Annotated in this window: 51 protein-coding genes (1 of these 51 running past the window's edge); 9 read left to right on the top strand and 42 right to left on the bottom strand. The window is 41.9% G+C overall.

Going from position 1 to position 57,671, the window contains the following annotated elements:
• Window positions 1–956, bottom strand: partial view of a M13 family metallopeptidase gene (locus D8801_RS04920; protein ID WP_125848279.1) — the 5' portion only. The gene continues 937 nt to the left of window position 1, outside the view; 956 of the gene's 1,893 nt are visible here — the first part of the coding sequence; its start codon is at window positions 954–956; the stop codon falls past the left edge of the window.
• A 177-nt stretch (window positions 957–1,133) separates the two neighbouring features.
• Between D8801_RS04920 and D8801_RS04915 the strand changes: the two genes are divergently transcribed.
• The 6 genes from D8801_RS04915 to D8801_RS04890 all read left to right on the top strand — a co-directional run bounded on the left by D8801_RS04915 (window position 1,134) and on the right by D8801_RS04890 (window position 5,535).
• Entirely contained in the window at window positions 1,134–1,856 is a 723-nt protein-coding gene (locus D8801_RS04915; protein ID WP_060628634.1) for a metal ABC transporter ATP-binding protein, read from the top strand.
• Window positions 1,853–2,701 (top strand): metal ABC transporter permease, encoded by an 849-nt coding sequence (locus D8801_RS04910; RefSeq protein WP_125848277.1) that lies wholly within the window; start codon window positions 1,853–1,855, stop codon window positions 2,699–2,701. The genes D8801_RS04915 and D8801_RS04910 overlap by 4 nt, the downstream gene beginning before the upstream one ends.
• A gap of 31 nt (window positions 2,702–2,732) precedes the next feature.
• Window positions 2,733–3,662 carry a metal ABC transporter substrate-binding lipoprotein/adhesin PsaA gene (psaA, locus tag D8801_RS04905; protein ID WP_060628635.1) on the top strand — a complete coding sequence of 310 codons (930 nt, stop codon included), beginning with the start codon at window positions 2,733–2,735 and terminating at the stop codon, window positions 3,660–3,662.
• Window positions 3,663–3,785: 123 nt separating this feature from the next.
• Complete coding sequence (tpx, locus tag D8801_RS04900) at window positions 3,786–4,280, top strand: thiol peroxidase (RefSeq protein ID WP_125848275.1); 495 nt, start codon at window positions 3,786–3,788, stop codon at window positions 4,278–4,280.
• 83 nt (window positions 4,281–4,363) lie between these two features.
• Window positions 4,364–5,014: a metal-dependent transcriptional regulator gene (locus tag D8801_RS04895; protein WP_038804845.1), complete on the top strand. Its 651-nt coding sequence runs from the start codon at window positions 4,364–4,366 to the stop codon at window positions 5,012–5,014.
• Window positions 5,015–5,121: 107 nt separating this feature from the next.
• Window positions 5,122–5,535 (top strand): hypothetical protein, encoded by a 414-nt coding sequence (locus D8801_RS04890; protein WP_125848273.1) that lies wholly within the window; start codon window positions 5,122–5,124, stop codon window positions 5,533–5,535.
• 31 nt (window positions 5,536–5,566) lie between these two features.
• Here D8801_RS04890 and dtd read toward each other — a convergent pair whose 3' ends face one another.
• From dtd to D8801_RS04755, 26 genes are all read right to left on the bottom strand, one after another.
• Window positions 5,567–6,010 carry a D-aminoacyl-tRNA deacylase gene (dtd, locus tag D8801_RS04885; RefSeq protein ID WP_125848271.1) on the bottom strand — a complete coding sequence of 148 codons (444 nt, stop codon included), beginning with the start codon at window positions 6,008–6,010 and terminating at the stop codon, window positions 5,567–5,569.
• An 18-nt stretch (window positions 6,011–6,028) separates the two neighbouring features.
• Window positions 6,029–8,245, bottom strand: a complete 2,217-nt coding sequence (locus D8801_RS04880) for a RelA/SpoT family protein (RefSeq protein WP_125848269.1) — start codon at window positions 8,243–8,245, stop codon at window positions 6,029–6,031.
• A gap of 144 nt (window positions 8,246–8,389) precedes the next feature.
• Window positions 8,390–9,520: an ABC transporter ATP-binding protein gene (locus D8801_RS04875; RefSeq protein WP_000229941.1), complete on the bottom strand. Its 1,131-nt coding sequence runs from the start codon at window positions 9,518–9,520 to the stop codon at window positions 8,390–8,392.
• 113 nt (window positions 9,521–9,633) lie between these two features.
• Window positions 9,634–10,503 (bottom strand): helix-turn-helix domain-containing protein, encoded by an 870-nt coding sequence (locus D8801_RS04870; protein ID WP_125848267.1) that lies wholly within the window; start codon window positions 10,501–10,503, stop codon window positions 9,634–9,636.
• 3 nt (window positions 10,504–10,506) lie between these two features.
• Entirely contained in the window at window positions 10,507–10,893 is a 387-nt protein-coding gene (locus D8801_RS04865) for a Mini-ribonuclease 3 (protein WP_061454305.1), read from the bottom strand.
• Entirely contained in the window at window positions 10,886–12,229 is a 1,344-nt protein-coding gene (cysS, locus tag D8801_RS04860) for a cysteine--tRNA ligase (protein WP_125848265.1), read from the bottom strand. The genes D8801_RS04865 and cysS overlap by 8 nt, the downstream gene beginning before the upstream one ends.
• Window positions 12,222–12,767 carry a dihydrofolate reductase family protein gene (locus D8801_RS04855; protein WP_125848263.1) on the bottom strand — a complete coding sequence of 182 codons (546 nt, stop codon included), beginning with the start codon at window positions 12,765–12,767 and terminating at the stop codon, window positions 12,222–12,224. The genes cysS and D8801_RS04855 overlap by 8 nt, the downstream gene beginning before the upstream one ends.
• An 8-nt stretch (window positions 12,768–12,775) precedes the next feature.
• Entirely contained in the window at window positions 12,776–13,540 is a 765-nt protein-coding gene (locus D8801_RS04850; protein WP_125848541.1) for a nucleoside phosphorylase, read from the bottom strand.
• Window positions 13,541–13,544: 4 nt separating this feature from the next.
• Window positions 13,545–14,411 carry a GNAT family N-acetyltransferase gene (locus D8801_RS04845; protein WP_125848261.1) on the bottom strand — a complete coding sequence of 289 codons (867 nt, stop codon included), beginning with the start codon at window positions 14,409–14,411 and terminating at the stop codon, window positions 13,545–13,547.
• A gap of 11 nt (window positions 14,412–14,422) precedes the next feature.
• Window positions 14,423–15,040 carry a serine O-acetyltransferase gene (gene cysE, locus D8801_RS04840; protein ID WP_125848259.1) on the bottom strand — a complete coding sequence of 206 codons (618 nt, stop codon included), beginning with the start codon at window positions 15,038–15,040 and terminating at the stop codon, window positions 14,423–14,425.
• A 15-nt stretch (window positions 15,041–15,055) separates the two neighbouring features.
• Window positions 15,056–17,269 (bottom strand): polyribonucleotide nucleotidyltransferase, encoded by a 2,214-nt coding sequence (gene pnp, locus D8801_RS04835; protein ID WP_125848257.1) that lies wholly within the window; start codon window positions 17,267–17,269, stop codon window positions 15,056–15,058.
• Window positions 17,270–17,635: 366 nt separating this feature from the next.
• Window positions 17,636–18,502 carry a methylenetetrahydrofolate reductase [NAD(P)H] gene (gene metF, locus D8801_RS04830; protein ID WP_125848539.1) on the bottom strand — a complete coding sequence of 289 codons (867 nt, stop codon included), beginning with the start codon at window positions 18,500–18,502 and terminating at the stop codon, window positions 17,636–17,638.
• A 70-nt stretch (window positions 18,503–18,572) separates the two neighbouring features.
• Entirely contained in the window at window positions 18,573–20,822 is a 2,250-nt protein-coding gene (gene metE, locus D8801_RS04825; RefSeq protein WP_125848255.1) for a 5-methyltetrahydropteroyltriglutamate--homocysteine S-methyltransferase, read from the bottom strand.
• A gap of 352 nt (window positions 20,823–21,174) precedes the next feature.
• Window positions 21,175–21,468: a helix-turn-helix domain-containing protein gene (locus D8801_RS04820; protein ID WP_000797742.1), complete on the bottom strand. Its 294-nt coding sequence runs from the start codon at window positions 21,466–21,468 to the stop codon at window positions 21,175–21,177.
• Entirely contained in the window at window positions 21,458–21,823 is a 366-nt protein-coding gene (locus D8801_RS04815; RefSeq protein WP_125848254.1) for a type II toxin-antitoxin system RelE/ParE family toxin, read from the bottom strand. The genes D8801_RS04820 and D8801_RS04815 overlap by 11 nt, the downstream gene beginning before the upstream one ends.
• A gap of 156 nt (window positions 21,824–21,979) precedes the next feature.
• Window positions 21,980–22,345: a TIGR02328 family protein gene (locus tag D8801_RS04810; RefSeq protein WP_125848252.1), complete on the bottom strand. Its 366-nt coding sequence runs from the start codon at window positions 22,343–22,345 to the stop codon at window positions 21,980–21,982.
• On the bottom strand, window positions 22,329–22,733 hold the full coding sequence (locus tag D8801_RS04805; protein WP_125848250.1) for a YbgA family protein: 405 nt from the start codon (window positions 22,731–22,733) through the stop codon (window positions 22,329–22,331). Before D8801_RS04805 ends, D8801_RS04810 begins: the two co-directional genes overlap by 17 nt.
• A gap of 103 nt (window positions 22,734–22,836) precedes the next feature.
• Entirely contained in the window at window positions 22,837–24,438 is a 1,602-nt protein-coding gene (locus D8801_RS04800) for a type I restriction-modification system subunit M (RefSeq protein WP_125848248.1), read from the bottom strand.
• A gap of 43 nt (window positions 24,439–24,481) precedes the next feature.
• Window positions 24,482–25,237 carry a hypothetical protein gene (locus D8801_RS04795; protein ID WP_125848246.1) on the bottom strand — a complete coding sequence of 252 codons (756 nt, stop codon included), beginning with the start codon at window positions 25,235–25,237 and terminating at the stop codon, window positions 24,482–24,484.
• 18 nt (window positions 25,238–25,255) lie between these two features.
• On the bottom strand, window positions 25,256–27,055 hold the full coding sequence (locus D8801_RS04790; RefSeq protein ID WP_125848244.1) for a P-loop NTPase fold protein: 1,800 nt from the start codon (window positions 27,053–27,055) through the stop codon (window positions 25,256–25,258).
• Window positions 27,056–27,082: 27 nt separating this feature from the next.
• Window positions 27,083–28,279, bottom strand: coding sequence for an HAD family hydrolase (locus D8801_RS04785; protein WP_125848242.1), 1,197 nt, complete (start codon window positions 28,277–28,279; stop codon window positions 27,083–27,085).
• Between the two features lie 16 nt (window positions 28,280–28,295).
• Window positions 28,296–29,477: a restriction endonuclease subunit S gene (locus tag D8801_RS04780; protein WP_125848240.1), complete on the bottom strand. Its 1,182-nt coding sequence runs from the start codon at window positions 29,475–29,477 to the stop codon at window positions 28,296–28,298.
• A 1,260-nt stretch (window positions 29,478–30,737) separates the two neighbouring features.
• Window positions 30,738–31,703 carry a hypothetical protein gene (locus D8801_RS04770; protein WP_142999292.1) on the bottom strand — a complete coding sequence of 322 codons (966 nt, stop codon included), beginning with the start codon at window positions 31,701–31,703 and terminating at the stop codon, window positions 30,738–30,740.
• Between the two features lie 217 nt (window positions 31,704–31,920).
• Window positions 31,921–32,682: a DUF6261 family protein gene (locus D8801_RS09830; RefSeq protein ID WP_185758499.1), complete on the bottom strand. Its 762-nt coding sequence runs from the start codon at window positions 32,680–32,682 to the stop codon at window positions 31,921–31,923.
• A gap of 25 nt (window positions 32,683–32,707) precedes the next feature.
• The gene (locus D8801_RS04760) at window positions 32,708–32,923 is read right to left on the bottom strand and encodes a hypothetical protein (RefSeq protein WP_125848235.1); all 216 of its coding nucleotides are present in this window, start codon (window positions 32,921–32,923) and stop codon (window positions 32,708–32,710) included.
• A 406-nt stretch (window positions 32,924–33,329) separates the two neighbouring features.
• Window positions 33,330–36,323, bottom strand: a complete 2,994-nt coding sequence (locus D8801_RS04755; RefSeq protein ID WP_125848233.1) for a type I restriction endonuclease subunit R — start codon at window positions 36,321–36,323, stop codon at window positions 33,330–33,332.
• A 112-nt stretch (window positions 36,324–36,435) separates the two neighbouring features.
• On the opposite strand from D8801_RS04755, the gene D8801_RS04750 reads away from it, so the two are divergent.
• Window positions 36,436–37,053, top strand: a complete 618-nt coding sequence (locus tag D8801_RS04750) for a TVP38/TMEM64 family protein (RefSeq protein ID WP_065371614.1) — start codon at window positions 36,436–36,438, stop codon at window positions 37,051–37,053.
• Between the two features lie 41 nt (window positions 37,054–37,094).
• Here D8801_RS04750 and scrK read toward each other — a convergent pair whose 3' ends face one another.
• Both scrK and D8801_RS04740 read right to left on the bottom strand, forming a co-directional pair.
• Window positions 37,095–37,982 (bottom strand): fructokinase ScrK, encoded by an 888-nt coding sequence (gene scrK, locus D8801_RS04745; protein WP_125848231.1) that lies wholly within the window; start codon window positions 37,980–37,982, stop codon window positions 37,095–37,097.
• A 158-nt stretch (window positions 37,983–38,140) separates the two neighbouring features.
• A complete protein-coding gene (locus D8801_RS04740; protein ID WP_125848229.1) occupies window positions 38,141–40,027 on the bottom strand; it encodes a sucrose-specific PTS transporter subunit IIBC in 1,887 nt (628 codons plus the stop codon).
• A 378-nt stretch (window positions 40,028–40,405) separates the two neighbouring features.
• Here D8801_RS04740 and D8801_RS04730 point away from each other — a divergent pair, with 378 nt between their 5' ends.
• Window positions 40,406–41,860, top strand: coding sequence for a sucrose-6-phosphate hydrolase (locus tag D8801_RS04730; protein WP_125848225.1), 1,455 nt, complete (start codon window positions 40,406–40,408; stop codon window positions 41,858–41,860).
• The gene (locus D8801_RS04725) at window positions 41,841–42,806 is read left to right on the top strand and encodes a LacI family DNA-binding transcriptional regulator (RefSeq protein WP_125394755.1); all 966 of its coding nucleotides are present in this window, start codon (window positions 41,841–41,843) and stop codon (window positions 42,804–42,806) included. Before D8801_RS04730 ends, D8801_RS04725 begins: the two co-directional genes overlap by 20 nt.
• Window positions 42,807–42,840: 34 nt before the next feature.
• Here D8801_RS04725 and D8801_RS04720 read toward each other — a convergent pair whose 3' ends face one another.
• From D8801_RS04720 to D8801_RS04660, 13 genes are all read right to left on the bottom strand, one after another.
• Window positions 42,841–44,115 carry a hydroxymethylglutaryl-CoA reductase, degradative gene (locus D8801_RS04720; RefSeq protein WP_125848223.1) on the bottom strand — a complete coding sequence of 425 codons (1,275 nt, stop codon included), beginning with the start codon at window positions 44,113–44,115 and terminating at the stop codon, window positions 42,841–42,843.
• Window positions 44,115–45,287 (bottom strand): hydroxymethylglutaryl-CoA synthase, encoded by a 1,173-nt coding sequence (locus D8801_RS04715; RefSeq protein WP_125848221.1) that lies wholly within the window; start codon window positions 45,285–45,287, stop codon window positions 44,115–44,117. Before D8801_RS04715 ends, D8801_RS04720 begins: the two co-directional genes overlap by 1 nt.
• Window positions 45,288–45,405: 118 nt before the next feature.
• A complete protein-coding gene (locus D8801_RS04710; protein ID WP_084973173.1) occupies window positions 45,406–45,861 on the bottom strand; it encodes a threonine/serine exporter family protein in 456 nt (151 codons plus the stop codon).
• Window position 45,862: 1 nt separating this feature from the next.
• Window positions 45,863–46,621, bottom strand: coding sequence for a threonine/serine exporter family protein (locus tag D8801_RS04705; RefSeq protein ID WP_125848219.1), 759 nt, complete (start codon window positions 46,619–46,621; stop codon window positions 45,863–45,865).
• A gap of 87 nt (window positions 46,622–46,708) precedes the next feature.
• A complete protein-coding gene (pknB, locus tag D8801_RS04700) occupies window positions 46,709–48,592 on the bottom strand; it encodes a Stk1 family PASTA domain-containing Ser/Thr kinase (RefSeq protein WP_125848217.1) in 1,884 nt (627 codons plus the stop codon).
• Window positions 48,589–49,329 (bottom strand): Stp1/IreP family PP2C-type Ser/Thr phosphatase, encoded by a 741-nt coding sequence (locus D8801_RS04695; RefSeq protein ID WP_000401538.1) that lies wholly within the window; start codon window positions 49,327–49,329, stop codon window positions 48,589–48,591. Before D8801_RS04695 ends, pknB begins: the two co-directional genes overlap by 4 nt.
• A 15-nt stretch (window positions 49,330–49,344) precedes the next feature.
• Window positions 49,345–50,658: a 16S rRNA (cytosine(967)-C(5))-methyltransferase RsmB gene (gene rsmB / locus D8801_RS04690; RefSeq protein ID WP_185756631.1), complete on the bottom strand. Its 1,314-nt coding sequence runs from the start codon at window positions 50,656–50,658 to the stop codon at window positions 49,345–49,347.
• Complete coding sequence (gene fmt, locus D8801_RS04685; RefSeq protein WP_125848215.1) at window positions 50,651–51,586, bottom strand: methionyl-tRNA formyltransferase; 936 nt, start codon at window positions 51,584–51,586, stop codon at window positions 50,651–50,653. The genes rsmB and fmt overlap by 8 nt, the downstream gene beginning before the upstream one ends.
• 12 nt (window positions 51,587–51,598) lie before the next feature.
• On the bottom strand, window positions 51,599–53,995 hold the full coding sequence (locus tag D8801_RS04680; RefSeq protein ID WP_125848213.1) for a primosomal protein N': 2,397 nt from the start codon (window positions 53,993–53,995) through the stop codon (window positions 51,599–51,601).
• A 65-nt stretch (window positions 53,996–54,060) separates the two neighbouring features.
• On the bottom strand, window positions 54,061–54,375 hold the full coding sequence (rpoZ, locus tag D8801_RS04675; RefSeq protein ID WP_002874282.1) for a DNA-directed RNA polymerase subunit omega: 315 nt from the start codon (window positions 54,373–54,375) through the stop codon (window positions 54,061–54,063).
• Window positions 54,376–54,399: 24 nt separating this feature from the next.
• Window positions 54,400–55,026 (bottom strand): guanylate kinase, encoded by a 627-nt coding sequence (gene gmk, locus D8801_RS04670; protein ID WP_000775041.1) that lies wholly within the window; start codon window positions 55,024–55,026, stop codon window positions 54,400–54,402.
• Window positions 55,027–55,160: 134 nt separating this feature from the next.
• Window positions 55,161–56,774, bottom strand: a complete 1,614-nt coding sequence (locus D8801_RS04665) for a ribonuclease Y (protein ID WP_125848211.1) — start codon at window positions 56,772–56,774, stop codon at window positions 55,161–55,163.
• Window positions 56,775–57,484: 710 nt separating this feature from the next.
• The coding region (locus D8801_RS04660) for an LPXTG cell wall anchor domain-containing protein (protein ID WP_125844451.1) at window positions 57,485–57,671 on the bottom strand (187 nt) is incomplete at its 5' end.

Raw genomic sequence — 57,671 nt, 5'->3', positions numbered from 1 at the left:
AAAGGGCCTTGGGCCAAGTGATAAGCTGCCTTGACCTTGTCCTGAGCTTCTGGAACACCTGAAAGGGCACGTCCATAGGCGCCTGACAAGACACGAATCTCATCTGTGAGATAGCTGGTTGAAAGATTGACCACAGCTAAAATCAAGGTTGCCTTAAGCAAAGGCCAAGCTTCTTCACTATAAAATTGGTCTGCCGCTTGCCAGAAACGTTCTTCATCTACGATAACCTTATCTGGAGTTTGCCCAATCACTGCTTGGAAGAAATCATCCAAAGATAGGGCAGGTGCGAATTTCTTGAAATCTTCATAAGCGTATGGATGGTAGAGTTTGGCATATTCTGAACTTTCTTCGTTAGAAAGCACCACAGCCGCAATGCGACGGTCCAATTCCAATCGTTTCTCTAGTAAGTCTGCGATTTCCTCATCTGAAAAATCATAGGCTTTGAGAAGATTCGTAGTACTTTCCTTCCAAAGAGTCAAGAGTTCCTCACGCTGAGGATGGTCTTCAGCATAGTAAGTCGTATCTGGCAAAATCGTCCCTGGTGCACTTGCCCAGAGAACATTGGTTCTGGCATCCATAAAGTCTGGTGATACACCAAAGGGAAGGAAGTTTGGCTTGCCTGCTAGTTCAAATTCTGCTAGTTTGCTGGTGAAATCTGCAAAGCTCTCCAAGTCTAGGTATTCCTTGAGCATTGGCAAAACGGGCTTGATTCCATCTGCTTCTCTCTTGTCAAAATTACGTACCATACGATGGTACTTAACAAAGTTTGAGAGGATAGCATCCTCTGGAACAGCCTCACCTGCCAACCACTTGTCCGTAGTTGCCAGCATTAACTCTTCAATTTCCTCATCAAGGTCAATAAAGCCACCAGTTCGAGATTTGTCAGCTGGAATAACAGCTGTTTTTTCCCATTCGCCATTAATAGCATCATAAAAATCATCTTGATAACGTGTCATCTTGTTCTCGCTTTCATTTGTACTTGCTTTTAGCTTAACAAAAATTACCTGGGAATGCAATTAAAAATGAACTGATACTTTCTATTGTTTTTCAGTTATTATTTTAATTTTTTCAAAAATTAACTTGACTTAATTTTTTTTTTAATGTATATTAAGAGACAGGAGGAATACAACTGTATGATACGTATCGAAAACCTCAGTGTCTCCTACAAAGAGACGTTGGCACTTAAGGATATTTCACTAGCGCTCCATGGACCAACAATTACCGGTATCATTGGTCCAAACGGTGCTGGGAAATCAACATTATTAAAAGGTATGCTGGGAATTATCCCACATCAAGGTCAGGCATTTCTCGATGACAAGGAAGTTAAAAAATCCTTACATCGAATCGCTTATGTCGAACAAAAAATAAATATCGACTACAACTTTCCCATCAAGGTCAAGGAATGTGTCTCACTAGGACTCTTTCCCTCTATCCCTCTCTTTCGAAGTTTAAATGCTAAACATTGGAAGAAAGTGCAAGAGGCCCTTGAAATTGTCGGTCTAGCTGACTACGCTGAACGTCAAATCAGTCAACTGTCTGGAGGTCAATTCCAGCGGGTCTTGATTGCCAGATGTCTGGTGCAGGAAGCCGACTATATCCTCTTGGATGAACCCTTTGTTGGGATTGACTCCGTTAGTGAGGAAATCATCATGAATACGCTGAGAGATCTAAAAAAAGCTGGGAAGACGGTTCTCATCGTCCACCACGACCTCAGCAAGGTTCCCCACTACTTCGATCAAGTCTTGCTTGTCAATCGAGAAGTGATTGCCTTTGGTCCAACCAAAGAAACCTTTACCGAAGCCAATCTCAAAGAAGCTTACGGTAATCGACTCTTTTTCAGTGGAGGTGACCTATGATCGCAGAATTTATCGATGGATTGCAAAAATTCCATTTCTTACAAAATGCCTTGATAACAGCTATTGTCATTGGGGTCGTAGCTGGAGCTGTGGGATGTTTCATCATCCTACGCGGGATGTCACTCATGGGAGATGCCATTTCACATGCTGTCTTGCCAGGTGTAGCCCTCTCCTTTATCTTGGGCCTTGACTTCTTTATCGGAGCCATTGTCTTCGGACTACTAGCTGCTATCATCATTACCTACATCAAGGGAAACTCGATTATCAAAAGCGATACCGCCATCGGCATTACCTTTTCTTCTTTCTTAGCCCTCGGTATCATCTTGATTAGTGTCGCTAAAAGTTCAACTGACCTTTTCCATATTCTTTTTGGTAATATCCTGGCCGTCCAAGATACGGACATGTGGATTACTATGGGTGTGGGGGCAGCCATTCTCTTGTTAATCTGGATTTTCTTCAAGCAACTCTTGATAACATCCTTTGATGAACTCTTGGCTAAAGCCATGGGAATGCCTGTCAATTTCTATCACTACCTTCTCATGGTACTCCTAACTCTCGTGTCTGTGACAGCCATGCAAAGTGTCGGAACTATCCTGATTGTAGCCATGCTGATTACCCCAGCGGCAACTGCTTATCTGTATGCTAATAGCCTGAAAAGCATGATTTTCCTTTCCTCAACATTTGGAGCGACAGCTTCAGTTTTGGGGCTCTTTATCGGCTATAGCTTTAACGTTGCGGCAGGTTCTAGTATCGTGCTTACAGCCGCTAGTTTCTTTCTCATTAGCTTCTTTATCGCTCCAAAACAACGATATTTGAAACTGAAAAATAAACATTTGTTAAAATAAGGGGCAAAACCCCAATAAATTGGAGGATCTAATGAAAAAATTAGGTACATTACTCGTTCTCTTTCTTTCCGTCATTGCTCTTGTAGCATGTGCTAGTGGAAAAAAAGATGCAGCTTCTGGTCAAAAACTAAAAGTTGTTGCTACAAACTCAATCATCGCTGATATTACTAAAAATATTGCTGGTGACAAGATTGATCTTCACAGTATCGTTCCTGTTGGTCAAGACCCACACGAATACGAACCACTTCCTGAAGACGTTAAGAAAACTTCTCAAGCTGATTTGATTTTCTATAACGGGATCAACCTTGAAACAGGTGGCAATGCTTGGTTTACAAAATTGGTAGAAAATGCTAAGAAAACTGAAAACAAAGACTACTTTGCAGTCAGCGAAGGCGTTGATGTTATCTACCTTGAAGGTCAAAACGAAAAAGGCAAAGAAGACCCACACGCTTGGCTTAACCTTGAAAATGGTATGATCTTTGCTAAAAATATCGCAAAACAATTGAGCGCTAAAGACCCTAGCAACAAGGAATTCTACGAAAAAAATCTCAAAGAATATACTGATAAGCTAGACAAACTTGACAAGGAAGCTAAGGAGAAATTTAACAACATCCCTGCTGAGAAGAAATTGATCGTAACCAGCGAAGGATGCTTCAAATACTTCTCTAAAGCCTACGGTGTCCCAAGTGCCTATATCTGGGAAATCAACACTGAAGAAGAAGGAACTCCTGAACAAATCAAAACCTTGGTTGAAAAACTTCGCCAAACAAAAGTTCCTTCACTCTTTGTAGAATCAAGTGTGGATGACCGTCCAATGAAGACTGTTTCACAAGACACAAACATCCCAATCTACGCACAAATCTTTACTGACTCTATCGCAGAACAAGGTAAAGAAGGCGATAGCTACTACAACATGATGAAATACAACCTTGACAAGATTGCTGAAGGATTGGCAAAATAAGCCTCTGAAAAACGTCATTCTCTCATGAGCTGGCGTTTTTTTCTATGCCCACATTTCCGGTCAAATCATTGGAAAATTCTAACCGTTTCAGCTAAAATGGAAGAAAAAAGATTGGAGTATCTTATGGTAACTTTTCTCGGAAATCCTGTGAGCTTTACAGGTAAACAACTACAAGTCGGCGACAAGGCACTTGATTTTTCACTCACTACAACAGACCTTTCTAAAAAATCTCTGGCTGATTTTGATGGCAAGAAAAAAGTCTTGAGTGTCGTGCCTTCTATCGATACAGGTATCTGCTCAACTCAAACGCGTCGCTTTAATGAAGAACTGGCTGGACTGGACAACACGGTCGTATTGACTGTTTCTATGGACCTACCATTTGCCCAAGGACGCTGGTGTGGAGCTGAAGGCCTTGACAATGCCATCATGCTATCAGACTACTTTGACCATTCTTTCGGGCGTGATTATGCCCTCTTGATCAACGAATGGCATCTCCTTGCGCGTGCCGTCTTTGTTCTCGATGCTGACAATGTCATCCGTTATGTGGAATACGTTGACAACATCAACACGGAACCAGACTTTGAAGCTGCTATTGCTGCAGTGAAAGAACTGGACTAAAATCGAAGCCATTAGGGCTGAAGGCTAGAGAAATCTAGCTTTTTTTGATATACTAGATGGAGAGAAAAGACAAGAGGGAACGAATGACGCCAAATAAAGAAGACTACCTAAAATGTATTTATGAAATCGGTACGGAAATGCAAAAAATCACCAATAAAGAAATTGCTGCCCGTATGCAGGTCTCTCCACCTGCCGTAACAGAGATGATCAAACGCATGAAAAGTGAAAATCTCATTCTCAAGGACAAAGAGAACGGCTATCTATTGACAGATATTGGCCTCAAACTGGTCTCTGAGCTCTATCGTAAACACCGTTTGATTGAAGTCTTTCTAGTTCACCATCTCGACTATACCAGCGATCAAATCCATGAGGAAGCTGAGGTTCTAGAACACACTGTCTCTGACCTCTTTGTGGAGAGATTGGATAAACTGCTTGGCTTCCCTCAAACCTGTCCCCACGGTGGAACTATTCCTGTTAAAGGAGAACTCTTGGTTGAGATCAACAACCTACCTCTAGCAGATACCAAAGAGGCTGGAACCTATCTCCTGACTCGGGTTCATGATAGCTTTGATTTACTCAAATACTTAGAAAAGCATGAAATTCATATCGGTGACCAACTCCAAGTCAAACAGTTTGATAATTTTTCCAATACCTTTACACTGGTCAACAAGGGTGAAGACCTCCAAGTTAGCATCGATATCGCCAAACAACTCTATGTCGAAAAAATCAACTAACCCCTTATTCCTGAAAGAAATTTCTTTCAGGGATTTTTTATTATTTTAGTTGTAAGTCCCATTCTTTTGGTGTAGAATGAAGCTAGAGAAAAGAGGGGAGGCGTCTTATGAAAAAACTCTTTAGAATCCATTTTGCAGCTATTGCAGTCAGCGATTTGCTACTGTTGGTAACTTTCAGACCCCGATACGAACTTTCTTTGGAGAGAGGCCTGATTTTTTGCTTCATTTTTATCCTTGCTCAGGGACTACTGCTGTCTCGCTTGGTCAACCGACTCAGAAAACATTTCACTGAGATTTATCCTCAAATCAATAAAAAGTTTCGCTTCTACTATTTAGGGGTGCTCATCAGCGATCTTCTATTATTTGTCTTTTTAGCCATCACTGGCCCTCAACATTTCTACTCTCTTACTCCAGTCTTTACTTCCTGTCATTCTACTTTATATTATATAACGGCTAGCCACCTAAGAGAAAACTATCCAGACTTTTACGACAAACACATCACTTTATGGGAGTGTCTATAAACAAAAACCAAGCCAGCTGGGCTTGGTTTTCTTATCTATTTTTAGTATCAAGAATGATGGTGACTGGTCCATCATTGACCAGCTCCACCTGCATATCTGCTCCAAAGATGCCTGTCTGAACGTGCACTTCCTGAGCTAGCTTCTGATTGAAAGCGTTATAGAAGTTAGCTGCCATATCAGGCTTGGCTGCTCCAGTAAAAGCTGGACGATTCCCCTTCTTAGTATCTGCAAAGAGGGTAAACTGAGAAATAGAAAGAATTTCCCCTTCAATATCCTTGACAGACAGATTCATCTTGACTTCTGCATCAGAAAAAATTCGCATGTTGACGAGCTTTCGGACAGCATAGTCCAGATCTTCCTCTTGGTCCTCTGGTCCTACTCCGACCAACAATAAGAGCCCCTGATTGATTTTTCCCTGAACCTGACCTTCAATACTCACTTGAGCTTTCTTAACTCGTTGAACGACGATTTTCATAAAAATCCTTTCTAGATCTTAGCCATTGGTCCGTTTGACAGAGTAAACCTCTGGCACACTTTTAATCTTATCAACTACTGTGGTCAGTGTAGAGAGGTTGGAAATACCAAAGGAGACATGGATATTGGCAAATTTCATATCCTTGGTTGGTTGGGCGTTAACGGTTGAGATATTCTTAGTTGTGTTGGAAAGAACTTGCAGAACATCATTTAAGAGACCTGTACGGTTGAGGCCGTAGATATCGATGTGAGCAATATATTCCTTGCTTGAGTACTGGTCTTCCCATTCCACATCAAGGAGACGTTGCTCGTAGTTTTCTTGGGCACGGAGATTCATACAGTCCACGCGGTGAATAGCTACACCTCGTCCCTTGGTGATGTAGCCGACAATATCGTCTCCTGGCACGGGATTGCAACACTTGGCAATCCGCACTAAGAGACCTGAGGCACCTTCAATCACCACCCCACCCTCATGCTTGACCTTGAGGGTTTCTTTGTTTTCAACCTTAACCTCGCCACCTTTGACGAGCTCTTCTGCCTCAGCCCTAGCTTTGGCACGTTCCTCTTCACGGCGTTCTTTTTCAGTCAGACGATTAAAGACCGTAATGGCACCGATTTCTCCAAAACCAATGGCCGCAAAGAGAGATTCTTCTGTCTTGTAGCTAGTCTTTTGAAGAACTTGGTCCATGTGACGCTTGTCCATGAATTTATTGGCCACATAGCCGTTTTCTTGGAACTGAGCTATCAGCAGTTCGCGGCCCTTGTTAACGGACAATTCCTTGTCTTGGTTTTTAAAGAACTGACGAATCTTGTTGCGAGCCTTGCTAGTCTTAACCATGTTGAGCCAGTCACGACTCGGGCCAAATGAATTCGGATTGGTGACAATTTCGACCTGATCCCCTGTCTTAAGCTTGGTTGTAAGAGGTACCATGCGGCCATTGACCTTAGCACCAGTTGCTTTTTCACCGACTTTGGTATGAATTTCATAGGCAAAGTCAATGGGGCCTGAATCTTTTGGAAGGGAACGTACAGCCCCATCTGGGGTAAAGACGTAAATCTCCTCAGCCAGGTAGTTTTCCTTAACAGACTCCACAAATTCCTTGGCATCATCAGCCTGATCTTGCAACTCAATCATTTCCTTGATCCAGTTCATCCCGATAGCTGATTCTTTGCTGTTGACCTGCCCCTTGATTCCTTTTTTATAAGCCCAGTGGGCCGCAACCCCGTACTCAGCAACTTCGTGCATTTCCTTGGTCCGAATCTGGAATTCAATCGGTCCTTTGGGACCATAGACAGTCGTATGGATAGACTGGTAACCATTGGCCTTACGGTTGGCGATATAATCTTTGAAGCGGCCTGGCATCGGTTTCCACAGTTCATGCACATAACCCAGCATAGCGTAAACATCACTCTGGGTATCTAAGATACAACGAATGGCAATCAGGTCATAAATTTCCTCAAAGCGTTTCTTCTTATCCTGCATCTTGCGATAGATAGAGTAGATATGCTTGGGACGGCCATAGATTTTCCCTTTTAGATTGCGTTCGGAAGTGTACTCCTCTAACTTTGTCACGACTTCATCGACCAAAGCCTCACGCTCTCTGCGTTTTTCCTTCATCATGTGAGTGATCTTGTAAAACTCAGTTGGATTGAGATAGCGGAAGGACAAGTCTTCTAACTCCCACTTGACGCTGGAAATACCCAGACGATGAGCAAGCGGTGCATAGATTTCCATGGTTTCTCTGGAAATGCGTTCCTGCTTGTCTTTTCGTAGGTGGTTAAGCGTTCTCATATTATGCAAGCGGTCAGATAGTTTAACCAAGATAACGCGGATATCCTCAGACATGGCCATGAGCATCTTGCGGTGATTTTCCGCTAATTGCTCCTCGATTGATTTGTACTCGACCTTACCAAGCTTGGTCACTCCATCAACAATGATACGAACATCATGACCAAACTCTTGCTCTAAATCATCCAGTGTCGCATCCGTATCCTCAACTACGTCATGCAAAAAACCACAGGCAACCGTCACGGCATCTAACTTGAGTTTGGCTAAAATCCCTGCCACCTGAATGGGATGAATAATATAGGGCTCGCCAGATTTACGGTATTGACCACTATGGCATTCAACGGCGTAAACCAAGGCTTTGTGTACAAAAGCAACATCTTCCTTCGATAAATATTTTTGCGTTAAAGCGACAACCTCATCGCCCGTCAAATTCACTTCTTTCGGCATCTATTCTCTCCAATTCTTCCTACCATTTTATCACTTTTTTAAGAATATTAAAACTAGAAAAGCCTGTTTTCATGCCTAGCCTATGCATTTAAAAGAAAAAACACTGCAAGAGAGACTCTGCAGTGCTTTGTTATTTTATTTATCTTAGTAGACTGTTTTTTCAGTTTCTACGTCGAAGAAGTGTGCTTTGTTCAAGTCAAATCCGAGTTCAACTGTTGCACCTGTTTGCAAGTAGTCACGAGCATCCACTTTTGCAACAAATTCATCTTTACCAACTTGGCAGTAAAGGTGAGATTCTGAACCAAGCAATTCTGATACTGAGATAGTAGCTTTGACAACTGATTCTGGGAATGTTTCAAGGAAAGCAGGTTCTGCATTCACATCTTCTGGACGAATACCGAAGATCAATTCTTTTCCTTCGTAGCCTTTTTCACGAAGAACTTTCAAAGCTCCTTCTGGAACTTTCAATCGGAAACCGTCAGAAACAATTTCACCACCAACCAATTTCACGTTGATGAAGTTCATAGCTGGGCTTCCGATGAATCCTGCTACGAATTTGTTAACTGGATTTTTGTAAACTTCTTGAGGAGTACCAATTTGTTCTACACGTCCGATAGTACCTGTACCAGCAGGGTTTTTAGTTGCTGACATGATAACGATACGGTCTGCAAGTGTCATCGCTTCTGTTTGGTCGTGGGTTACGTAGATGGTTGTAGCACCGATACGACGGTGGATTTTCGCAATTTCAGCACGCATAGATACACGAAGTTTGGCATCCAAGTTTGACAAAGGCTCATCCATCAAGAACACTTTTGCATCACGGACAATTGCACGACCCATGGCAACACGTTGACGTTGACCACCAGAAAGGTCAGCTGGTTTACGATCCAAGAACTCTTTCAAGCCAAGGATTGCTGCTGCTTCTTGCACACGTTTGTCGATGTCTTCTTTGCTGTACTTACGCAATTTCAAACCGAAAGCCATGTTGTCATAAACAGTCATGTGTGGGTAAAGAGCGTAGTTTTGGAAAACCATGGCGATGTCACGGTCTTTTGGAGCTACGTCGTTGACAACCACGCCATCGATAGATGCAGTACCTTCTGTGATGTCTTCAAGACCAGCAATCATACGAAGAGTTGTTGATTTACCACATCCTGAAGGACCTACGAAAACGATAAATTCCTTGTCTTTGATGTCCAAGTTGAAGTCTTCAACTGAGTAGTGTTCGCTGTTTGGATATTTTTTGTAAATGTTTTTTAGATTTAATTCTACCATCGAGGTGAACTCCTTTTGTCTTTTGATAGTTTTATTATAGATGAAAACGCTTTACATTTCTATGGCAAGGTGACCAAAAAAATAAAAAAGTTCTGTGCAACTTGCACAAAACTTTAGAGAATATCTGGTAAAATCAACTGATAACACAGGGTTAGATCCGTCAACTCCTTCAACTGAAGTCCTGTTAACTCTTCCCATTTATCAATCTTATATTGGAGAGAATTGCGGTGCAGATAGAGTTGCTGGGCCGTTTTAGTTAAGACAGCACTGTTTTCCCAGAGAGAAAGAATGATCTCCTGAATCTGATCTTGGTCCAGAATCAACTGACGAAGGTAGTCTTTGATAATTCTAAGGTCAATCAACCCCTCTCCAAGACTCCACAGATAGAGCTGTGAAAAAGTATGAACACCTTGGTGACCCTGACGCCACCAAGTCTTAAACAAATCTCGCTCCGCTTTGATCAAGTCTGATAGGGCTTGAGGGCCTGTCTGAGGCCAAACCTGGCCCAACATGATCGACAGACGAAGACCAAAGTCATACTCAACCGCTTCAATCGTATCAGATAAGATTGAGCGAACAGAGGTGTACTTATCTTGTTGAAGCACAAACACATAATCCTGAGCCCCGACCTGTAGCACTGTCTGGAAGTTGGGAAAGAGAGTTTGCATCATATCTAGCCAAGAGGATAGATTTTCCTGTTGGAAGTAGGAAAGATGGCAATAAACCAGCTGAATCTTTTTGAAAGTTTGCGGTGCCTGCCCCTTCCCATCGATCAGATAGGGATACCAAGGATTGAGCGAACGAGCCTGCTCCTGCTGGGTTAAAAGGGCAATTAACTGCTTTTCACGTTCGCTGAGCCCAGCTTCCTCCAGTAAAATCCACTGCTGAGAAGCTACAGGGAGAGTGAGATAGCCCGGTTTCTCTGCTGGCTGATCTGAAATCTGAGCTTCAGGAAACCAGTCTTGTAATTCCTTTACAATCATATTCTAGCCCTCCACTTTTTGGATGCACCAAGAAATCAAGGTCTCTAGACGCTCCACATTTTCAGTCAGATGGAGATAGCCCATCACTGCTTCAAAACCTGTAGACATGCGGTAGGTCACCACATCTGCATTTTTAGCCTTTGTGTGGCTATTGGTATTGCGACCACGTTTGTAGATTTCTTCTTCTTTTTCCGTCAGGACTTGCTCCTCCAACATCAGGGAAATCAGGCGAGCCTGAGCCTTGGCTGACACATACTTTGTCGCTTCTTGGTGGAGCTTGTTGGGCTTGGTCATGCCTTTGAGAATGAGATGGCGACGGATATACATGGAATAAACCGCATCTCCTTCAAAAGCTAGCGCAATCCCGTTAATGAGATTGACATCAATCACGAGTCCACCTCACTCCATCCTTGGTGTCAAGGAGCTTAATTCCTTGATCAGCCAATTGGTCACGGATTTGGTCTGCTGTCGCAAAATCACGATTAGCACGCGCTTCTTGGCGCTTTTGGATCAAGGCTTCAATGTCTGCATCCAAAACTTCCTCAACAAAGACAATTCCAAAGACTTCTAACATATCCGCAAGAACTTCCTTAACACTTGCATCATAGTTGCCAGAGTTGATCCATTTGGCCATTTCAAAGACAACTGTGATACCATTTGCGGAGTTGAAATCCTCATCCATAGCGGCAACAAACTTATCTTTAAAAGCCTGTAACTCTTGAGCATCTACAGTCCCAGAAAATGGTTGTTCGTAAGTGTTCTTCAGATATTTGAGATTAGTCTCGGCGTCTCGCACTGCTTTTTGCGTAAAGTTGATAGGCTTACGGTAGTGTTGTGTCGCAAAGAAGAAACGCAACACTTGACCATCGAGGGTTTTGAGGGCATCATGGACGGTGATAAAGTTGCCCAAGGACTTAGACATCTTGACATTGTCAATGTTAACAAAACCATTGTGCATCCAGTAGTTAGCAAAGGTCTTACCTGTTTTGGCTTCTGACTGGGCAATTTCGTTGGTATGGTGAGGAAACTCCAAATCAGCTCCACCACCGTGGATATCAATGGTATCTCCCAAAATCTCTGTCGACATGACTGAACATTCAATATGCCAACCCGGACGACCAGGTCCCCAAGGACTGTCCCAAGAAATCTCGCCTGGTTTTGCAGCTTTCCAAAGGGCAAAGTCTACAGGATTTTCCTTGCGAGCCGTTTCTTCATCGGTACGACCTGAAGCACCCAGCTCCAAATCTTCCAAGGTTTTATTGGCCAACTTAGCATAGTTGTGAGATTTTTCCACGCGGAAGTAAACATCTCCTTGACTCTCGTAGGCAAAGCCTTTTTCAATCAAGTCAGCGACAAAACGAATGATGTCAGCCATAAACTCTACTACACGCGGATGGCGAGTCGCAGGTTTCACGCCTAAGGCTGTCACATCCTCACGAAAGGCAGCGATGTACTTGTCCGCAACCTCCAGAGGCGTGATACCTTCTTCCTTGGCACGGTTGATAATCTTATCGTCTACATCTGTAAAGTTGGAAATATAGGCAACTTCGTAGCCACGGTATTCGAAATAACGACGAATGGTATCAAAAGCCACCGTCGAACGGGCATTCCCAACGTGGATATAGTTGTATACCGTTGGCCCACAGACATACATGCGAACCTTTCCTTCTTCGATTGGGACAAATTCTCGCAAATCACGAGACATGGTGTCGTAAATTTTAATCATGCGGTACACCCCCTTCTCTATTTCTGACTTTTCGGCTGAAAACCAGCTCTGCAAATGGACCAAATTGTCTGAGGCTATCCAGTTGGTAAAAGCGCTGCCCTTCCTCTTGGGTAAAGAGGGGAACCCCCTTTCCTAGGATAAGGGGTGCTATCTGAATAATGAGGTGGTCGAAAAGATCCGCATCCAAGAGCGGTCCTACTAAGGAATTACCACCAATCACAAAGACATTTTTGCCTTTGTCAATCTGCTGAACAAAGTCCACCACATCCCCAGCTACTGGCTGGTAATTGCTGACAGGCAGGTGCCTATCATGCGTAAAGACATAGTTTTCCGTAGCTTGATAAAAACTTTCTACATCTTGCAAATCTTGGATTTCCTCAAAGGTCCGCTTGCCCATGATGGTGATATCCATTTGCCTGTAAAAGTCATCATAGCCTGTATCCTCTACAGAACCAAGCTGATGCAGCCAGTCTATCCTGTGCTGGCTGTCAGCCAAGTAGCCATCCATGGTGATACAGCCGTAAAAATATACTGCCATTCTTGTAGTTACCTTTCTAGTTCCTTTGCTATTTTCAAAGCGATAGTGAAAAAAGTCATGGCATCAGCTGTCCGCTCTTCATGGCGGGCATCCCAGATTCGGTTATGATGATCCACATAGTCAGCTGTGTAGAAGAATTGATAGACCTTGCTCTTGCGAAATTGACTCCAAGCCATGATAGCTGAAGCTTCCATATCCACCACTTGTGCACCAGCAGCCAAGCGACGCTTGACCTTATCTGGCGTTTCTCGATAAAAGGCATCGGTCGTCCAAGACTTAGTGCGGATATGCTCGATGCAAGATTTGTTCAAGGCTCCTTCCATAGTTAAGAGCAAAGTTTCATCATAAGCTATCTCATCACTTGGAGGAGCGTAATGGTAACTTGTACCTTCATCACGTAGAGCTGAACTTGGTAGGATAATCTTATCTGCCTGAATAGACTGATCTAGAACTCCGCAAGAACCCAAAACAATAAAGTTCTTAAATCCTCTTGCTTTGAGTTCTTCTAAGAGTCCAACAACCATCGGGGCTCCAATCGTAGCTATAGCAACTGCTACCTTACTCCCATCTTTTTCATAGATATACCATGGAAGTCTGCCATTTAGATTGGTTAGATAGCCACCTTCATAAACATCTTCAAACTGCTTTACTCGTTCAACGATTTCTCCATTAAAAGATAAAATAATCGTGTCACAGATTTCTCCACCACCTCGAATACTTCGATCAGTTGGTTCGATAACAGCAGGTACATTTTCGAATTCTTCTAATAGCATTTTTCTATTCTTTCTCATTCAGATAAACTACCTGAGTCTGTTTGACAAAGCCAATTTTTTCATACAAGCGCTTGGCACCTACATTACTATCTTCTACTGCAATTTGAAACTCCCTGTCATTTTGCTCAATCAGTTGGTTGACAAGAGATTTTACAAAATAGCTTCCATAGCCTTTTCCACGTTCAAGTTCCAGTATTACTAAACCATAGAGGTAATTAGTATTACTTGATAAATCAACTGTGCAAGTTCCAATGACCTGACCGTTTTTTAATAAAATGTATAGGCGACTTTCTGGATCTTTCAGAGCTTCGGCGACATATCTATCCACAACTTCTCTAGATTCATGTTCCTCTGAAAATACCTGAAATTTCAACTGACTAATTTGATTCTGAAATGAACTATCTGCTAACAAAACTTCCAGATTGGAAACATTTGCTAACGGATAAGGTCTTCTATCCTTACCTAACCAAGTTTCTGTCTCTTCATCCTCGATTAGTCCCCAGTTACTGGCAAAGTCAGGATGATTCTCTAAAAAAATACGTTCTGTCTGAAAAGTGACTGACCGAATGGGGAAAGAAGCCGTTTCTTTCTCAAAACTATTAAACAAAGCACGCGCAATTCCCTGTCGGCGATGTTCTGGATGAACCAGTATCGCTACTTCCACATCTTGGTCATCAGCATAGACAGTTAATAAACCAACAAGTTCACTTTTTTCGTAATAAAGGAAAAAGGCGGGCATGTTTGGGTCAAAATTAAGCATGTTAGAGAGATAGGGTTCACGGTAGGTACCGTCATATTTTTGGCAACAGTTAATTAGGACTTTCGCCTCAGATAACTCCTTTGGGCTTAACTTGTTTCTTGCTATAATCATATAAATATCCGTTACAATCCCGACGATCTGTGGCTGGCTTCTCTAGCATGCTCGAGTTTATTGACGTAGTACTCGCGTTTTTCTTCGACTTCGTGGATCGTTGGTTCATCCTTCTGTCCATGAACTCGGACGATCTTAGCTGGAATACCGACAACTGTCACATCACTTGGTACGTCTGCCACGACTACTGCAGCAGCACCGACCTTGGCATTTTCACCGATTTCTACCGGTCCGATGACTTGGGCATGGGCTGATATGAGAGCTCCTTTACGCACAGTCGGATGGCGTTTCCCAACATCCTTCCCTGTTCCACCAAGTGTTACTCCGTGATAGAGAAGAACGCCTTTTTCAACAATCGCTGTCTCTCCAATCACCAAGCCAGAACCATGGTCGATAAAAACACCTGAGTCAATCTGGGCACCCGGATGAATCTCAATCTGAGTCCAAAAGCGCCAAAACTGACTGTGCATCCGAGCTAGGAGTTTGAAGCCGTGCTTCCAGAGAAAATGCGAGAGACGATGGGCAGCCAAGGCCTTGACACCTGGATAAGTCAGCAAAACTTCCAAACTGTTGCGTGCCGCTGGATCATTTTCTTTTACAATATCAATGGTTTCGCGCCACCATCCCATACATTTCTCCTTTTCTTATTCTGAATCTTTTGGTGTTTCTGTAACTTCTTTCTTAGGTTTGTGGTCCTTGTGATGACGTGGACGGTGAGGTCGCTCAGACTTTTCTCCTTTTTCATCATGCTCAGGTTTTGGCGGACGAGGAAGAAGAACTTTCATAGAGGCATCGATACGGCCTTTTTCATCAATCTTGATAACCTTAACGTCGACTTCATCACCGATAGCTACCAAGTCTTCGACACGGTTGGTACGAGTCCAAGCCATTTCAGAAATGTGCACAAGTGCATCTGTCTTATCAAAGAGGTTGACAAAGGCACCAAATTTCTCGATACGAACAACCTTAGCATGGTAAACTTCATCCACTTTCGCCTCACGAACCAAGCCAGCGATGATTTCTTTGGTACGGTTAATGGCATCTTGGTCGCTAGAATAGATGGACACATTACCTTCTTCGTCGATATCAATCTTAACGCCTGTTTCAGCGATAATCTTGTCAATGGTTTCTCCACCCTTACCGATGACAATCTTGATTTTGTCCACATCAATCTTGATGGTGTCAATTTTTGGAGCAGTTGGAGCCAATTCTGGACGCACTTCTGGGATTGTTTCTTCAATCACATCAAGGATTTCAAAACGGGCTTTCTTAGCTTGAGCAAGAGCCTCAGTCAAGATTTCTGCAGTAATCCCTTGTATCTTGATATCCATTTGAAGGGCTGTAATCCCGTCACGAGTACCGGCAACCTTGAAGTCCATATCTCCAAAGTGGTCTTCCAATCCTTGGATATCTGTCAATACTGTGTAGTTGTTTCCGTCGGAGATGAGACCCATGGCAATACCAGCTACTGGCGCCTTGATTGGCACACCACCAGCCATAAGGGCAAGCGTTCCCGCACAGATAGATGCTTGAGAAGAAGAGCCATTTGATTCCAAAACTTCTGCTACCAAGCGGATTGCGTAAGGGAATTCTTCCAAACTTGGCAAGACTTGAGCAAGGGCACGCTCACCAAGAGCACCGTGACCGATTTCACGACGACCTGGTGCACCATAACGACCTGTTTCCCCTACAGAATATTGAGGGAAGTTATAGTGGTGCATAAAGCGTTTCTTGTACTCTGGATCCAAACCATCGATGATTTGTGTTTCTCCCATCGGAGCCAAGGTCAAAACTGAAAGAGCCTGAGTTTGTCCACGAGTGAAAAGACCAGAACCGTGCACACGAGGAAGGAAGTCAACAACCGCATCCAAAGGACGGATTTCATCGACCTTACGACCGTCAGGACGAACCTTGTCTTCTGTGATCAAACGGCGCACTTCAGCGTGTTCCATTTGTTCCAAAATTTCAGCCACATCACGCATGATACGGTCACATTCTTCGTGGTCTGCATATTTTTCTTCGTAAACTGCGGTTACGTGGTCTTTGACTGCTTGAGTTGCAGCTTCACGAGCCAATTTTTCTTCTACTTGAACCGCTTTTTGGAGGTCGCTGTTGTAGGCTGCGATGATTTCAGCCTGCAAGTCAGCATCCACATGAAGCAGTTCCACTTCTGCTTTTTCTTTACCGACAGCAGCAACGATTTCTTCTTGGAAGGCAATCAATTCTTTAACGGCTTCATGTCCTTTAAGAAGGGCTTCCAACATGATTTCTTCTGACAATTCTTTGGCACCAGACTCTACCATGTTGATGGCGTGCTTGGTACCAGCTACTGTCAATTCAAGAAGAGATTGCTCTGCTTGTTCTTGAGTAGGGTTGATGATGATTTGACCATCGACATAGCCCACTTGTACCCCAGCGATTGGTCCGTCAAATGGAATATCTGAAATAGACAATGCCAAGGATGAACCAAACATAGCTGCCATTGGTGCAGATGCATTTTCATCATAAGAAAGGACGGTGTTAATCACTTGCACTTCATTACGGAAACCTTCCGCAAACATAGGACGGATTGGACGGTCAATCAAACGCGCTGTCAAGGTCGCATCAGTTGAAGGACGTCCTTCACGTTTCATAAAGCCACCAGGAAACTTCCCAGCCGCATACATTTTTTCTTCGTAGTTTACTTGAAGTGGGAAGAAATCCCCAGTTGCCATCTTCTTAGACATAACGGCAGCAGTCAAGACAGTTGACTCACCGTAACGCACGACAACAGAGCCATTTGCTTGCTTAGCAACCTGGCCAGTCTCTACAACCAACTCACGACCCGCAAAAGTCGTTTGAAACACTTGTTTTGTCATTAAAATCCCCTTTGGATTGATGAAATTATACGCCTTGCCTACAAAAATCAGGATACAAAGGGCGTAAAGAATCCCGTATGAAAATAGGAGATTGACGCAGTGTGCGATGCACACTGGGAAATCTATCTTTTTCACTAGGGATTTAGCCCGTGTTCAACTATCTAGATACTTTGAAATATCTAAGAATAATATTCTCTAGCATCTGTCTATTTTTGCTAGATTTAAATTGCTAAAAATCTTTTTATACCCTCATCTTTGTATCAAGTACGTACAGAGTCTATTTTATCATATTTTTCTTAAAAAGTGCGGGCTTTTCTATTAAAAAGGAACCATCCCCCTCGCTTGAGAAGAATGGTTTGCTTTTTATTACCCTAAAGACTGATGATTAAACAAGGCATGGGTTGCTTGGTGGATGTATTTGGCTGTTTCAGCATTGTTCATGGTGTAGAGATGCACTCCAGCAACATCCTGGGTTACCAAGTCCACGATCTGATCCACTGCATAGGCAAGTCCTGCTGCTCTGAGCGACTCAGGGTCATGCTCATACTTGTCTAAAATGGCCTTGAATTTGCGTGGAAGATGGATATTCTCACAAGTCTTCAAGAGACGAAGCGCTTGGTTACGGTTAAGAATGGGCATGATCCCCGCATGAATGGGAACATCAATCCCTGCCAAGGTACACTTGTCTTGGAAATCATAGAAACGCTCATTGTCAAAGAAAAGCTGCGTTACAAGGCTTGAACAGCCTGCATCCACTTTTTTCTTGAGATTTTGAATATCCGAGATTTGGTTTGGAGAGTCAGGGTGCCCCTCTGGGTAGCAAGCACCAACAATATCAAAGTGAGGAGCTTGTTCCTTGATGAACTCGATCAAATCCGTTGCGTAGTGGAAATCCTTTTGCGGTTCCACATCAGGAATGATGTCCCCACGTAGAGCCAAGATTTTTCGCACACCAACCTTGTCCAAGTCCGCAAGTGTCTCTGCAACCTTCTCCTTGGTCAGATAGATAGCTGGCAAGTGGGCAATAGTTGGAATCGCCAAATCATTCTGGATAAAGTCAGCCAAACGAACCGTTGTTTCCTTGATATTAAATTTATTATTGCTGGCGGTCACACTGATAAAGTGCGGTGTCAACTCCCGCATATCCTGCAAGGCTGAAATAATTTTATCATTACCCACAGCTGGATTTGGAGGGAACACTTCAAATGAAAGTGACGGCGTTTGGCGTGACATAGTCATTATCCTTTTCTAGTTTTCTAGTTGATTTCTTACTGATCAACCATGTATTGAGAAATGTCTTTTCTTACAATTTCTCACGCGCAGCCTTAGCTGCTTCGACAAGGCGGATCAAGCTTTCTTTTGTTTCTGGGATACCACGTGTTTTCAAACCACAGTCAGGGTTGATCCAAACTTTCTTGCTTGGTACTTTGGCAAGAATAGCATCAATTGTGTGGTCGATTTCGCCTTCGTTTGGCACACGAGGAGAGTGGATATCGTAAACCCCAGGTCCCACTTCTGTTTGGAAGTTTTTCGCTTTGAGTTCGTCCAAGATTTCAAGGTTTGAACGACTTGCTTCAAAGGAAATAACGTCCGCATCCATATTGTCAATAGCTGGGATGATATCTGTAAATTCTGAGTAACACATGTGAGTGTGGATTTGTGTATCTGGCGCTACTGTAGAGTGTACCAAGCGGAAGGCAGGGATTGCCCAGTCAAGGTAATCTTCGTACCAGTCGCTACGACGGAGTGGCAATTTCTCACGAAGAGCAGCCTCGTCGATTTGAATGATTTTCACACCAGCAGCTTCAAGGTCAAGAACTTCATCCTTGATAGCAAGGGCGATTTGAAGAGTAGAATCCTTGATAGAGATGTCTTCACGCGGGAATGACCAGTTGAGGATGGTAACAGGTCCAGTCAACATACCTTTAACAGGTTTGTCAGTACGGCTTTGTGCGTAGCTAGACCATTTCACAGTGATTGGGTTGAGACGTGTGACGTCACCCCAGATGATTGGTGGTTTCACCCCACGCATACCGTATGATTGTACCCAACCATTCTTAGAGAAGAGGTAACCTGACAAGTTTTGACCGAAGTACTCAACCATGTCGTTACGCTCGAACTCACCATGTACAAGCACGTCAAATCCAACTTCTTCTTGCCATTTGATCCATTCGTCGATAGTTTCAGCAAGGAAGGCATCGTATTCTTCTTGTGACAATTCACCCTTACGGAAGGCCAAACGTTTGGCACGGACTTCCTTAGTTTGAGGGAATGAACCGATAGTCGTTGTTGGAAGAGCTGGAAGTTTGAAGGCTTCTTCTTGGATAGCTTCACGTTCTGCAAAGGCAGGCAAACGAGTGTAGTCAGCGTCTGTCAATCCTGCAATGCGCGCACGAAGTTCTGCATTTTCACCCACACGTTCAGTCGCAAAGAGTTCTTTGTTAGCTGCAAGAGCTTCTGCGCCTTGACCATTGCGGATAGCATCCAAGTCACGAAGTTCTTCCAATTTTTCAACCGCAAAGGCAAAGTGGTTCAAGATAGCTGGTTCAAATTCTTCGTTAGCTGTTGTAAATGGCACATGAAGAAGAGAGCATGAGCTTGTCAAGACAATGTTTTCAGCTGGGATTTGCTCAAGAACAGCCAAGCTCTTTTCGTAGTTGTTGCGCCAGATGTTTTTACCATTGACGATACCTGCATAAAGAGTCTTGTCAGCTGGGAAGCCACCTTTCACAAGTTCAAGAGTTTTCTTACCTTCAACGAAGTCCAAACCAATGGCATCTACTGGCAAGTTCACAAGGTCAGAGTAAACGTCACGAACGTCTCCGAAGTAAGTTTGAAGCAAGACTTCAAGACCTTTTTTATCAGCCAAAAGCTTGTTGTAAAGGTTCAAGAAGAGAGCTTTTTCTTCAGCTGTCAAATCTTTTACAAGAGCAGCTTCATCGAGTTGGATGCGAGTCGCACCAAGTTCAGCCAATTTAGCAAAAACTTCTTGGTAAGCAGCGACAAAGCTGTCCACAAAGTCTTCTGCTTTCACGCCTTCTTCAAAGTCTGACAATTGAAGGAAAGTGAATGGTCCTACAAGGACTGGACGAGTGTTGAGACCAAGTTCTTTTGCTTCTTGGAACTCATCAAAGATCTTGTGACCTGCAAGTTTGACTTGAGTGTCTTTTTCAAATTTAGGTACGATGTAGTGGTAGTTGGTGTTGAACCATTTCTTCATCGGAAGGGCACGAACATCCCCTTTTTCACCTTGGTAACCACGCGCCAAAGCAAAGTAGCGCTCAAGGTCAGACAAGTCCAAGTTTTGAACAGAAGCTGGCACCACGTTGAAGAGGAAAGCAGCATCTAGGAAGTTATCATAGTGAGAAAAGTCATTTGATGGGATTTCAGTGATGCCTTTTTCTTTGACAATGTTCCAGTGTTTAGCACGCAATTCTTTTGCTGCTGCCAGGAGTTCTTCTTCTGAGATTTCTTTTCTAAAGTATTTTTCAGTTGTAAATTTTAATTCGCGGAATTCACCCAAACGAGGGAAACCGATGATCGTAGTTGACATGATGTGTCCTCCAAAATTTGTTGTTGAAACTATCTTAACAGAAAAGAAACTGTCTGTATAATTGTAAATAATTAGGCTTTGATATAGTTTGAAACTATATCACTCTTTTTATCAAAAAAAAAAGACTTGAAACAAATGTCTCAAATCCTTTGTATAGCTTGTTTTATAGCTATATTTTAGTTAGAATGCTAAAATGAGCTATTGACGATTCTTATAAGTGACTATGACTTGTTATTAGAAAAGACTATAGGTTGGTTTTCTTTTGTAATTCTGATATTTCCCTGAAAAAGTGCGGACGGGAGGTAAAATTGTTCTGTGGATGATTTTAGCCAACCAAGTAATCTCATCTCTATCAACTTTTTTCCTGTTCAAGTGGGACGACTGCTAGTGTCTTTCCTAAACTGGCTAAGACTTTTAAGACCGTATCCAACTGAGGACTAGTCTTTCCTGTCTCCATCCTAGCAATCACAGGCTGGCTCACTCCACTAAGTTCTTCTAGCTTTTTCTGGCTGATTCCTTGTTCATGTCTGGCCTCAATCAACTCACTCATGATAGCCACTCGCATATCACTTTCAAGGATTTCCTCCTTGGTAAAGAGTTCTAACCGGACATCCTTCCAGTTACTTCCAATAGCACTATTCTTCATCACTTAACCCTCTTTCTTTTAAGTCCTTCAGTTCACGCTTGGCTTTTTCAATTTCTCTCCTAGGAGTTTTCTGAGTTTTTTTGACAAAATGATGTAAGAGAACAAAACTCCCATCAAGCCATGCTACAAATAAAATCCTATCCTTAAGAGGTCTTAGTTCCCAAATCTCATCTTCCAAATGTTTGATATAGGGTTCACCAGTTCTAGTCCCATGCTGACTAAGCAACTCAATATAGTCGTTTAGTTTGTTCAGTTTAATGCGACTATCCTTACTTTTACGACCGGCCAATTCTCTCATATAATCCAAGACTGGCTCATTTCCATTTTTGTCCTTATAGAAGTAAATCGTGTGCACCAAGTAGCCTCTTTCTAATTCAATTATAACTCAAAAGTTATTAAAAGTAAATTCTAATCCCCATAAAAAGAAGACCTTAGAATCATTTTAAAGGTCTCATCTTTATTATTCGAAAAAATTACGAGAAGAGTTATAGTGTGGAGCTAATCCTGACTCTTACTCCAGCTCAATGCCTTTCTCTCGGAGATTATCTAAACACTCCTCATAGTATCCTGCGTCATGCTCACTGTAGATAGGATTGCCTAGCTTCTCCTCAGGCAAGTCTTCATAAGGAGGGCAGGTTTTGCCACGGTAGTTCTTGTCCAGCCACTCTGGACTGACATTATAGCCACGGTTAGCCATCTCCTCCATAATCAAGCGATGATAGGCATAGAGACGATAGGGCGAGTGGGTAAAGACATAGTCAACCGTCGCATGCTTTCTGCCCCAGCCATTGCCACGCAGGGCGCAACACTCTCGATGTTGCCCCAAGAGTTGCGGACGGGGAAGTTGTGAAATCAAAGCCTCATGCCAAAGTCTCATGGGAGTCTCCTTTCAGTAAAGTCGAATGTTGCAAGTAGGTATTTGGATAGCGATCAAGCAAGTCTCGAGTCTTAGCAATCAAGTCTTCCTTAGAAGCCTGACCAAAGCGGTAGCGGTCCAACAAGAGCATATAGTCTCTGCGCTCGTCATCTGTCGCTTTCTTTTTGAAATAGCCCCAAATATGCTGAAAGGCATTGCAGACCTGACCCATGTGTTCTGGAATCTGGCAGGCACGGTCAATCATCTCTTGAACCTGACTTACCTCCACCTCTTCATTCTTCAAGTATTGGCGAATCTCATTGTAAATATTGCTGGAATGGGTCAAAACGAGGTATTTATTTCTAGCCCAGAGTTGCTGACACTGGGATTTTGGGTTAGTTTGTTCCATGTTTCTCCTTGCTTTTTATCAGTTTCCAGGAAATATGGAAACAAAGTTGTATCTAAAAAATGAGCGAATTATGAGCGGAATATGAGCGAATCAATTGGCTCCATCACCCTTTAAAATCCACCAAAAACTGTTGGAGTTCAGCATCGGCTTCTGGTGTGGTTCCGTGGAGTTGACCGAGCATTTCAAGTAATGAAGCTGTTTGGCTTTCGATGGCTTTATTTGTCTCGTTAATCTTGCTGACGATATCTGTCAGTGGTTCAACTTCTTCTTCCTCAAAGGTATCTACGTAGCGAGGGATATTGAGATTATAGTCATTTTCGACGATTTCTTCATAGCTCGCCAGGTGGGCAAACTTATCAATCTCCTCACGTGACTTGTAGGCTTCCAGAATCTTCTTGATATGAACATCCGTCATGATATTCTGATTTTTCCCCTTATCAAACTCCTTAGAGGCATCGATAAAGTAGACATCACGATTGGTACGGTTCTTTTTGAGAATGATGACCGTAGTCGGAATGCTGGTATTAAAGAAGATATTGGCTGGTAGACCGATAACCGTATCAATGGCTCCTTCTTCTAACAAGGACTTACGAATGGTTCCCTCCGCATTGCCACGGAATAGAACACCGTGGGGAAGGACGATAGCCATGACTCCATTATCCTGCTTGAGGTGGTAATATCCATGCAAGAGAAAGGCAAAGTCCGCCTTAGACTGAGGCGCGAGTTTCCCAAAAGGAGAGAAACGAGGATCATTCAGGAAGCCAGAGCTTGCTGACCACTTGGCTGAGTATGGAGGGTTCATGAGAACACCGTCAAAGTTGGTCGGCTCTTGAGTCGGCCAGTCTTCGTCTAGTGTATCAGCATTGTGGAGAAATTGATTCTCAACTGGAACACCGTGTAGGATCATGTTCATCCGAGCTAGGTTATAGGTAGAGGTATTGAGTTCCTGACCAAAGTAGACCACTGTCTGTGGTTTGTGAGAGTACTTCTTGGCATTGAGCAAGAGAGAGCCAGAGCCCATGGTCGCATCATAGATGGTAAAGCCTAACTGGTCCTCACGACCCAAAAAGGCAATCTGAGTCATAAGTTTGGCAACAGGCTGAGGTGTATAGAACTCACCAGCTTTCTTACCAGAGTCGGTCGCAAACTGACCGATCAGATACTCATAGGCATCCCCCAGCATATCGCCTGCATGACCAGCCACATCCAGCACAGCCAACTCCTTCATGACTGCTGCTACCGTTTGGTTTTGCTTTTGCGGAGTGGCCCCTAACTTTTTAGAGTAAAGGTCGATATCTTCAAAGAGGTTTTCATAGAGGTCATCGCTTTGCTCGATATCACGAAAACCTTGAGCTAGATCTTCCAGCTGGAAAGTCCCGTCATTGACCCTTGCTACTAGAGCGGTAAAAGTTAGGTCTGGCTCGATACTATAGTTGAGCTCGTCGCTCATAACTAATAACAGGTCCTCATGGGTATCCGCATCCTCGTAGTAATTGCGATAGATCTCAAGGGCAGCCTCAAGACTATCTGTCCCTTCTCCCATGGTCTCCGCCACGAAAAAGAGCATCTTGTCAGACAGGTACTTGTAAAAGACCATTCCCAAGAGATAGGACTTGTAGTCATTAGCATCCATCTTGGAGCGGAGAACATCCGCTGAGTTCCACAGGGCTTGGTATAGCGACTGGGAAGTTTGTGTTGTTTCCATAGTGTTTCTTTCTAAGTTTTGCAATTTATTTTTAAACAAGCATTCATTTATAACAAATCACTTCATTTTCAATCGTTCGAATCAAATCTAAAGGAATAGAAGAGACTGGAAGTTGATAAACGATATTTTTTCGAGGATTATAAAATCCAAGATTTTCGATAGAAAGGAAATCAGGGTCAAAGGAATGTAAGCCCATGATATAGTATACAAGGACTTGTAGTGTATGATCTTTATTAGGAGCTGTTTTAGTCACCTTAAAATCCCATAATGTATCCTTGGTAAGAAAATCTCCATCACCCTTATCAATCGTTTCTGTATAACCTCCAAGAAAATGAAAGCCATCCTTTACCAAAGGACCATAGAGGTCGAAAAAGCAAAGACTTCGTTCTACCATGATACGAATATTCTCTATCGTTTCGGCATCCACTGAAATTTCCTCAAAAGGCTTATAATACTGTTTCCCCGCACGAAAAACGACATCAAAAGAAACCAAACGACAAGCACTTTCTATCGATAAATCGTCCAATCCTGTCACCAAATCGAGTAGTGCTTCTGCTAGGTCTCCCATGTTAACCCTATGAGCTCCCTTGAGAGAAATTCTGAAAGAATCACGGGCTTCTGCCCCTTTCATAAAGCGAGTCAAGTAATCCACACAAATCCCCACTAAAGTAGGAGATACAGACTCTACTGGATGCAGAACTCTATGGTCTTCGAACTGCTCTACCGAAAATAACTTGATGGGCAGATAACCACCTCGAGGTTGATTAATTTCTTTGATACGTTGTGTTACAGATACCATGAATCCTCCTTTTATCTTTTAATCTTCAAATTTGAATCCTTCTTTTTCAAGTTTGTTTAATCTTTCCTTAATACTCCCTTTTAAGAAAATAATATCTTCTTCGTCAACATAAGTGTCAAAATCTTTTACAAAAATATATTCTTTATTTTTAGAATCATACCCCCGTTTATTTTTATCTTTATTACTTAAAAATCCAAATTCTAGCCAAAAACGGAGAAATTCTTCTGTATTCAGTTTATTTATAGTATCCCATAGATCTTCGGTCCATATATTGAAGAAATCTATTTCATCTCTACGATACAAGTAAATTAATAATGTTACATATTTCCTTCTATACGATAAATACTCCTCATCATAAGGACCTAATTCTTCCTCAAGAACTCTCAAATCTTGATACCTAAAAATTTTATGTTTCAATATAAAATAATATACTTCACTTGTGTCAGGGTCATCTATCATATCCTGTAGTAAATTCTGAAAAAACGAAAAAATATTCCCTATCATTTCGTTATTCACTTCTGTAGTTCCAATCTTATAATCAGGTATTTCCTTCTCAATCCTCTTTTGAATTATAAAATCCATTAAATCGTTATTATTATCTCGTGTAGACAGTTCCAATGATTGAAGAAATAATAATTCTTGTTGATTTTCAGGCAAAATTTCAAAATTTCCAATAACAAAATGAAAAAAATCACTTTTAGGCTTTGCTATTAGTAATTCCTTTGAAAGTTGTTGATTACTATCAATAATTAGACTCAGCTCATCCACTGTTCTATTAGATGGAGTTTCATTTATAAAATATGCTTCATTGTTATTAACGTAACAACTAGGGTAAAAATCATTTTTTTCAGTTAATTTTTTATAAAGTGATTCGATAAACGGCCTAATCTTATCGTTTAGTAGAGTTTGTTCCTTCCCACTCTTTAATCCTTCATATATTGTCGGATAGTAAAGATAAAAAAATATAACAATCAGTTGTTGCTCAATTTGGACGTATTCCTTTTTATTACGTTTAATTAATTCTAAATTCACAAAATCATTGAATCGCTCTCTATCTCTCAGATTCTTAGTATCCAAAATAAATATACTCTTTACCTCGCCAGAAAGTTTTATTTTAAATTTCTTTTCCAGTTGTTCTATATAATCAGACCAAATTTTGTTAGGATGTAAATCATATGGAAGTTCAATTCGTCGATCTATTATTTTTGAAAGATAATTATTATCATTTCTATGTAGAAGTTCTATATCTCCAACAAATATAATTGGAAGTTTCCCATTTAACAAACTAAAAAGTTTGTAACTAGCTTCTTGTTGAATATTAGTCATTCTATCAAAGTCATCAACAACTAGAACTTTTCTTTTGAATGAAAAACATTTTCGAGTCAATAACCAGCTATAAATTCCATCTGATTTTATTTTCAAAAATTGATGAATTGCTACTATTAAAGCAATCACTCCTGCGGACAAAACAACCCAATTAGGTACATAAGCACTTAGCCCCAAATCAACTACATTAGTCATTAGGATTGATAATGCAATGCATAGGATTACAATTAATCTTAATCCCCAATATACACATGGATGTAGTTTTGCAAAAACTGTCTCTAGAGTTGATCGACTGTCATTTAATCTCCAAAAATCAATGGTTACTAGTTTAATTTGTTTTATATCATCAACTTCATTAAGAAAAGTAGACTTACCTGATCCCCAAGTACCATTAAGAAAATACGTCTTATTCTCGTTTAATAAATTTACAAAATTTTGCGCCGCAGTTGAGGTTTCAATTTTATCTAGTTCTATAAAATTATTCTCCGTCATAACTCACCTAAATATTCTCATCTTCAATTATGATTCAAATTTTTGTTGAATATTTTCAACTGTGTCTCTAATTAACTCATCAGTATTGCTACCGAGTTGTTCAATTAGATACTGGTAAAACTTTTTAATATCTGGATCATTTAAAATATGCCATACCTGTGTATTTTCCAGTGCAATCTCTAAGAGATCTTCCAATTCTTCATGTTTCCAACTAATGTATTTTGATAATTTCTCAACAATAGCATGAGTATTTTTGAAACTACCACTACTTTCTAATGAGTTGATTAAATCTAATTTCTCTTGCTCTTCTTTTGGTTTAGCTTGTTCAATAGCTTCTTTTTGATTATTGTACTTTTTCTCATACAGTTTTTCATTGTATACAGTTTTATCAATAATCAATTTCACGAGTTCGTCAAGTTCACTACCCTCTGAGTAGTCTGCAGGAGCAAAATAAGAAATACGATTATCTCTCATCATTTTATAGACTTTATTCTTTGCCTTCAGTTCATCTTTTTCATCTGGATTAAAAACACCGACAGAATATCCACCTTGAGAATTTACCAATTTCATACAAGGAATATCTGTATCGCTATCACCTAGATAAATCATATTTCGGAATGGAACTCTGATTTCGTCAGGTGCGAAAGAATCATTAACCGCTTCATCATTAACATCCAGAACACCCTTTGAGATACGAAAAAGAAACTGTGTCTTATTAGTATAATTCACTACTTGAGCAGGCCAGACAGCAACTCCATCATCATCAAAATAGAAAGAAGTTGCGTACAGTTCTTTAAACTCTTTTGCAATTGTAGTTCCCTCTATCATCTCTTTTAAACCCGAAGATATAATGTAATGCTCGACAATGATTCCTTTATCAGATCCGTAGTCTCTTATGCGTTTAAACCAATCCTCTACTCCTGGAAAAAGTGCAACCTGAGATCCATACTCAGCTAACTTTTCTTTTGTAAAAACAATCTGACCACGTGCTTTTTTCTTCATGGTATACATATAAGCAAGGTTTTTATCCATATTATTTGCTGTAGCACGACCATTTGACTCCCTCCAGAAATCACCAATCATATCGCTGCCTTCTGGTTGTACTGTTTGGATATATCCTTGAGCCTGCATATCATCTGGAGAAAGTGTTTTATCAAAATCATAACAAAGCGCAATAACAGGTCTATCTGTTTTCTTTTCACGGTTAAAAGTTGTATCTGACATAATTCGCTCCTTTCAGTTAAATAAACATATCCTGCAAGAGTTTCTTTTTAAGTGTTTCTAGCTGAGAAATTTTTTCTTGATGAGAGTTAATGAGGTTATCGAGATTTGAGAAGTAAGAGCCAATGGCTTGTTGTTCAGGAAGTGATGGAAATTTTGAAACAACTTTTTCAATGGTTTTCTTTGATAAACTTGGTACACCAGTAGATTCATCAAACTTTTTCCAACGAACTTTTTGAAAAATTAAGAAAAGATAATATAAATCATAGCCTACTTTACATGTCACATAAAATAAAGTATCTACAGTCCAAAAAGGTGCTGATAATAAATATGGTTTATCTATAGTTCCTTTTCTTCCAATACCTATAGCATCCTCATCAGATAATTTATCATTTACAGAAAGCATGTAACCACCAGTGCCATATACAGGAATGTCCCCATCCTTTAAATGTTTATAATCTCTACCAGAATTAATATTACACCCCTCTGACAAATTCTTCCTTTCCCACTCACCTTCAAATCCATCTAAACGAATCTCAGGAACGGTCTGTCCAGCTTTGGGAAACATCTTGGAAAGCATGGTCGCCTTGAGAGCTTGGTAGTTGGTAAGATTGTCCTTGTAGCTAGCCAGAAGGTCGTCGAGAGTGCGGAAAAGGGAACCGATGGCAGATTGTTCGTCAACTGTAGGGAAGTCCATCTTAAAGTTTTTCATCTCTGAAGCTAAAATATGCTTAATAGTATTACCTGTAGAAATTAAATCAAGTTCTTTCCTCTTATCGTTAGATTGAAATTGATAATTTAAAAAATGCGGATTTACTTCTTTTTTATAATCAGTAAACACTATCAAAGCATGAGCAGCGGTGTTATTTAATTCTTCTGGAATAACAGCTGTGTGACCTACATGACCAGATTGTACCATTACAATATCATTTGTTTTCAACCACTTATCTCTTTGTTTTTCATAAAATTCATCATTTATGAAAATCTGAGAAATATAATTAATTTTGCCATTTTTGACATTATTAGATTCTAGATAAAACTTACCTTTCTCAACATAATAAGGTGTTGCAGTTCCGACAAAAGCATTTCTTATAGTTCCGAAAATATTTTTTAATTTTTCTACATCCCATCCATCTTCATAATTTTGAAACCTAATTTGTGGTATATTCTTTTTTCTGTTCAATGGTTGCTCCTCAATCATCTTCAATTTTTCCCTTTTTTNAATTTAATAATTACAAATAAAAGTAAAAAAGATAGTGTTAAAACTCCAGAATAACAGATAAAACTTCTATTAAAAGTAAATAATTTTAAAAACAGTATAGCGACAATCCATAGCATGAACAAAATATATCTAAAATCAAGACAAGGTGATTTTATTTTTTCTTCAAAATCCCCATCATCAAACATTAAACTGTTTGTATAGAATAATTTTAATTTTATATATTCATCTTGATTTTTCCGCATTTCTAAAATGTAAATAATTAATATAATGGCAAGAGCAAAAATTAACATAATTAACAGTAACTCTGTTTTTTGACTATCTGACATTAATAATTTATAGAAGATGTCATTCCCTGAATAATTCTTAATTTTGTCAAAAATAAGTAGCGCTAAAGCAGAAAACCAACCTATTAATTTAAGATGTAATGATTGGTAGATGTCATTTTCTCGTTCTACAATTTTTAAAAAATCATCTTTTAATAGAGCAACTTGGTTAAAGTATCTATCTACATTAGAATTAATTATTCTTTGAAAAATACTTTTTACTGAATTTAACAAGCTATTTTCTATAGTAAATGACTTATTTTTTAATAGAACCGATCTTACAATACTCAGTTTTTGTATATAGTTATCGCCATCGTCAATAATCCAAGAATATAATTCTTCTAAATATTCAAGTTGTTTATCTGGAATGCTAGCTTCAAAACAATAATCATCTGTAATCTTATTATTATCTATAACTAGTTTAAATTTGAATAGATCATTTTCGTAGTTAGTAAAATTACTAAATAATAACATCAGACAAATATATTTTGACTTTCTTACTTTGGGGATTTGACTAATAGAATCAAAAATTGATATCGGAATATTATATAGGAGCTTATTGTCAGCATTTATATTAATATTGTTGTTCCTCAACATTTTCTCAATTTTTATTATTTCATCAGATAAATTTTTCTTTTCTTCAATCCAAGCATTTTTACTATTCTTTTTAATAATTCTAACATCTTTTGAGAAGTCTTTTTTTTGAAAATATCTGATATTACTTTGAAATAATACTTGATGATCAATATAATCTTCTAGATTAAATATTACTGATTGTAACCCCAAAGTCTGAACAGTATAAATATTTCTATCCGAATCATTCTTTACAATCCCAAAAGCTTTTAAATTTTGTATTAGTATACTATTGCTGGGTGTATTTTCTATTTCATAAGAAAGTTTATTCCAATTTGGCATGTTATTCACCTAGTTTTTGTCTAATTTCTTCAAGACATTCTCGATCAACTACTAGTCTAATCTCATCATTTACCAGTGAAACTCCCCCATCCAAAATAAGTTTCTCGAAATTATCTGTCTTAATTACAGTTTCTTTAGAGATTCTAATCTCACTTTTAAAATGGTCCTTTAGTACTTTTTCATCAATTTCAAAACTGTAATCCAACTCACTAGATTTATCGGAGTAAAATTGCAATTCAAAATTTTCTTCATGAGTAGAAATATCTGTTAAACCAAGATCATTTAAATAGTCAATAAGTCCACTCTTCTCAAATATATTGCTATTAAATATATATTTTTTTGACTCTCTAATAATATCATCGATATTTTCAAGATTTAATATTCCTTCAGAGAAGAGTTCCTTAGACTCAATTAATTCTAACAAATCATGGGTATTAATTTTTTTGTTTCTTATTTCTTGTAATCCTAAAAAGCCATCCAACCAATAATTTGCTACTTTTCGACTCTTATCTATAATTGCTATGCTTTTTAGTTCTGTAGAAAAAATACAAACCTTGTAATAACTTTTATCTGTACCTAGTTGTCCTTCGACCTCAAATGTTTCTTTATTTGCTACAGAAGTTTTCTCTAACTTTAATAATATTAATTCCTTTTCTGTTTCACGAACAAAAAGATATCCATCTCTTACATTTGATTTTCTTTTACCACTACTTTCACTACATTCTGCAAGTAACAATTTTTGAGCAAAGGATCCGATTTCAAAATTTTCTCTATCTTCACTATATTCATTTAAAATACTACTTTCATCTTTAAATTCCGCAGAGATAGTGCTATGCGATCTGCTATCTCCTTCTCCAACAATCTTATTAAAAATCTTTGCTATATTAAAAATTTTTTCTGGATTATCTGACAAGTTAATCTCAGTTATAGAATCAGTTATATCATATACAGCTATAGTCTTCTTCATAATTTCCACTCTCTGTCTCTATTTTTTATTNTCCAAATGGATTAACACTCTATTTTAAACATTTTAAATTGCTTTAATCAACATTAACAATATAGTCAAAACAAGATTTAAAAAAGATCTTTTTACATTGTATTCATCCATTATCTCATAATAAAATTATACCACGAATCCACCAAAAAACGCCTTTAGATAATAATATATCTAAAGACGTTTATTTTTATCCTGCTACTTGTTCTGCTTCTTCTACTTTTACCTTCTTATCCTTCTTACTTGAACCAGTCAATCGTCGCTTGCTATCTCGGATGCTATTGAGGTCCTTGAGGAGTTTGGTCAGGTGTTCCTTTTCAGGATAGGCTTCTGCACTAGCTGCGGTGTAGCGCATAAAGAGGTCGTAGATGCTGGTTAGTTCGGTACGGACTTGTCTGGTCTTGCCGACTTCCTTGGCAGACTTATGCGCACGCGCTTGATTTTCTACCTTGTCATAGTCTTCCTGCGCACTGATCACCGCCTGTAGCATAGGTGTCAGTCCTAGACTAGTAACTGCTGTCTGGTAGGGTTCTTCGCTTAGCGTTTTGAGTAGACTCTTGATTTCTGCAGTTTCCACATCATTGCTGTGCTTGGTGATGTCCTTGTACTTGGCAAAGACTGGTTTCAAGGTCTCATGGGCTTCTTTGAGTTTGGTCTCCTTGATCTTAGCAAATCCTCGATGAAGGGTAAAGAGACCGACTAGGGCGCTGTCACGATTTCGATCGACTTCGGTCAGGTTCGTCGCCTCTTTCTTTTCTACGATAGCTAGTTGAGCTTGGAAGTCTGCTAATTTGCTCTTGAAGGAATCAAGGTGCTTACTATACATAGGCTCGTCCTTATGTGCCTTGGCAAAAACTTCTAGTAGTTGACCCGTGTCTACCATGAGACTTTCAAACTCACGGTTGGTAAAGTTGGTATAGCTTAGCGGACGGATGGTGAATGTTTTTGTCATGATGATAACCTTTCTATTTAACAAATCATTTAGTTTTTTCTTTATCAAACCAAGACTGGATTAGTTCTGGAAGATAGACCTGTTTTTGATCTGTTTTTACAATGCTTCCTTGTCTATCAGGTTGAATCAAGGGTCTATCCTTTCCTACATAGACTTGAAGCAATACACAGACCAAAAATAGGAGTCCCCACAGAGGAAGGTCCGATAGGATACTCTCCTCATTTTCTTTATCTTTCTTCATCAGATTTCTCCTTTAAGTTGATAAGACAATTCTAACAAATAGCAAAGAACTTATGAAACTCATCCGCTCAACTGTCTACTTTATCATCCCAACAGCACTTTTTTTGGCTATTTTTTACTTTTACAGGAGAATCTAGTCATTTCAAAAACAAAAATCCCTATCTGACTAGACACACATCCCGTCTGTCAGATAGAGACTCTTACTATTTTCAAATTTTAACTTTTCTAGTTTTAGAATACATCTAAACTTTAGGAAATACGACTATTCGAAAGCTCGAAGACCTTAAAACTTTCTCAGATAGATCATTCGAAGCTTAGAATACTCATAAATTTATGTATTTCTTATCATTCTAAGTTTAGAATACATATAAACTTTAGGAAATTCATATCTTCGAAACTTCGAAGGACTATCTCCCCACTCTGAGTGGTTCAATGACTTCTTCGACAAGTTGCTTACAAGCCTCCTTGATTTGTTTTTTATAGAGGAGGGGATTGAGGGCATCTGCCACTTCTATCTTATAGTCCTGATAGCGCTGGCTCTTGGTCAGCTGGCTCTCTCCCAGTTGTTTCTTGGCTCCCTTGCGGTAGTGCTCGACATAGTAACGGAGTTCATCCTCTCCGACATACCAACGTTTGCTAAAGACTTGGAGGTGTTGCTGGATAACCGCCTCGATCATCTGATCCAAGATATTGGCAATGGACTGACCACGATAGCTTTCTGGATTTTCTTGGACTTCTCTCCATAGTTCAGTAATGATCTGGGCAAGATTTGGATTGGTCTTCTCAAGGCTCTGAATATAGCTATCCACTGCTTCTCTATCTTGAGAGCTTAGGTTATTTTCTTGACTCTGACCTTGCTCGATCAAGCTTTGGATTAAGGTTAAGATATAGGCATAGTTAATCTCATCCACTTGGATAGACTCTAGTTCATAGTGAATATCAAGGGGCTCCCCATCCTCACCACCATCATCTCTTCGGCTTTTTAATTCTGCAAGGATATTTTGATAAAAGCCTAGATAGGTTTCCAATTCTTCTGCACTGAGTCCTGTCTGGGCGTAGATTTCTTCCTCATCATACTCTTTATAAACTCGAATAGAGGCTAGATATTTATCAAAGACTTGATAGGCCTTAGCGAGCTTTCTCAACTCAGGTGTAGAGATCTGCTCGATTTGAAGCCCTTCCTCCGGATCATCGGTGATGAGATTTTGGAAATCACTGCAACTCCGCAAAAAGTTTCTCTTTTCCTCTTCCCAGCTCGGCGCTAGGACCTCATTTTCTCCACCATTTGAGTAGAGTTTGAGAGCATTATCCACTGCTTCCTTAAAGGCTAGAGGCTTTTGGAAGGTGATGATATGGCCATAGGTCTTACTGTTATCAAAGATCCGATTGGTTCGGCTAAAGGCCTGAATCAAATCCTGCGGCTGCACGGGCTTTCTGTCGATAAAGAGAGTTGATAGACAAGGCGCATCAAATCCCGTTAAGAGACGATTGACAACGATAACCAAGTCCAACTGTTCATTGCGGTAGAGATATTTGTCCTGTTTTCGAGCCAGACGGTTATTGACATCTGTATTAAAACCACGAAGATCCGCCATGGTAAAGTGAGTATCAAACTCTTGGTTGTAGTCCTCTAAGACCTGCCTCATGTGGTCTTGGTTGACTCTTGAGTCTTCTTCATTCTCCGTAACGGAGTAGGTGATGGTCGCCTTTGGAAAGTCAGGAAGGACCTGCTTGACCCTCTCAGACACCTTGACCCGTGTCTGACCAGCCTTGACTTGTTTGAGTAGGTCATAGTAGGCTTGGGCTTGAGGGATTGACTTGACGGTTAGGATGGCATTGTAGGTCTTACCTACTCCCTTTTGGAAGCCTAGCTGTTGCCGGGATTTATTGATAATGGCATCCAAGACTTCCAGCATATGCTCCTCATCCTCGTAGACAGTATCTGGTATGTCATTTTCAGATTTATCCGTGATGAGGGTATTGCGATAATCCACCTTAAAGCCTAAGACAGCTCCGTCATGGATGGCTTCCTTGACTGTATACTCATGGAGACGGTCACCGTACTGTTGCTGGGTGGTTTGGGCTAGATCGCCGACCTGTTGGCGTTTATTTTCCTTAAAGATGGGTGTCCCTGTAAATCCATACCAGAGGGACTGTGGGAAAAAGGCTTTAATGTCTTTTTGTGTTTGTGGCGTAACGGCACGGTGGCATTCATCCACGACAAAGGCCACTCGGAGTCCCTTGATTTTATCCGCATCTTTTTGGTAAAGACCTTGGTCAAACTTGCGCATCATGGTGGTGATTTTCTGGATTGTTGTCACCACGACACGCTTATCATTACTTCCTAAGCGCTTGACCAAATCATGGGTATTATCCGTCTCATCAATATCAATGACATCATTGGTCGCATAGGAGAGAAATGATGAAGTGGTCTGTTGGTCCAAGTCCCTGCGGTCAACGACAAAAATCGTCTTTTGGATGGATGGAATCTGGAGGAGGTTCCGAGCCACCTTATAAGAAGTCAGGGTCTTCCCTGAACCTGTTGTATGCCAAACATATCCTGATGCTTGCTGGCGAGAAGCTTCTTGCACCGCTTCGATGGCATGGATTTGATAGGGGCGCAAGAGGATGAGAGCTTTCTTGCTATCATCAATGACCGAGTATTGCATGACCATCTGATGAGCACGAGGGATGGAAAGGACTTCGTGAGCAAAGCTAGTCAAATTTGTCACAGGATGATTGTCCTTATCTACCCACTTGGTTAGAAATTGCTTGTTTAGTTTATTTTCCCTAGCTGCAGCAATATAGCGTGTATCTACCTTATTGGTCACAACAAACATCTGTAAGCTAGAGTAGATACCACGGAATTTCCCTTCACAGTCATATTTTTTAATTTGGTGAAAGGCATCGATAAATGCTGCTTGGGAACTCTTAAGCTCGATTTGAATCATGGGCAGGCCATTGATTAAGAGGGTCACATCCAGTCTGCGGTCTTGATCCAGAGGATTTACTTTGTCTCTCTCGACTTGATTGACAACTTCATAGCTAGACTTACCAGCAGCGATATTATCTCGCCAGATGACGGATAATCGGATGGTTCCTAGGCTGGCATCCTCTCTTTGAACCTCGACTTTGGCAATTCCGTTTTCACCGACCAACCACTTGGCAGCATCGTAGTAGCTGATAAAGTTGAGTTGGTTTTTTATCTGGCGTTTTTCCTGCTCTGTCAAAGGATAGTCTGCTAGCAGGGCAACGTTGTTTTGGGCTAGTTTCTCAAAGAAGTTCTCCCATAGTTGTTCTTCTGTTTTTAGGTCTTCTCGATAAGTCCATTGACTTTCCCCAGTTACCAGTTGGGTGATCAGTTGTTTTTCTATCTCCAGTTCTGGTTTTACTTGCATCATTCTCTCCTTTAACGATGTTCTACTTTCTTTATTATAACATGTTTATCTTTAATTCCCCCTTCTTTTATCAAAATATGGTATAGTAGAATCATACTATCTATAAGGAGTTTCTATGTCACAGCATAAGCAAATGAAAGCTGTTTCTCCCCTTCTGCAGCAAGTCATCAATATCTCATCTATCGTCGGGGGAGTCGGCACCTTGATTTTCTGTATTTGGGCCTATCAGGCGGGTGTTTTACAGTCCAAGGAAACCCTATCGGCCTTTATACAGCAAGCTGGGGTATGGGGACCACCACTCTTTATCTTTTTACAGATACTACAAACCGTTGTTCCAATCATTCCGGGAGCTTTGACCTCAGTGGCTGGGGTCTTTATTTACGGGCATATCATCGGAACCATCTATAACTATATCGGCATCGTGATTGGCTGTGCCATTATCTTTTATCTCGTGCGTCTCTATGGAGCTGCCTTTGTCCAGTCCGTCGTCAGCAAGCGCACCTATGATAAATACATCGGCTGGCTAGATAAAGGCAATCGTTTCGAGCGTTTCTTTATCTTTATGATGATCTGGCCTGTTAGCCCAGCTGACTTTCTCTGCATGCTGGCAGCTTTGACCAAGATGACCTTCAAGCGCTATATGATTATCATCGTTTTGACCAAGCCCTTTACACTAGTAGTCTATACTTATGGTTTGACCTATATTATTGATTTCTTCTGGCAAATGTTTTGAGAATAGAAAAATCCGTTTGGTTGCCCAAACGGATGCTTTTTTTATTTTGAAACTTCTTTTGCAAGGACAAAGTTCCCAAGTGTAGCTGAACCATTGCCTGCGACTGCTGGCGTCACGATGTAGTCACGCACGTCTGGTACTGGTAGATAACCATTTAGAAGAGCAGTGAATTTCTCACGTACACGATCCAGCATGTGTTGTTGGGCCATGACTCCACCACCAAAGACGATTACGTCTGGGCGGAAAGTCACAGTAGCATTGACCGCAGCCTGAGCGATATAGTAGGCTTGGACGTCCCAGACAGAGTTGTTGAGTTCAATGTTTTCACCACGAATACCTGTACGAGCTTCGAGACTTGGTCCAGCCGCAAAGCCTTCCAAACAGCCTTTGTGGAATGGACAAACACCGTTGAATTCTTTTTCAATATCCATTGGATGTTTGGCCACATAGTAGTGACCCATCTCAGGGTGACCGACACCTCCGATAAACTCACCGCGTTGGATAACACCTGCACCAATCCCTGTACCGATCGTGTAGTAGACCAAGTTTTCGATACGACCGCCAGCATTGTTACGAGCAACTACTTCACCGTAGGCAGAGCTGTTTACGTCTGTGGTGAAATACATGGGCACATTTAGGGCACGACGAAGGGCACCAAGTAGGTCTACATTTGCCCAGTGAGGTTTTGGAGTCGTTGTGATAAAGCCATAGGTTTTTGAATTTTTGTCGATATCGATAGGGCCAAACGATCCGACAGCAAGACCTGCAAGATTATCGAATTTTGAAAAGAACTCGATGGTTTTATCGAGGGTCTCGATAGGAGTTGTTGTAGGAAATTGTGTTTTTTCTACAATGTTAAAATTTTCATCTCCGACAGCACAGACAAACTTTGTACCGCCTGCTTCTAAGCTTCCGTATAATTTTGTCATGATAAACCTCTTGTTTTTATTTTCTTTATTATAGCATACTTCAAAAAGTTACTTTTCTCTATATTTTAGTTTTTCCTCTGTAAATCTTACCATCCAAGTAAAAACGAACAAACATGATATTTGTTCGTTTTGTTTTTAAATCTGATTTTCGAAGAGGACTAGGCTTTCACTTCGATGATAGCGTCACCCTTGACAACAGAGCCACTTGCGACTGGTGTCACAGAAGCGTAGTCTGCTGTATTAGTCACGATAACCATTGTTGTGTCGTCAAGACCTGCAGCAGCGATTTTGCTTGAGTCAAAAGTTCCGAGAACGTCACCAGCTTTGACCTTGTCGCCTTGAGCAACCTTTTGTTCAAAGCCTTCACCGTTCATAGATACAGTATCGATACCAACGTGAATCAAGATTTCAGCTCCGTTAGTTGTCTTCAAACCGTAAGCATGTCCTGTAGCAAAGGCGATCGATACTTCTGCATCAGCTGGTGCGTAAACCACACCTTGGCTTGGTTTTACAGCGATCCCTTGTCCCATTGCACCACTTGAAAAGACTGGGTCATTGACATTCTCAAGAGCAACCACGTCCCCAACGATCGGAGTTTGGATTGTTTCGTTTTGAGGAGCTGCTGGAATGTTTCCAGTTGTTTCTTCTTGGACCAAACGTTCTGTCGCAACTTCAGTAGCAACTTCTTCTTCGTCCTCGTAACCAAACATGTAAGTAAGGGCAAAACCAAGAACGAATGATACAGCTACCATAAGAAGGTATTGAATCAATTGACCGTTACCAACGTAAAGCATTGTACCAGGGATGATGGTGATACCATTACCAGTACCAGCAAGTCCAAGGATAGAAGCCAATCCACCACCGATAGCACCAGCGATCAATGAAAGGAAGAATGGTTTACGGAAGCGCAAGTTTACCCCGAAGATAGCAGGCTCTGTAATACCAAGGAAGGCAGAAAGAGCAGCTGGGAAAGCAAGTGTTTTCAGTTTAGGATTTTTAGTTTTAACACCAACGGCAACAGTTGCAGCCCCTTGAGCTGTCATCGCTGCAGTAATGATGGCGTTGAATGGGTTCACATGGTCAGCAGCAAGCAATTGCACTTCAAGCAAGTTGAAGATGTGGTGTACACCTGATACGACGATCAATTGGTGAACCCCACCGATGACCAAACCACCAAGACCAAATGGCAAGCCAAGAATCGCTTTTGTTCCGAAAAGGATATAGTTTTCAACCACGTGGAAGACTGGTCCGATTACAAAGAGTCCAAGGATAGACATGACCAAAAGTGTCACGAATGGTGTCACCAAGAGGTCCAAGACATCTGGAACCACTTTGCGGAGAGCTTTTTCAAACTTGGCTCCGACCACCCCGATAATGAAGGCTGGAAGAACGGAACCTTGCAAACCAACAACAGGAATGAAGCCAAAGAAGTTCATAGCTGTTACTTCACCACCTGATGCTACTGCCCAAGCGTTTGGAAGTGAACCAGAAACCAGCATCATACCAAGGACGATACCAACAGCTGGATTTCCACCAAATACGCGGAAGGTTGACCATACAACCAAACCTGGCAAGATGATGAAGGCTGTATCTGTGAGGATTTGGCTGTAAATGGTAACATCTTCTGGAAGTGTCATTCCAAGAGCATTCAAGAGACCACGAACACCCATGAAGAGACCAGTTGCTACGATAACTGGGATGATTGGCACGAAAACGTCACCGAAAGTACGGATAGCACGTTGGAACCAATTTCCTTGTTTAGCAGCTTCTGCTTTCATGTCTTCTTTAGAAGATGTTGGCAAACCAAGCGCAACGACTTCGTCGTACATCTTGTTTACTGTACCAGTACCAAAGATAATTTGGTATTGACCTGAGTTAAAGAAAGCTCCTTGAACTTTATCCAAGTTCTCAATCACTTCCTTATTGATTTTCCCTTCATCTTTGACCATGACACGTAGACGAGTCGCACAGTGGGCTACACTGTTGACATTTTCACGTCCGCCAAGGGCTTCGATGACCTTTTTTGCAATATCCTGATTGTTCATTTGCAAAAATCTCCTTATAAAATTTTGTTCTTGTTTGAAAGCGATTTTATTCGCCCTACGACTATTATTTTATCACGTTTCTAAAATATGTCAAGCGTTTTGCAGAAAATTTTATTTCCTTTCTTTTTTCTCTGATTATTTCTGCGCGTTTTTGAGGGATATTCTCTTTTTCCTCAAAAAAATATCTTTAAACTTGAGGGTTCAAGGCTTTTATTTACATTTTCTTTCATTTTTTCGTGAAAATTTGCCAGATTCCCTTTACTTGATTTATGGCAATCGTTTGATATATTTTTCTTTTTTTTAACATAAAAGACTTGCTTTTTTTGCCGAAAACGTTTACTATTAATAATAGAATAGAACTTATGGAGGAAAGATAAAATGGAATGGACAACCGAGCGCCGTTATAGACGCTATGAAGACTGGTCTAATGATGAAATCAAGCAAATCAAGGAAAAGATGGCACAATCTCCTTGGCATACTCGTTACCATGTCGAGTCTAAAATGGGGCTTCTCAATGATCCAAATGGCTTTTCTTATTTTGATGGCAAATGGATTCTCTTTTACCAGAACTTCCCCTTTGGTGCAGCCCATGGGTTGAAGTCTTGGGTGCAGCTTGAAAGTGATGATTTAGTGCACTTTACAGAAACTGGAGTCAAAGTTTTGCCTGATACAAAACTCGATAGCCACGGGGCCTACTCTGGATCAGCTATGCAGTTTGGCGATCAGTTGTTCCTATTCTATACAGGAAATGTCCGTGATGAAAACTGGATCCGTCACCCTTACCAGATCGGTGCTCTTTTGGACAAGGATGGTAAGATTACAAAGATTGACAAGATCTTGATTGACCAGCCAGCAGACTCTACTGACCACTTCCGCGATCCGCAAATTTTTAACTTTAAAGGTCAATATTATGCTATCGTCGGCGGACAGGACTTGGAGAAAAAAGGCTTTGTCCGTCTCTACAAGGCTGTGGACAATGATTATACAAACTGGCAAGCAGTTGGCGAACTTGACTTCGCTAATGACCGCACTGCCTACATGATGGAGTGCCCAAATCTGGTCTTTGTAGGGGAGCAACCTGTCCTTCTCTACTGTCCACAAGGATTGGATAAGGGTGTTCTAGACTATGATAATATCTATCCAAACATGTACAAAATCGGTGCTTCCTTTGATCCTGAAAATGCCAAAATGGTAGATGTCTCTCCATTACAAAATCTAGACTATGGTTTTGAAGCCTATGCAACTCAAGCCTTCAACGCTCCAGATGGACGTGCACTAGCAGTAAGTTGGCTTGGGTTACCAGATGTTTCTTACCCATCTGACCGTTTTGACCACCAAGGAACCTTCTCATTGGTCAAAGAACTCACTATCAAAGATGGCAAACTCTACCAATATCCTGTCTCAGCCGTCAAAGAACTTCGTTCTTCTGAAGAGGTCTTCTCAAATCGTACTCAAACCAAAAACACCTATGAACTGGAGCTCAACTTGGAGGCCAATAGCCAAAGCGAGATTGTCTTACTAGCTGATAAAGAAAGCAAGGGGCTTTCCATCAACTTTGACCTTGTCAATGGACAGGTGACAGTGGATCGTAGTCAGGCTGGTGAACAGTACGCCCAAGAATTTGGTACGACTCGTTCTTGCCCAATCGACAAGCAAGCTACTACTGCCACTATCTTCATCGACAAGTCAGTCTTTGAAATTTTCATCAACAAAGGAGAAAAAGTATTTTCTGGTCGTGTCTTCCCACATGCGAACCAAAATGGTATCCTCATCAAGTCTGGAAACCCAACTGGAACTTACTATGAATTAGATTATGGTCGCAAAACTAACTGATGTCGCAAAACTTGCAGGCGTCAGCCCCACTACCGTCTCTCGAGTTATCAATAAAAAGGGTTATCTATCTGAGAAAACCATTCAAAAGGTTAATGAAGCCATGCGAGAATTGGGCTATAAACCCAACAACCTGGCTCGTAGTCTCCAAGGAAAATCTGCCAAGTTGATTGGACTTATTTTTCCAAACATCAGTCATGTCTTTTATGCGGAGTTGATTGACAAGTTGGAACACCAACTCTTCAAAAATGGCTACAAGACCATCATCTGTAACAGCGAACATGACTCTGAAAAAGAACGGGAGTACATTGAAATGCTGGAGGCCAATCAGGTCGATGGTATCATTTCTGGAAGTCACAACTTGGGAATCGAAGACTACAATCGTGTGACGGCACCGATCATTTCCTTTGACCGAAACTTGTCTCCAGACATCCCTGTCGTCTCCTCTGATAACTACGGTGGCGGGGTCCTCGCAGCCCAAACCTTGGTCAAAACAGGCGCTCAGTCTATCATCATGATTACAGGAAATGATAACTCGAACTCTCCGACTGGACTGCGCCATGCTGGATTTGCCTCTGTTCTCCCGAAAGCACCTATTATCAATGTTTCGAGCGACTTTTCTCCCGTCCGAAAAGAAATGGAAATCAAGAATATCTTGACCCATCAGAAGCCAGATGCGATTTTTGCTTCGGATGATTTGACAGCTATCCTAGTGATCAAAATCGCTCAGGAACTAGGTATCTCTGTTCCTGATGAGCTCAGGGTCATCGGCTATGATGGGACTTATTTTATCGAGAACTACTATCCTCATTTGACAACGATTAAGCAACCTATGAAAGAGATTGCCCAACTCACTGTCGATCTCCTCTTACAGAAGATTGAAGGCAAGGAAGTTGCGACAACTGGTTACTTCTTACCAGTCACCCTATTACCCGGAAAAAGTATTTAAACACAAAAAAACTCAGACTGATTCGTCTGAGTTTTTATGATCTTAAGTTTTCGAGATAGCGCTGGGCTGTCTCTAAGTTAAAGGTTTTATCTGCAATAAGGCGCTCTACTAGGGGAGCAACTTCGGACTCACTAGCACCTGCTAGGAGAGCTAGGGATTTTGCCTGCAATTTCATGTGGCCTTGCTGGATGCCTGTACTCACCAAGGCTTTGAGGGCCGCAAAGTTTTGAGCAAGCCCAATGGACACGATAATCTGAGCTAATTCCTTGGCAGAAGGATTTCCCAGTAGTTCATGACTGAGGGCTACACGAGGATTAAGACCGATAGAGCCACCCTTAGTAGCTACAGGCATGGGCAGGGTCATCTGACCCACCAATTCTTCTGTGTCCTTATCTATACTCCAACGGCTGAGGCCTTGATAGTGTCCATCTCGACCGGCAAAGGCATGGGCCCCGGCTTCGATGGCACGCCAGTCATTACCAGTGGCAATCAAAATCGCATCAATACCATTAAAAATCCCTTTATTATGGGTAGCCGCTCGGTAGGGATCAACCTGCGCAAACTGGCTAGCCAAAGCTATTTTCTCCGCAATTTCTCGTCCTTGGTCCCTTTGGGGACTCAAGTAGCGAAAGGCGATACGACAGCTTGCAGTCACCAGAGAATCAGTCGCGTAGTTGGACAGGATCCCCATAAGACTCTGCCCTTGACTGAGTTCTTCTAAGACTGGTTTCAAGGCTTCCAGCATGGTGTTGAGCATATTGGCTCCCATGGCCTCCTGGGTATCAACATGGAGATAAACAACGAGAAAGTCTGTTTCACCTTTGATCTGCTCGACATGCAAATCACGCGCCCCGCCACCACGTTTGACGATAGAAGGATAGGCTTGATTGGCAAGTCCCAAGAGCTCCGCTTTCTTGCTGGCAATCTTCTCTTGCGCTATATCTGAATTAGCAACTTGATAAAGGGTTACTTGACCGATCATCTGGCGCTCATGTACTTGAGCAGTAAAGCCACCTGACCGCTTGATGATTTTGCTGGCATAGCTGGCCGCAGCAACCACTGAGGGCTCTTCTGTCACATAAGGAACTGTGTAGTTCTGACCATTCACCACAAGCTCTGGAATGATGGAATAAGGCAGAGAAAAAGTTCCCACTACATTCTCACTCAGCTGGTCTGCAACTGCCAAGCTGACTTGTTCATCCTGCTCGAGACTCGTTTGCCTTTCAGGACTAAGGAGCGCCTGAGCTTTCAACAACTCTAGGCGCTCATGGTATGTTTTTTTAGAAAATCCATTCCAACTTATCTTCATTATTTTTCAACCTTGCTATAACGGCGTTGGTGGTCGACAATTTCAACCAAGGCATAGTCTTGATGTTCATAGCCTGCAAATTGGGCTGAGCCAGACTCATCTAACTGCAAGTCTTCGAAGAAGACTTTTTCATAGTCTGCAACAGACAATGCTGTACGTTGCTTAAGTTTGCTCAAGCGATCCTTATCAAGGTAAGCCTCATAGCCTTCGACCAATTCACCACTAAAGAATTCTGAAACCGCTCCACTTCCGTAACTGTAGAGGGCAATTTTATCTCCAGCCTTCAAAGTCTCTGCATTTTCCAAAAGGGAGAGAAGGCCGAGGAAGAGGGAACCTGTGTAGATATTTCCAATCATCCGACTGTAGAGAATGGACTTATCAAAGTTTTCTTGCAAACTATCCTGTTTTTCTTTAGACAAAGTCTTATCCATCATCTTGCGCAAGCCTTTTAGGGCCAACTTAGGATAAGGCAAGTGGAAGCAGATAGCCGCAAAGTCATCCATAGTCCAATCATAGCGTTTCTTGTATTCGTTCCAAGTCGTTGTCAGGCAATCAAGATACTGTTGGGTCGAGTACATGCCATTTACATAAGGAGTGCTTGAATAGTTCGGACGCCAGAAATCCATAATGTCTCGCGTTTGGGCAACGTTATCATTGTTAAAGGCCATGATGCGCGGATTTTGGGTGATCAACATCGCCACACTTCCAGCACCCTGAGTTGGTTCACCTGGAGTTCCCACACCATACTTGGCAATATCACTGGCAATGACCAAAACCTTGGACTCTGGAGAATTTTCCACATGTAATTTAGCATAATGAAGAGCAGCTGTTGCTCCATAGCAGGCTTCTTTGATTTCAAAGCTACGGGCAAAAGGCTGAATACCTAATAGGCCATGAACAAAGACTGCCGCTGCCTTACTCTGGTCAATCCCTGACTCGGTCGCCACGATGACCATATCGATTTCTTCTTTTTCTTTATCTGAGAGAATAGAGTTGCTTGCACTAGCAGCCAAGGTAACAATGTCCTCAGTCAGTGGCGCAATACTAATTTCATTTAACAAGAGTCCCTTGCTAAATTTTTCGGGGTCAACTCCCCTTGCTTCTGCTAGGTCTTGTAATTTCAAGACATATTGACTGGTCGCAAAACCAATCTTATCAATACCGATTGTCATATTTACCTCTGTTTTTTCATTCATTGTAAAAAATCGTTTCATTCTATTTTATCACAAATAGGGGCAAAAGAGAGAAAAAAGACTTGATTCACCAAATCAAGTCTTTGCTTTGACAGCCTTAGGAGGAGATTCCTCTCTGTTTTCGGATGTAGTAATAGAGCTTTAAAATCACCGTTCCACTTGCCATTCCAATAGAAATAACAAGGGCTAACATAACTACCAAAGTCGCGCTGGCAAGGGCATGGCTGTAATCTCCTGTCACAAAGAAAGCTGTTGTTCGATAGGATAGATAACCGGGTACTAAAGGGGCAAGAATGGCCAAGACAAAGACCACCGCTGGTGTCTTATAGACAATACTTAAAATCTGGCTGATGCAAGAGCCTACCACCGCCGCGATAAAGGTCGCAACGATGACATTAGTTGGTTCTTTGAGCACGAGATAGAGGAGCCAAACGCCCATTCCCAAAACCCCACCAGGCAGAAGCATGGAGCGTTGGACATTTAGTACGATTAGAAAGGTGATAATGGCGAGCAAACTCGCCACTGCTTGGAGTAAAATACTTGTTAGAGTCATCTTATGTCATCAAAACCAGGGCGACAGAGGTGCCGGCCCCTAAAGCGAGGGTAATGAGCAGGGATTCAAACATCTTGCTCATACCAGAGTTGATATGGTTGGTCATGATATCTCGAACCGCATTGGTCAGAGCAATCCCTGGAACAAAGGGCATGACGGCCCCTGCTATGATTAGGTCTGCCGTCGAAGGAAATCCAGTATAGCGAGCCCAGAACTGGGCAATCAAGCCAAAAACAAAGGCACCTGCAAAAGCTGTTACAAAAGGAATTCGGATAAACTTCTCGACATAGAGAGAGAAAGCAAAACCAAACAAGGTCGCAACGCCTGCTCCAAAAGCATCATAGACATTGCCGCCAAACATAATCGAGAAGAAAGGAGCACTGAGGGTTGCTGCTACAGTCACTTGGAGCTTGCTATAAGGAAGAGCTTGATTTCTGATTTCCTTCAGCTTTTGAAAGGCTGTAGAAAGATCAATCTGGCCACCCACAAGTTCTCGTGATACTTGGTTGACATCACAGACTTTTTCGATGTTATAGGAGGATGACGTCACCCGTTTCATCCGAGAAATATTGGTGTTTTCAATCGAAAAGAAAATAGCTGCAGGCATGGCAAGAACATTGCAATCCATAATTCCCTGTGAATGGGCAATGCGAATCATGGTGTCCTCAACCCGATGAATCTCCGAACCACTTTTCAAGAGAATGGTTCCAGCTAGCATAATCACATCAATGACAGCATTTAACTCTTTTGATTCGTCCATTTTCTACTCCTATTTTCTGCTCCCTCTATTCTATCACAAAAGTTCATGAAAAAAAATCTTTGTCATGAAATCATGACAAAGATTGGGTTAATTTCGTTCATTACTTGACGTTCTACTGCCATCTGAAGAATCCGTTGTAGGGTTGCTACCTTGATTGTTACTCTGTGAAGGCGTCGTGTCTGTTCCTGGATTTCTGTGTTGAGACGAACTTGATGAAGAAGGAAGTGGTTTTGGTTTATAAATAGAAATCTTAACACGTGTTTTATTGAGATCTACCTTTTCTCCAGGTTTAGGGTCCTGACTAACAACTGTTCCCGCAGTAGTTCCTTCAGGAGCAGTCGATACTTCCACAACTTCGATATTAGCTTCTTTTACACCAACAATCTGAATCAAATTGTTCCTAGTGAATTCGAGACTTGAACCAATGTAACTTGGCATCGAAACGCTGGTCACCTTCTTAGCAACTGTTAAGGTAATCGTGCTGGCTTTCGTGAGATCGTAAGTACTTCCTGCAGCTGGGGTTTGCCTAATGACTGTTCCTGGATCGCTTTCGCTAGATTCCTCTTCCTCGATCTTGATAAGATTTTCTGGAACCTTTTTCTCTTTGAGCTCTGCGACAACATCCGAGGACTTACGTCCTACATAGTTACTTAGTTGGAAGGATTGCTTACCTGAAGACACGATTAGATTTACTTTGCTTCCTTCTTTTCGGCCACTTCCAGCTTCTGGATCTGTTCGAATGACTCGACCTTCAGCCACCGTCTCACTTGCCTCTGATTTTTCTTCACCTACTTCAAAATTGGCCTTTTTAAGGGCTTCTTTGGCCTCTGCTACTGTCTGTCCCGATACATTTGGAATAGCAATAGTCGCCGGAGTTCGGGAGAAGATCCAAATCAAAGAGGCTGCAACTAGCAAGGCACTGGCCAGTAAAATCATGTAGCGAGCTTTAAACTTCCGTTTTTTAGCTGTTTTTGGTACTGGTGCTTCATCTACAACCTGCTGAGTCTGCTCTTTTGATTGAGGTCGCTCTAATTGTGACTTAGCCTTCGGAATAGAGGTTAGAGTGCTTTGTGGAACTTTAGGTAAGGTCTTGGTATCAACCTTGCTTGCCTCATCAAAGACTAGCTTTGGTTCTCTTCTACGATTGTGAGACAAACAACTCGACAAGTCCACATACATTTCTGATACAGACTGGTAGCGATCTGTCAATTTCTTGGCCGTTGCCTTGATAACGACATTTTCCAAAGCTTGTGGTACTGCTGGATTCTCAGCAATAACAGATGGAAGTGGTTTTTGGAAATGCTGGAGGGCAATAGTCACTGCACTATCCCCATCATAAGGGATATGTCCAGTCAACATTTCATAGAAAATAATCCCCATAGCATAGATGTCACTCTGCACAGTTGCCTTGGAACCACGAGCCTGCTCAGGTGAGAGATAGTGGACTGAACCGAGCATGGAATTGGTCTGTGTCAGACTGGTCTCTGCAAAAGCCACGGCAATCCCAAAGTCTGTAACTTTGGCAGTTCCATCTGGTGTCAAGAGGATATTTTGAGGTTTCAAATCTCGGTGGATAATCCCTCTCGTATGTGCCAGACGCATCGCCAAGAGAATCTGTCCCATAATACGGACGGCTTCTTCATTTGAGAGAGGGGAGTGTTCTTTGATATAACGTTTGAGGTCAAGCCCTGCCACATACTCCATAGCTAGATACTGCTGACCGTCTTCCTCACCGATATCTGTTATTCGAACGATATGGGGATGATCCAGATCCGCCATGGCTCTCGCTTCACGTTGAAAACGCGCCACAGCAATCGGATCTGTCTGATAGTTAGTCCTCAGGACCTTAACCGCCACTTCTTCCCCGTCTAGGATCAAATCCTTGGCCAAGTAAACATCCGCCATGCCTCCTCGACCAATCTGTTTGACAATCCGATATCGTCCGGCAAAAATCTTGCCGATCTGGATCATTCTACTTCCTCCTCATTCATGTGAACAAGGGCAACCGTGATATTGTCTAAACCACCTGCATTGTTGGCAAAACGAATCAAAGTTGCCGCCTTGTCTGCCAAGGAAATATCACTCGTTACAATATCGTAGATATCGCTTCCTGAGATCATATTGGTCAAGCCGTCACTGTTGAGCAAGAGGTAGTCTCCTGGCTCTAGGCTAACCATGCCAAAATCTGGTTGAATTTCATCTTTTTGCCCAATGGATTGGGTAATGATATTTTTCTGCGGATGAATTTCTGCCTCCTCTGGAGTTAGCTGACCGGCCTTTAGCAGAGCATTAACCAAAGAATGATCACTTGTGAGCTGGCGATAATCTTCACCACGAATCAAACCGATACGAGAATCACCGATGTGAGCATAGATGGCCTGATTGCCAATAATGGCCACTGCTTCAAGCGTTGTACCCATCCCCTTATAGGCTTCGTCTTTCCCCATCTGATGAATTTTTTGATTTTCAAGTTCCAGATAGTGGGCAAACCATTCACGAACCTCGTTGACGGTGTCGATTTGGGTATCAACCCAAGCTACGCCTAGGTCTGTTACCGCCATCTCACTAGCGATATTTCCTGCACGGTGTCCTCCCATCCCATCAGCCAAGAGGATCATGGTGCGTCCTGCTCGGTTGACAAAGTGATTGACATAGTCTTGGTTATTTGTTCGTTTCTGACCAACATCTGTTAATAATGCTATTTCCATTGTGTCAGTTCCTTCCTAATCAGATATCTTGCGGAGTTGGCTGATAAAGAATCCATCACTTCCGTATAGTTCAGGAGTGATCAAGATACAGCCGTCCTTCAAAATATCCTTGCATTCGTGTTCTAGTTTAACCTGCTCAAACTCGGGGTGACTTTCTAAAAATGCCTCAACGACGTGAAAGTTCTCCTCTGAGACGATAGTGCAGGTACTATACGTTATTATACCACCTTTTCGTAAGGTTTGACAAACACTACCTAGTATTTCCAGCTGAATTTGCTGTAATGATGCGAAATCCGCTGTTTCTTTATTATATTTGATATCTGGTTTGCGGCGCAAAAGACCAATTCCAGAACAAGGAGCATCTACTAAAATCTTGTCAAACGAGTCCTTCCCAAAAAACTCATGCACTTTTCTAGCGTCCAATTTTTGCGTTTGCACTCGATCTGCCACACCCAGACGTTGGGCATTTTCTTGGATCAAGTCCAACTTGTGATCGTAAAGGTCTAAAGCTGTAACCTTACCGTATGTGAGGTAAGAAGCCATATGGGCTGTTTTCCCACCAGGAGCGGCACAGGCATCAAGCACTCGCTCTTCTCCTTGTAAATCAAGAGTCGGAGCAACCAATTGACTAGACTCATCTTGGATGGTAATGGCCCCTTCTGCGAACAAATCATGTCCTGCAAAGTGACCTTGCTCCTTGACCAGACCAGTGGCTGCCAAAGGGGAATCAGCCGCCTCTAACAAAGCTTTGATTTCCTCTTTTCGGCTCAAGTCGGTCACCCGAATACTGGCCTTGTTTCGCACCAAGAGACTTTCAAAGATGGCTTGCGCTCGCTCTTCACCGTATTCTTCCTTGAGCTTAGACACTAGCCAAACTGGGAGAGAATAGGCAATGGAATCACGCTTATTTTTGCGTTTGATAGTTGCAATGTCTGGCCACCCTTCTCGCAAAATACGTCGCAGGACGGCGTTGACCAATTTTTCACTGCCTTTTTTACGCGCTTTGGCTAGTTCCACCGCTTCATTGACCACTGCGTGATCGGGAATCTTATCCAGAAAACGGAGTTGGTAGGTGCTCAGAAGGAGCAGGATATAGAGCCAATTATCTAGCTTATCTCGGTCTTCGATAAAATGAGACAAATACCATTCTAAGGTGAGTTTGCGGGCTACCGTTCCGTAGACAATCTCTGTCACCAAACCCTTGTCTGCTGCTGAGAGTTGACTCCCTTTGAGGTGTTTATTTAAGGCAATATTGGAATATGCTTGATTGACAAAAACATCCTCTAACACTGCTAGAGCTAGATTTCTAGCCGTTTCTACTTTAGTCACCAAATCGTTCTCCTACAGTCAATGTTCGTCCAACTCCGTTGAGGAAGGAAGCAATGTCCATCTTAGGTTTACCAGCTGGCTGCACTTGCTTGAGAGATAAAGCTCCTTCTGCCGCTGCAACGATCAATTCTTTCTTGCCAATAGAAAGGATCTCCCCTAGATTGCCCTGACCTTCTACTGGTAGGGCTTCATAGATCTTGAAGCGGTCTCCCTTGAGAAAAGTATGGGCAACAGGCCAAGGATTCATCCCACGAATTTGGTTGAAGAGTTGACGATTGGTTTTAGTCCAATCGAGTTTCTCTTCTTCTGGCTTGATATTTGGCGAGAAAGTGACTTGACTAGGATCTTGTGGTTCAGGTTGGATTTCTCCTGCTAGGTAGTCAGGTAGCGTATCCAATAGCAAGTCACGACCAACAACCGCCAATTTCTCAAACAAGGTTCCAACGTTGTCATCATCAGTGATGGGAATACTGCGACGAGAAATCATATCTCCTGCATCCATTTCCTTAACCATTTCCATGATAGTCACACCAGCTTCCTCATCCCCTTGAATCAAGGCATAATGAATGGGGGCGCCACCACGGTGTTTGGGAAGGAGGGAGGCGTGAACGTTAACCGCAAAGTCCATGCTATCAAGGAGTTTACTTGGGAGAAATTGCCCAAAAGCAGCGGTCACAATCCCATCCGCTCCTAGATTCATAATCGCATCCATCTCTGGACTACCTGATAATTTTTCTGGTTGGCAAATAGGAAGGCCTGCTTCTTTTGCAGCCTGCTTGACTGGGGTTTCTTGGATCACTTTTTTACGGCCGACAGCGCGGTCTGGCTGGGTCACAACAGCTAGAATCTCGTAACGATCATCTGATAACAAACCCTTCAAAACTGTCGCTGAAAAATCAGGGGTTCCCATAAAGATTAGTTTTGTCATTTCTTCTCCTTCTTATAAAAATTGCTGCGGCTCATGGTCAATACTGAGACGAAGCTCGCTATTTTCCCGTTCTTGAGCCAAGGCCAAGACCTGATTGAGGGTTGGACCCAGCTCATCTTCTAAACGGTATTTAATCAAAATCTGGTAATGATAGAGGTTGTGGGTACGGGCGATGGGTTTTGGCGTCGGTCCAAGGATTTTACTAGTTTCCGATAAACCTGAGCGCAAAATCCCCATGACTTCATAGGCACGTTTGACAACATCTTCTTCTTTCTTGTGAGAGAGGGTAATCCCAATGGTGAAATAATAAGGCGGATAGCCGAGTTGGCGCCTGATATTCATTTCGTAGGCATAAAAACCTTCATAGTCCTGTTCCTTGGCAAATCGAATGGCATAGTGCTCAGGATTGTAAGACTGGATCAAGACCTGCCCAGCCTTTTCCGCACGACCTGCACGGCCAGCCACCTGGGTCAAGAGTTGGAAGGTTCTCTCTGAAGAACGGAAATCAGGCAGATTCAAGGCCGTATCTGCATTGAGCACTCCGACCAAGGTCACATTTGGAAAATCCAAGCCCTTGGCAATCATCTGAGTTCCCAGCAAGATATCTGCTTCCCCTTGACCAAACTGGTCAAGAAGAGCTTGGTGACTGCCTTTCCTACGAGTCGTATCCACATCCATCCGCAGAATGCGGGCCTTAGGAAAGAGCTCTGCTAGCTCATCATAGGCTTTCTGAGTCCCCGTCCCGTAGTAACGAATACTGCGACTCTGACAGTTGGGACAGACAGGAGGAATTCCCTTAGAAAAGCCACAGTAATGGCAATTCATGGTCTTGGTATCCATGTGCAGAGTGAGAGAAATATCACAGTTGGGACAAGTATCCACAGTCCCACACTCCCTACACATAACAAAGCTAGAATAGCCCCGACGGTTGAGCATGAGGACCACCTGCTCTTTTTTATCCAGTCGGTCTTGGATAGCTTCTAGCAAAGGAGGGGTAAAGTTTGATGTCTCATTTTGTCCGATATAGCCCCGAAAGTCAATCACTTGAACCTCTGGAATCGTAGCCAAAGGATTGGCTCGTTGGGTTAGTCGCAAGTGGTGATAGACACCTTTTCCAGCCCGCGCACGGCTTTCTAAGCTCGGTGTGGCCGAACCAAGGACCAGGGCCGCTTGATTGTACTGGGCCCGTAGAATGGCGACTTCTCTAGCGTGATAACGCGGATTGCTGTCTTGCTTGTAACTGGCTTCATGTTCTTCATCGATAATGATGACGCCCAGATTTTTCAGAGGAGCAAAGATGGCCGATCTGGCACCAACTACAACTTGAGCATCTCCACGTTCAACTTTGCGCCATTCGTCGTACTTTTCACCATTAGACAAGCCTGAGTGGAGAATCGCGACTTTCTCGCCGAAACGAGCAATAAAGCGCTCGGTCATCTGAGGTGTCAGGGATATCTCAGGTACTAGTAAAATAGCGGTCTTGCCCTTGTCCAAGGCTCCTTGGATAATCTGCAAATAAACCTCTGTTTTCCCACTTCCTGTAATCCCTTGAAGGAGGAAAGGAGGTTGCTGACTGCCAATAGCACTGATAACCGCATCGCGAGCTTGTCTTTGCTCTGGGTTCAGAGACAAAGGTGTACTTGCTTCAACGCCTTCGAAATAAGCAGCTGAACGTTGCACTTCCTTTTGAACTATGGTTAGAGCTCCTTGATCCACAAAGAAGTTAACTTGCTCCCGCGAGTAAGACTCTAACAAGCTAGCCAGAGGAGCACTTTCTGTATGAGCAAGCAAATAATCTCTTAGCTCTGCCTTTTTCTTAGCACGCGCAGAAATCTCAATCTTCTCTAGCTGAGTAGCATCAACCTCATACCAAGACTGGGTCTTGACCTTCTTTTGATCGACTGCCTGGTATTCTAAGCGGAGTAGCCCTTTCCTGGTCAAGCGCATCATTTCTGCCTGTTTGGCAAGGTCTAGAGAAGAAAAGGCTAGCGAATCTTCTGAACCAAACAGACGCTCTCGGTCTGCCTGGCTCAGACCTTCCAGAGGATAGAGAATCTTGTCATAACTGGAGTTTAAAAATCCCGGCAGCATAGCTTTTAGAATGGAGATTTTGTAAGAAAAGACAGACTTACGTAGCTCCTCAGCTAACCAAAGTTGCTCCTGAGTCAAGACTGGAGAAAAGTCCAGCACTTCTGCAATCTCTTTCAAGTCCTGATCTGCCACTTCTTCATCCGACTGGGTCTCCAAGCCTAGCACAATCCCTTGGATCAAACGATTGCCCTTGCCGAAGGGTACATGGACCCGCATACCGACTTCCAGCATGTCTACAAATTCCTCAGGGACCTTGTAGCTATAGGGCTGGTCCGTCTGCATCAGGGGAACATCCACGATAATCTTTGCGATAGCCATCTTCTCACCTCCTCCTTGTCAGTAAATTCTTGCAATAGAAAAAATAAGATTGAGTCCCCCCAACCTTAAATTTTTTCACCATCTTCTTTTTCTTTAGCAATTTGCTCTTTGATTTTCTTTTCTTCTTCTTCTTTGCGGCGTTTTTCTTCTTCGATACGGAGACGAACCGCTTCACGTTTTCCTTCTGGATCTGGGTGAATCGTAACGTTTCCTGACTCGATTTCTTCCAAAGCGCGAAGAGTTGATTTTTCAGACTTAAACTCTTGAGTAGCTGGCGCACCTGCTTCTAGTTCGTGGGCACGTTTTGCTTCCAAGATTACGAGTGAATATTTTGATGGTACCTTGTCTAGCAAGGTATCGATAGAGGGTTTTAACATCATTTGCTTGTACCTGTTTCCTATAGTTTATCGAGTAGTTGGAGATTTTGGCAACATCTCCTGGTAGTGACCAATGACACGGTCCACACGGAAGTGTTCTGCTTCGATCACACGCTTGACACGTTCAGCAGCGAGGGGCACCTGATCGTTGACAATGGCATAATCATACTCGCGCATGAGGGCAATTTCTTCCTTGGCTTTTTCGATTCGTTGGGCAATCACTTCAGCGCTATCTGTTCCACGACCTACCAAGCGGTCTTGCAATTCATCCAAGTCTGGTGGCGTTAGAAAGATAAAGACAGCATCTGGAACCTTTTTCTTAACCTGAAGGGCTCCTTGAACTTCAATCTCAAGAAAGACATCGATTCCCTTGTCCAGGGTTTCGTTGACATAGGTCAGAGGAGTTCCATAGTAGTTACCGACATATTCTGCATATTCCAACATCTGACCTTGACGTATCAGTTCTTCAAACTCTTCACGAGTACGGAAGAAATAGTCCACTCCGTCCACTTCACCAGGACGTTGCGCACGCGTCGTCATCGATACAGAGTATTGAAATTGATTCTCAGAACTCTCAAAAATCTCTCTTCTAACCGTCCCTTTCCCAACTCCTGAAGGACCAGAAAAAACGATTAGCAAGCCTCGGTCTGCCATTATGTCTCCTTTAGTTAGTCTGTGAAATAAAGTAAAATTTCTCTCGGACACTGATGATAGCATCAGTTATCCTTCTACAGTCTTTCTATCTAGTGTAACAAAAAAGCAGTAATTTTTCAACTGCTCTTTCTTATTTATTTAGCATAATCTACTGCACGAAGTTCGCGGATCACGGTTACCTTGATATTTCCTGGGTAATCGAGATTATTTTCAATTTTCTCACGAACTTTGTGAGCCAAGATTGTGACTTTGTCGTCCTTGATTTGTCCTGGATTAACCATGATGCGGATTTCACGTCCTGCTTGAAGTGCAAAGCTATTTTGCACTCCTTCAAAGCTATTAGCGATTTCTTCTAAATCATGGAGACGCTTGATATAGCTTTCAAGAGACTCGCTACGAGCACCTGGACGCGCTGCACTCAAGGCATCTGCTGCAGCAACAATCACTGCAATGACGCTTTCGGCTTCCACATCACCGTGGTGGCTAGCAATGGTATTCACCACAACTGGGTGTTCCTTGTACTTACGAGCCAACTCCGTACCAATCTCAACGTGGCTACCTTCAACCTCGCGGTCAATAGCTTTCCCAATGTCATGAAGGAATCCAGCACGACGGGCAAGAGCTGCATTCTCACCAAGTTCACTGGCGATAATACCAGACAGCTTAGCAACCTCAATCGAATGACGCAAGACATTTTGTCCATATGAAGTACGGAACTGCAAGCGTCCCATGATCTTCATCAAGTCTGGATGAAGGTTTGGCGCACCAATCTCATAGGCAGCAGCCTCACCGTATTCACGGATCTTATTGTCAATCTCTTGACGGTTTTTCTCCACCAACTCCTCGATACGAGCTGGGTGGATACGGCCATCCTTGAGCAACATTTCCATGGTCATACGAGCAATTTCACGACGAATCGGATCAAATCCTGACAAGGTTACCACTTCTGGCGTGTCGTCGATGATCACGTCGACCCCTGTCAAACTTTCAAAGGTACGAATGTTTCGACCTTCGCGTCCGATAATGCGCCCCTTCATGGTATCATCTGGTAGGTGAACTGTCGAGTTTGTTGACTCTGCTACATAGTCACCAGCGATACGCTGCATAGCCTGAACCAAGATATCTTTCGCGATCTTGTCTGAACGTTCCTTCACTTCTTGCTCAGCCTCACGAATGCGGCTAGCAATTTCCTTGGTCAAGTTTTCCTCCGTCTGAGCCAAGATAATCTCTCGAGCCTCAGTTTGGGAAAGGGAACCGATACGTTCAAGTTCAGCTTCTTTTTGTCTTTCGACTTCCTCTAATTGCTCTTCACGTGCATCAAGGTTTTTTGCTCTATCAGAAATACTTTGTTCTTTTTGTTCAAGTGTTTTTTCTTTGTTCGTCAAATTGTCGTCCTTACGGTCAAGGCTCGTAGCTCTCTCCGTCAAACGACTTTCAATTTGCTTGAGCTCCTGACGTTCTGACTTAAATTCAGCGTCCACTTCTTCACGGTATTTTCTGGCTTCCTCTTTGGCCTCCAATAGTGCTTCTTTTTTAAGAGACTTGCTTTCGCTCTTGGCTTCATTTAGCAATAAATCCGCTTCGCGCTCAGCTTGTCCTCGTAAATTAGTTGCTTCTTGTTCAGCATTTAGAAGCATCAACTCTGCAGCCTCTTGAGATGATTTCATCTTAGCTGAGATGCTGACATATCCAATGACTAAACCAATGATGACGGCAAAAACAACAATCGCAATGGTCATGATTTCCATGTTTTTACCTCATTAAATTTGTTTATCGAATGACATACATTCCTTAATATTCTATCATAAAAAACCGATTTCCACAAACCCAAATTGAAGAGTTTTGTGTGATTTTTTGAAGAAATTCCTTGGATTTCCAAGCAAGATTAAGAATCTTTAAAAATTTAAATTTCCACGAAAAACGAAGCAAAAAAGAGCAATCACCTACCAAATACTACTTCTACAAACGCCTTAGAGAAAGTTCAGGAACAAGTGAAAGCGGTTCACTGCGGACAGATTTAACAGCCAGATCCCCATCATCACACTACTTCAAAATACCAAAATTATACTGAATAAATTTCACATATTCCAACATCTCAGTCGCGCTATAATAAAGCCTTTTATCCTCAAACTTTCAGAGAAACTTTAACACCTTGTGAGATTGACAGCCAGACATTGACTTGTTCTGGTAAACTTCGCCATTAGTTGAAAGCAATCAGCAAGAATATAAGATGTCTAGTATTTGATTTTCAAAATTTCAAAAATTTAGAGTGATAATTCTCGTTACTTTGAATATTAGAAAAGAGAGAACCAATCTGATTCTCTCTCATGCTTAATTCGATCTCACCCTCCACAGTTGACAAAGAGCCAAAAACCCCAGATAGCTTTGAGCTATCCGGGGTTCTTGTTTTCATCGCTAAAATGATATCAACAATTTCATTTTAGTCGATTTTTGGGACTTAGTCTTCTAAATCCATTTCAGAAGCTGCTGATTTCTTCTTCTTGCCAAGAAGAGAGGCAGTTGCCAAGGCAGCTACTCCTAATCCAAGACCAGCAAATTGGTTACTTGCAGTTCCTGTATTTGGAAGTTTTCTACCGTTTGAACGTCCTGGTCCAGCAGGTTGTTGGGCAGGAGCTTGTGAGTGG

The organism is Streptococcus oralis, assembly GCF_003943415.1.
GTDB lineage: Bacteria > Bacillota > Bacilli > Lactobacillales > Streptococcaceae > Streptococcus > Streptococcus oralis_BJ.
This window is presented reverse-complemented; position numbering and strand designations above follow the sequence as displayed.

Bases quoted from the DNA above. Each gene is read 5' to 3' on its own strand.
- D8801_RS04790 (WP_125848244.1), bottom strand. From the start codon at position 27,055: ATGACGGAGAATAATTTTATAGAACTAGATAAAATTGAAACCTCAACT.
- D8801_RS04890 (WP_125848273.1), top strand. From the start codon at position 5,122: ATGAAAAAACTCTTTAGAATCCATTTTGCAGCTATTGCAGTCAGCGAT.
- D8801_RS04740 (WP_125848229.1), bottom strand. From the start codon at position 40,027: ATGAACAATCAGGATATTGCAAAAAAGGTCATCGAAGCCCTTGGCGGA.
- D8801_RS04795 (WP_125848246.1), bottom strand. From the start codon at position 25,237: ATGGTATCTGTAACACAACGTATCAAAGAAATTAATCAACCTCGAGGT.
- D8801_RS04780 (WP_125848240.1), bottom strand. From the start codon at position 29,477: ATGATTGAGGAGCAACCATTGAACAGAAAAAAGAATATACCACAAATT.
- D8801_RS04785 (WP_125848242.1), bottom strand. From the start codon at position 28,279: ATGTCAGATACAACTTTTAACCGTGAAAAGAAAACAGATAGACCTGTT.
- D8801_RS04725 (WP_125394755.1), top strand. From the start codon at position 41,841: ATGGTCGCAAAACTAACTGATGTCGCAAAACTTGCAGGCGTCAGCCCC.
- pknB (WP_125848217.1), bottom strand. From the start codon at position 48,592: ATGATCCAGATCGGCAAGATTTTTGCCGGACGATATCGGATTGTCAAA.
- D8801_RS04760 (WP_125848235.1), bottom strand. From the start codon at position 32,923: ATGAAGAAAGATAAAGAAAATGAGGAGAGTATCCTATCGGACCTTCCT.
- gmk (WP_000775041.1), bottom strand. From the start codon at position 55,026: ATGGCAGACCGAGGCTTGCTAATCGTTTTTTCTGGTCCTTCAGGAGTT.
- D8801_RS04810 (WP_125848252.1), bottom strand. From the start codon at position 22,345: ATGAGACTTTGGCATGAGGCTTTGATTTCACAACTTCCCCGTCCGCAA.
- psaA (WP_060628635.1), top strand. From the start codon at position 2,733: ATGAAAAAATTAGGTACATTACTCGTTCTCTTTCTTTCCGTCATTGCT.
- scrK (WP_125848231.1), bottom strand. From the start codon at position 37,982: ATGACAAAATTATACGGAAGCTTAGAAGCAGGCGGTACAAAGTTTGTC.
- dtd (WP_125848271.1), bottom strand. From the start codon at position 6,010: ATGAAAATCGTCGTTCAACGAGTTAAGAAAGCTCAAGTGAGTATTGAA.
- D8801_RS09830 (WP_185758499.1), bottom strand. From the start codon at position 32,682: ATGACAAAAACATTCACCATCCGTCCGCTAAGCTATACCAACTTTACC.
- D8801_RS04850 (WP_125848541.1), bottom strand. From the start codon at position 13,540: ATGCTATTAGAAGAATTCGAAAATGTACCTGCTGTTATCGAACCAACT.
- D8801_RS04845 (WP_125848261.1), bottom strand. From the start codon at position 14,411: ATGATTATAGCAAGAAACAAGTTAAGCCCAAAGGAGTTATCTGAGGCG.
- D8801_RS04805 (WP_125848250.1), bottom strand. From the start codon at position 22,733: ATGGAACAAACTAACCCAAAATCCCAGTGTCAGCAACTCTGGGCTAGA.
- D8801_RS04715 (WP_125848221.1), bottom strand. From the start codon at position 45,287: ATGACAATCGGTATTGATAAGATTGGTTTTGCGACCAGTCAATATGTC.
- D8801_RS04915 (WP_060628634.1), top strand. From the start codon at position 1,134: ATGATACGTATCGAAAACCTCAGTGTCTCCTACAAAGAGACGTTGGCA.
- cysS (WP_125848265.1), bottom strand. From the start codon at position 12,229: ATGATTAAAATTTACGACACCATGTCTCGTGATTTGCGAGAATTTGTC.
- metE (WP_125848255.1), bottom strand. From the start codon at position 20,822: ATGTCAACTACGATCATCGGTTTCCCTCGTTTGGGTGAATTCCGCGAA.
- rpoZ (WP_002874282.1), bottom strand. From the start codon at position 54,375: ATGATGTTAAAACCCTCTATCGATACCTTGCTAGACAAGGTACCATCA.
- fmt (WP_125848215.1), bottom strand. From the start codon at position 51,586: ATGACAAAACTAATCTTTATGGGAACCCCTGATTTTTCAGCGACAGTT.
- D8801_RS04820 (WP_000797742.1), bottom strand. From the start codon at position 21,468: ATGAAGAATAGTGCTATTGGAAGTAACTGGAAGGATGTCCGGTTAGAA.
- D8801_RS04755 (WP_125848233.1), bottom strand. From the start codon at position 36,323: ATGATGCAAGTAAAACCAGAACTGGAGATAGAAAAACAACTGATCACC.
- D8801_RS04680 (WP_125848213.1), bottom strand. From the start codon at position 53,995: ATGGCTATCGCAAAGATTATCGTGGATGTTCCCCTGATGCAGACGGAC.
- D8801_RS04750 (WP_065371614.1), top strand. From the start codon at position 36,436: ATGTCACAGCATAAGCAAATGAAAGCTGTTTCTCCCCTTCTGCAGCAA.
- D8801_RS04800 (WP_125848248.1), bottom strand. From the start codon at position 24,438: ATGGAAACAACACAAACTTCCCAGTCGCTATACCAAGCCCTGTGGAAC.
- D8801_RS04720 (WP_125848223.1), bottom strand. From the start codon at position 44,115: ATGAAGATAAGTTGGAATGGATTTTCTAAAAAAACATACCATGAGCGC.
- D8801_RS04710 (WP_084973173.1), bottom strand. From the start codon at position 45,861: ATGACTCTAACAAGTATTTTACTCCAAGCAGTGGCGAGTTTGCTCGCC.
- D8801_RS04855 (WP_125848263.1), bottom strand. From the start codon at position 12,767: ATGGCAGTATATTTTTACGGCTGTATCACCATGGATGGCTACTTGGCT.
- D8801_RS04875 (WP_000229941.1), bottom strand. From the start codon at position 9,520: ATGGTAGAATTAAATCTAAAAAACATTTACAAAAAATATCCAAACAGC.
- D8801_RS04770 (WP_142999292.1), bottom strand. From the start codon at position 31,703: ATGAAGAAGACTATAGCTGTATATGATATAACTGATTCTATAACTGAG.
- tpx (WP_125848275.1), top strand. From the start codon at position 3,786: ATGGTAACTTTTCTCGGAAATCCTGTGAGCTTTACAGGTAAACAACTA.
- D8801_RS04665 (WP_125848211.1), bottom strand. From the start codon at position 56,774: ATGGAAATCATGACCATTGCGATTGTTGTTTTTGCCGTCATCATTGGT.
- D8801_RS04730 (WP_125848225.1), top strand. From the start codon at position 40,406: ATGGAATGGACAACCGAGCGCCGTTATAGACGCTATGAAGACTGGTCT.
- cysE (WP_125848259.1), bottom strand. From the start codon at position 15,040: ATGGGATGGTGGCGCGAAACCATTGATATTGTAAAAGAAAATGATCCA.
- pnp (WP_125848257.1), bottom strand. From the start codon at position 17,269: ATGACAAAACAAGTGTTTCAAACGACTTTTGCGGGTCGTGAGTTGGTT.
- D8801_RS04705 (WP_125848219.1), bottom strand. From the start codon at position 46,621: ATGGACGAATCAAAAGAGTTAAATGCTGTCATTGATGTGATTATGCTA.
- D8801_RS04910 (WP_125848277.1), top strand. From the start codon at position 1,853: ATGATCGCAGAATTTATCGATGGATTGCAAAAATTCCATTTCTTACAA.
- D8801_RS04880 (WP_125848269.1), bottom strand. From the start codon at position 8,245: ATGCCGAAAGAAGTGAATTTGACGGGCGATGAGGTTGTCGCTTTAACG.
- metF (WP_125848539.1), bottom strand. From the start codon at position 18,502: ATGTCACGCCAAACGCCGTCACTTTCATTTGAAGTGTTCCCTCCAAAT.
- D8801_RS04695 (WP_000401538.1), bottom strand. From the start codon at position 49,329: ATGGAAATAGCATTATTAACAGATGTTGGTCAGAAACGAACAAATAAC.
- D8801_RS04895 (WP_038804845.1), top strand. From the start codon at position 4,364: ATGACGCCAAATAAAGAAGACTACCTAAAATGTATTTATGAAATCGGT.
- D8801_RS04870 (WP_125848267.1), bottom strand. From the start codon at position 10,503: ATGATTGTAAAGGAATTACAAGACTGGTTTCCTGAAGCTCAGATTTCA.